The sequence below is a fragment of the Megasphaera sp. UBA4233 genome (assembly GCF_002395615.1).
GTDB classification, from domain to species: domain Bacteria; phylum Bacillota; class Negativicutes; order Veillonellales; family Megasphaeraceae; genus Megasphaera; species Megasphaera hexanoica.
Genome location: NZ_DGXL01000018.1, coordinates 1 through 57,671, shown reverse-complemented (window position 1 = coordinate 57,671; position 57,671 = coordinate 1). Strand labels below are relative to the sequence as shown.

Below are 57,671 nucleotides of genomic sequence, written 5' to 3'. Positions count from 1 at the left end.
GCCAGATTATCCTCTGGCAGCCATTTCACCATTTGCTACCTTTTCTTTATAGCGTTTTGTCCATTTCCAACGGTTGTGAAGCCAGAACCAGTCTTCCGGATATTTCCGGATCCGTTCTTCCAGCCGGTCATTTAATGCCTGCGTCGTCGCATAGACGATGCGTTCCTTTTCTTCTTTGGACAGGCGGTGATCCGCCGTATACGGCCGGATGGGCGGCAACACGTCTATGACGTGATGATAAGGTCTGTCTTCATGAATAAACGTAGAAATAATCGGATAATTTTTGATTCCTGCCATTTTAGCCGGTCCGTCAGCCGTCAGCGTATCACGGCCGAATAACCGGACCATAATGCCTGTATATCCCGGATCCTGATCCATCAAGAGACCGATATAATGGCCATTTTGGAGAAAACGCACCATATCGCGGATTCCCGTCTTGTACGTGACATGCTGTTTCATCATCGCCCGGTATTCGTTGATAAAAGCATCGGCGCTGTGACTGTTCTGCTGTTGGGCCACGGAAATAAGCGGATAACCGTTCATGGCAAGAACCGCTCCCAATAATTCCCAGTTTCCCGCGTGAGAAGCCATGAAAACGGCGCCTTCACCGCTTTCTTTCAGCTCGTCCAGATATTCCTTCCCATGCCAGGTAATCTTCTTATCCAATATTTCTTTCGTATAAATCGGATAGGATAACACCTCGATGATCATAGGTCCAAAGCGGCAGCTGCTCGCCTTGGCAATCTCCATGGCTCTTTCCGGATCATTGGTAATACCACAATCCAATATCTGCTGCTGAGCCAGCCGCTTTCTTTTTCGGGGGACAAAGGTCCAGAAGAACCAGCCCAGGAAATGTCCCAGCGCACGCCGCACGCCTTCGGGCAGATGGCATATGATCCAGCTTAGTATTTTCATAAAGGTATACATAGGCTGCCTCTTATTCAGCTGTCTTTTTTTCTAATTCAGCAATTTTCTTTTCCAGCTGTTTGATTTTTTTCGCCATGTCCGGCAAGTGTTTCAAATATACCTGGGACCGTTTCCATTCCATATGAGGCTGCATCGGATATCCGGCATAGACCTGGTTTCCTTCCGCATTGCCGGTTATCCCGGTCTTTCCCGCAAAAACAGCATTGTCTCCGATGGTAATATGGCCTGTACAGCCCACCTGGCCGGCAAAGATGCAGTGATTACCCGCCTTGGTACTGCCGGCAATCCCTACCTGGGCTATGATGAAGCAGTCTTCCCCGATTTCCACATTATGGCCGAGATGGACAAGATTGTCTATTTTAGTACCCCGTTTGACAACGGTGCTGTCAAGAGTTCCATTATCGATGCACGTACAGGCCCCGATTTCTACGTCATCGCCGATTTTGACATTGCCAATCTGGGGAATGCGCGTATGACGGCCTTCGTTTGTAGCAAAGCCAAAACCTTCACCGCCGATAACCGCATGGGCACGGACGACAAGACGATCTCCGAGCTGGCAGTTTTCGTGGATGACAGCACCGGGATAAATGACGGCATCGTCACCGATAGAGACATTGTCGCCAATGAAAACATAGGGATAAATGACGCAGTTCTTTCCTATGCTGACATTCCTGCCAATGACAGCATAGGCCATGACAGCGGCATTGTCCCCCAGGACAGCACTGTCATCTACGATGGCCGTAGGATGAATGCCCCGGGCCACGGTCTGCCGGGGATGGAAGAGCACCAGGAGCTGGGAAAAAGCCAGGCGCGGATTTTTTACCAGTACGAGTGTATTATCCCCGGCCGGGACTTCTTTTTCCACAATGACGGCACCGGCATGAACCTGAGGCAGATATTCCGTATATGGATCTACTGCAAAGGTGATATCCTCCAGACCTGCTTCCTGCAGCCCCTTGATATCTTCAATTTCCCGCGTGCCATCACCGATCACCGTACCGCCCAGTATGGCGGCCAACTCCTGTACTGTCTTCTTCAACATAGTCAACCCCTTTATTGTAATTTCGCAATCAAATCATCGGTTACATCGACACCGCCGTTGGGAACGACTTCCTTATAGACGATGATGCCGACGTTTTTATCCTTGGCGATATCCCCTAATTTGCTCTGGATATCGGTCATGAACTGACGCTGCATACTGGCTGCGTATATCTGCTTTTCCTGTAATGCCTGCTGCTGTTTCTTCTGGAAATCTTCCGCTGACATGGACTGCTGGGCCTGCTGCAGTTCGGCATCGAGAGATTTGCCCTTTTCTTCTATCTTCTGTTGGTACTGCTGTACGGCCGGTGCTTCTTTCTGTACGCGGCTCATATCTACATAGCCTACTTTATCTTCACTACCGCAGCCGCTGAGTACGGCAACTGCCGCTATCATGCATAAAACAGCAGCCAATCGTTTACCTATCCGTTTCATTCGTATAATGCCTCCTGTTATGCCAGCTTGACAATGATATCATCGGTCACATCCAGCGCCGTGCCGATGCCTTCGTATTCAGAGAATATGATATCGATTCCCTGTTCTTCCGCAACGGCCGCCGCTTTATCCCGGATATCTGCCAGGATGGCTTCTTTCTGATCTTTCATTTCTTTTTCTTTTGCTTCAAGTTTCTCTTTCCAGGCCGCATTCCAGACAGCCGGCTCCGGACGCTTCTCAAAAGAATCCATTTGTTTCGTGAATGATTCCCGGCTGGATTGCTGCCGGGCCGTCAGTTCATCTTTTACCTGAAGCGCATATGCCTGCAGTTCTTTCTGTGCTTTTTCCTTATCGGGAGCCATGGCAGCGGCAATATCCGCCGCTGCAGCCGCGTCCGTCTGATGGTCGCCACCGCTTTTGCGCAACAGTGCCTGCAGTTCCTGTTCTGTGGCCTTACGTTCCGACGGGGACAGGGCCAATGCAGCCAGTTTCAGCCGGAGATTAACGATTTTCAGATTTTCTTCATCGGAAAGGGCCGGCTGTGTCTGCCGGCGTTCCCGGATCAGAGTCTGATACCGCTGCTCCAGCGCCGCATTCAATTCATTCTGTTTAATGGCCACCCGGGCCTGTAATTCCTGATCCAGAGCCGCTGATGACAACGCATCGGTCATAGAAAAGTCTTTCGCCGCCTGCCCTTGGGATGCGGCCTGCTTCGAGTAATGCCACTGTTCAAACTGATACTGGGCTACCATCGCATTATATTCCAGTTCCAGGCGATGGTACTGGCTGTACGAGGGATGGCTCATCATGATGTGTTCTACATCGGCGCAGGCAATAACCGGCCCTTTTTCTGTAACAGGCACAGCCGGCGTCCGGCTGTGCATCATCCAGAAAGCCACAGCCAGGCAAAAGGCCAGCACTACGGCGCCAGCAGCTGCCGCATAATTACGCTTCATGGCAATATCCTTACTTGGACTGGGATTCACTCAGTTTCTTGGAAACCTGTTCTGTAATATCCTGACCACCATAGAGAACGGCCCGTTTATCGACGACAAGGCTCAGGCCTTTCGTGCTGGCAACGCTGCCGACGGCTTCATCGACTTTATCTTTGACGCCCTTATAGATGTCTTCTTGTTTTTTCGTCATTTCTTCCTGAATCTGCTGATAGAGCTGACTCTTCTGTTCATCGGTCATACCCTGGGACTGTTCTTCAAATTTTTTCTTGGCATCTTCCGAGGCCTGCTGCATTTCTTTCTGTGCATTGGCTACATCTTGATTATCGGGCGGAATGACCTTGCTCATATCGACGACGCCGATATTGCTGGACGGCGCCGCACTGACGGGATTGCCCATCTGCATGACGGCAATGCCGGCAACACTCAGTACAAAAATCGCTGCAATGACAGCGGAAAAAATCTTGACATTCTTTTTCTTACCCATTTCTGACATCATAGTAACATTACTCCTTTGCAATTCCTTATAAATAGCCAATAACCCGCAGCCACGTATCGTGGCCGGAAATGATATACTCCAAACCGACGTATTCATGGAGACGGTACAAGAGTCCCGCCTCTTCATCATGGTTTGTCAGATCTTTATCGAACCGGAAAGACCAGCGGCCCCCTAATTCCTGCCGCAGCCAAAGATGATGGCTGTCATCCTGGCTTTCAAAATTATATCCCATCCAAGTTCCCTTGCGGGGCTGATACCCGTAACCGGGAATGAAGTTCCAGGCTACAGAAGCAGGCATGAATTCCACGTCTGTATACAACTCATGGTGTTTGCCGATTTTTCTGCCCACATGGGCCCGCAGGACCGTATTATCTTCTTTATCATGATAGGCATCACTGTCCCTGCTGACGTCTATGTAGGCCTGTGCGCGGACATCGTAAAAATCCGTTTCCGATTTTAAATGGATATCCATATTTTCAGCAACGGAAAGACTGGGAAGGACGCGCAGCTTATATTTCTTTATGACCCACTGGTCATTCAGATGCTGCTGCAAATCACGCTCTACATCGCGCTGATGGCGGCGCACAAATGCAACAGGCAGGCCATTCAGGCCTGCATAACGGTCTTCCATATGCTTGCGCGTACTGAGAAAGATGATCTTGGGCAGGTTTTCCGCATCGACGCGGACGTTGACATTGCGCACAACGGGAAGTACCGGCAGAAAATACACTTCTACCGTCGTATCCGCGCCGGGCGTAATGACAATGTGCGGATAAAATTCTGGAAGTTCTGTCTCCAGTTCCGTCTCCATAACAGCCTTGACCGTGCCATTTGCCCAGTCCAGAGCATCGACGGGAAGACCGGTCAGGAGATTTTCAATAAAAGCCGAAACGCCGGTCAGGTCCCTGCCCGCCATTTCTTGTCCCAATGTCGGAAGAGATCCATAGTCAAAGCGGACATGTACCCGGCGTATGGTACTTCCCCAGGGGCGGATCTGCACAGACAGCGTCGTTTCCGGTCCCGGCACGAGTTCGATATGTTCGACCGTATACCCTATGAGCACGCGGTCCGTAATGTCGTAAACCATGCGGGTATACTCATCCTGCCGGTTCAGCACGGCCTGGTCATCGGCACCGAGGAACACGTGGTTCCCAATCGTCTCAATGCTGGCACATATCCTCTTCTCGACAAGAGGCGGTATGGCCTCTCCCAGAGAAGAGACGCGTACCGCCACATGAGTTACGGGTGCCGCTATGGCACTACCTAGACTAGCACAGACAAAGAGAATCGTCAATAAACAAGTGCGAAACACGACGTATCCCACCTATCGTCTGCATACATCAGAACTTACCACCAAAGCTGAAGTGGAACTTGCCGCCATCGTCGCCGACGCCGTAATCCAGGCGGATAGGCCCGATTGGCGTCGTGATGCGGAATCCGAGACCGGTGGAAACGTGGATACTGTCATCGTTCTGATACCAGGGGATATTTTCCGTTCCATCCCAGGCAGAACCGGCATCGACAAAGAAGACGCCTTGGATTTTCTTGGCAATCGGATAGCGGTATTCTACCGTCGCCGCATACATCTTATTGCCACGGAATTCATCGTCTTCATAGCCACGCAGGTTATCGGCGCCGCCCAAAGTGAAGAGGTCATAGTACGGCATATCGCCGTTGGCATAGCCGCCCATAAAGCGCAGGGCAATGACATGCTTGCGGCCTACTTTGTAGTACAGACGGTTTTCAAAAGTCAGTTTATAGTAATCGAAGTCACCGCCCAGGCCATGACCGGCAATAGCTGCCGTGTAGGAAATCCTCTTGCCACGGGTCGGATCGTAGACATTATCACGGTTATCGAAGACGTGGGACCAGGTCAGGCTGTTCGTCCGGCCAAAGTTCTTGCCGAGATAATCCATATCTTTAAAGTTATACACTTTGCCATGGCGAGTCTGGCCATTTTTTCTATAATCGAATCCGCTGTTCCATTCATCGTATTTCGTCCGCTTCGTTTCTATCGTAACATAATCGCTGACGTATTCGCTGCGGACGCGGCCATAGGTCAGGTTGAAGCCTTTTGTTTCCCGGTCGTAATCGGCAACGGAATTGCCTTTTTCATCGTAATCTTCGTAATCGTATTCCCGGTTGAACAGGCTGAAGCCGATAGAATCGCCATGGTCATTGAGCCACGGATGGGTGTAGGAGAACGTGTAATTGTGATTGGAATCAGTTTCACCGCCAAATTCCCAGTTAATGGCTACCTTGTCACCAGTACCGCGGAAATTGCTTTCCGAAAGCCCCAACAGGCCTACCATACCGTTCGACTGGGAATAACCGCCGCCAATGGAAATCTGGCCGGTCTTGGCTTCGACGACGTCGATTTCCATGATGACGTCGTTGGGATTCTTTTTGCCCGGCAGCATGCGGACGTTAATATCTTCAAAGTACCCCGTATTGTAAATCCGTTCCACACTGCGGCTGGCGGCGGCACGGTTAAACACATCGCCTTTCTTCATGCGTACTTCCCGGGTCACAACACGGGATTTCGTCTTGGTATTACCGCGGACGACGACATCTTCCAGATGGCATTCCGTAATGCCGATATGAAGGATACCCTTGCTGTCCAGCGTCGCATTGGATACATGGCTGTACATATAACCGTCTTTCGCATAGAGATTATTGATGTTGGCTACGTCTTTACTGATGATGGTGCTGTTCAGCGGTGAACCCGGTACGAACTGGATCATCTGCTGGAGCGCTTCCGTCTTATAGACTTTATTGCCGGTAATTTCTACACCGTTGATGACGGGATTGAGCTGTACGGCATAATTTAGGGCCACCCCTTCCGGCACGTTGGTAAAGGAAGGATGGACCGTCGAGAAAAGACCGGTAGAACCGATGACATTGACATCATGGCGGACATAATCGGCACTGACCGTATCACCGACGCGCATGGCTAATTTCGGCAGCAGGTAGGCTTCAATGGCCGGGTCCGGTACAGGGCCAACGTTTACTGCCGTCGTCACTTTATTGGCATAAGGAGCGATGGATTCATCGGTGACAACATTACCATAGGGCATGGTGCTTTCCTGCCCTGGCTCCAGTACCGCCATAGGATACTTGGGAATCGTCGTATCGATTTGTACGGCACCGAGGCCGGCCATGTACGGCACAGAGGCTCCGGGGAGGCCTTCTTCTTTAGCCGATTCTGCTGTACCGACCGTCCCCTGTTCGTATCCCGTATTGCCGCTGATGACGGACTTGGCCACCTGGCTCTTCCGTTCCTGTTCGGCCTGTTCAATTTTTTCTACCTGTTCTTTTTCAGCCGGCTTGCGTACGTCTTCCGGCTTTTCCCCCTTGGCAATGGCTGCCAGTTCTTCATCCGTTTCGTACCCCGTAAGGCCGGATTTTGCATTCTTCATGACGGCTTCTGTCTCCGGCGTTGAAGCACTGGTCACTACCGTATTGAGTGCCATAGGCTTTCCTTCGTCTTTTGCGGTCATGTCTGAAGCGGATACCTTTTTTTCTACGGTCTGTCCGGGATCTGCATCATAGCCTGTTGCCGTGTCTGCAGCCCATACGGGACTTGTCACCATAGCACTGGTAATCATCATCAATAAAAATTTCTTATTCCGTGTTATCATAAGACCCTCCGTTGTCATTTCTTGGTTTCCGCACCGCGCAAACTATGACGCGCATCTTGTACGGCAGCCTGTATCTGCCGGTCCGATAAAACCTTTTTTTGTACAGGCTGTGTATATGGTACAGTCGCAGGTGGCGGTTCCGTTCTTTCCGTCTCCTGTCCTGTTTCCCCCTGTTGTACTGCCGGCAATACACCGGTATCATCTGTACTTGCAGGAACCGGTTGCACCGCCGGTATTTCTTCTACTGCCCTGTCTTCTGCCGTTACGATTGATTCCGGCTCAGCTACAGGTTGTGAATCCGGCGCTGTCATCGTCGTCCGTGACGTATCCGCTGCCGTTTCGCCGCGGACAGGCCGGGTATAATCAGCTGGCGGCCCTTCCGGGCGTGTAAACTGCCAGATGCCCAGAGCCAGCGCCAAAGCAGTCAGGACTGCCGCCAGCCGGCGGATTTTACAGCCCATACCGTGGTTTTTTCGAAGATTTTTCATCTCCGCTTCTGCCAGCATGAGATTCAGTTCCCCACGGACATCAGCTTTATTGTCAAAAGACTTTTCAGCCCGTTCCAGCCAGGCTCTGGCAGAACGGACACGCTCGGCCCGTTCATTATCTGATTTTGCCATACTGCGCAAGCTCCTTTCCCAGCATGTTTATAAAATCCTGAAAAAGACAGCCTCAACAAACAAGTAAATATGGGAAGAAGCCGATATCTATCTTGGAAATACTCATCGTTTCTCCCGTATTCTCCCGTTTATACCATATTTTCTTTTTTACTTCTCTTTGTTGTCATGAATAAACCGGCTCAGCATGCCTCTCACACGGCGGATCCCCCGTTTCTGCAGCCGGTATACATAAGGCAGGCTGACAGACAGGTCCTCGGCCAGGGATTTTTGCTGCTGATCTTTGAGATAGACGCCTTCCACGACGATCTGTTCCTTCTGAGGCAGACGCTGTAATGTCTGGGCTACGTGTTCAAACAGAATCTGCCGGCCTGTCCGGTCTGCCAGATCCTCCGCCCCGTCTGGCAACTGATCCCGCAGGGTAACGCCGTTTTCATCGGGTTCGTCGAGAGACAGGGAAGACCGTTTATTTTCCTTTTGGAGAAAATCCAGGATTTCCCCGCGGATACGATGGACGGCAAAAATAGGAAAGGCCACATTGCGCCCGTAATCATACCGTTCCACCGCTTCAATCAGTCCCAGCGTTCCTTCCTGCAGGGCGTCCTGCAGAATATCCCCGGAAATGTGCCAACGCATCGCTTCCCGGAAAACCAGCGGCTGGTACTGTTCAATGAGCCGCCGCCGGCTCTCCTGGTCCCCCCGGTCTTTATATGCGCGCCAGAGTTCTCTTTCTTCTTCCGGAGCCAGAAGTTTTATCTGTTGTAATTCTTTTAAATATGTCTCCAGCAACTTCTGTCCCCCCTAATAGAAGCTGTATTTATACATGCCGCCAATAAAGGAATCATCTGCCGATTTCCAAGCGGCCACACCAAACTTACTTCCCAAATTATACTGCATACCTATGCGGTTGTCATCATGATTGAGGCCAAAAGCAGCTGTCAGCATGAAATCATTGAACAAATACTTGCCCATTTCTATATTATAATAATTATTTTCCACATCAGCTGTCTTGCTGTTGTAATCCAGTGACCCTGTCGTAATGTTGAGCATATCTAGATTCAGTGCCTTTTCCAGCGCCTGTGTAATCCCCAGACTGTTGAGCGTCATGCGGATGCCGCTCCCTATAAGTGTATTGACATCTTCACTATTAAGGGAACTGTCTTTTTTGCCACTGCTGTTCCTGAGCGTAATCAGGGAAAGAATCTGGGCCTTCGTAAGCGGCGGATTGGATCGCAGCATCAGGTCCATCGCATCGGCAGGACCGCGCAGATTGAGCAGGACATTGTACTGACCGACACGGGTATGGCCTTCCACGTCCAGATAGGGGAGGAATGTATCGGGCTGATTAAATTCAGCTTTTGCCCGGGATACACGGAAATTCGTATCCAAATAGTGAATAGTCCCTCGGGAAGCTTCAAAGCCGCCCGTTCCATGGGGATGAGCCAGCGTGCCGCCAAAATGAGCCTTGCCATGCACCATCAGGTCGTAAAGCGCCCCATTATACAGCCGCACATCATCTCCCAGTGCGACCGTAATGTCGAGAGCGGCATCAAAATTGCTTTCCGTATCACTCAGGCTCAGGGGCAGATCCAGTGTCGTATCATCTATCGTAATGGTTCCGGACAGCAATGGCATGCCATCACCGGGCGAGACAGTCAGGTTTCCCGTCAGCGGTCCGGTAAAATACGGACAGACGACTCCCAGATGATCGAGTGCAAGCAATCCTTTGTACGACGTGACTTCCCATCCCTGCCAGGATGCATCTGCCTGTACCTGCAATTTTCCCGGATTTTTCGCCTTTGCCTTATCCATAACGGCAGAACCGGAAAACGCCGCTTTGCGTCCCGTAAATTGAAGCTGCCCCGTAATCCGTGTCAGCGGATTACGCACGGTCCGGATGGACAAAGAACCGTCATCGACACTCAACGTACCGTATACCTGTGGATCCGCAGCCGTACCTTTTAACTGCAGCGAACCATTCAGTCCGCCCTGGGCTTCAGTAATAAGAGGCGTGACAAATGTCAGTATATCCAGGCCGGCATGATCCAGTTTTACCATAACGTCCATAGATTCGTCTGTTTTTTCACCGGTCAGAGCCGCTACGGGAATCGTCCCGGAGGCGCTCGCCTTATACGGATCCTTCAGGATATATGCCTGATGGATCTTAATCATGCGGTCCCGCAGATTGAGCAGGGCATACATGCCAGTAAAGGAAATGCCATTGACCATGCCACTTCCGAGCTGCAGAGACACATCAGCACTGGGATGATCTCCTGTCCCGCTCAGATTAGCTGCAAAATCGACAGGCGCATCAATCTGGACATTCGTCTGTCCCGTTACCGCCGCCAGCAGCCGGGCCGGGAAATGGTGGGCAGCAATCTGCATCTGTACCGGCCCATGAAGGGCATACGATCCCTGGGCAGCCAGCACGGCATCGCCGGACTTCAGGGTAAGTTCATGAATCTGTACGGCATTGTTTTCGTATTGGACATCAATACGGGCAGGTTCTACAGCTGCATCATCAATATATCCCTGGGTCAGAGTCCCGGTCAGACGTGCCCGGGGATCATCGGTTGTCCCATCGATAGCCAGCTGCCCTTCCAGACGCCCCTGTATGGACTGCAGGGGTGCTCCCGATAGTTTCAGGATACTGCCCAGATCCGCAGCCTGCACGCGGGCCCGCGCCATAATCCAGCCATTCGCCGGATTATACCCGCCACGCAGTTCATAAGTCCCTCCGTTCTGTTTAAAATGAAAATCGGTCAACCGGAAAATACCGCCGTAATAACCGAGGTTGCCTTGTATATCATCGAGGGCTATGCCATTAAAGGTCAGTGAGTCTGACTGGAGAGACCCTTCAAAGACAGGATTGTCCATCGTACCGCCAAGATGCCCTCTGACATTCATGATACCGGAACGCTGAGGCCCTTTTTGCGGTACCAGGCGGGCAATATCGAGATGGCTGCCGTCCAGGGTCAGATCCATATGCTGTCCCAGGTAACCGGCGACGCGGATAGATGCATCATAGGCTGTAATATCGCCGTTGGTGATATAGACAGAGCCATCCCGCAATGTATAATCGGCACTGACATTTTTGTACAAATAGCCATAAGCAGAGCCACTGGTCAGATGGAACGATCCCTGTGCCGAAGGCTGATCGAGACTGCCCGTCACAGTAATCGTATTATCGGCCCAGCCTGTAAGAGGAATATCTCCCCGTCCCAATGCTGGCAGCAGCCGTTCCAGACGCATATGCTGTGTCACAACCTGCAGATTCACCTGCCGGGTATCCAGATCAGCCATACCACTGGCTCTATGAGTCCCATCGTTGTAACGCCACACGACAGACGGTATCAGAATACGGCTTCCACTACCGGAAAGAGAACCGTCGATACTATCAAAGTCCATCCCCTGTATACTGCCGTCGCGGGCATGGAAAATCAAATTCCAGTCCGGTCCGGAACCATATAGGTGTCCGGCAGCAGAAAAGGTGCCGGTCATAGGTACTGCTGCATATGCAGATGCCATATCAAGTGGCAGATTGTCTGCTGTAAAGGAAAGATCCGTACGGGGCCCCTCCGTATCATACACGCCATGGACCCGGACTGTTCCTCCCTGCACGGAAGCAGTCAGCCCTGACAGAGACAGCAATCCATCAGCATAGATAAAGTCACCTTCCGCCTGATCTGCCTCGATGCCATTATAGGAAAAACCTGCCGCGCTGGCATGACCGGAAGCCTGGACTGTCCCCTGATTCTGATTGCCCGAAACGGTCAGGGAAGCCGACACCGTGCCCAGAACCGAAACAGGCAGCTGGCTTATTTCTTCGAGGTGGATGGAATCAGCATCGAGAGAGGCCTGAAAATCACCACTGGACAGGTTATATGTTCCCGAACCTTCCAGATGGCCTCCAGCTGCATCAGCAGACAGATGGGATATATCAGCCTGACTGCCATCGCAAGAAAAGACAACTTCGCCATGATACAGTGTCGTTCCATCATAGGTCAATTCTGGTACAGTCAGTGTTCCACTGCCGCGTATTTCACTGGCCGTTCCCCAGACGCTGCCCTTAAAGGCAGCCGTACCAGAAATGCCAGCTGGCAGCTTATCGGCAAAAGCAGCAAGATCGGCGCCGGGTACATCCACATCCAGATTGAATACGGGAACATCCCCATTGATGCGTACTTCACCTGAGGCGCTGATATCCTGTCCATTAATGCGGCCTTTCAGCCGGTCAATCCGGACGTTTTGTGAATTCAGCCGCACCGTTCCGCTGACCTGGTCATAGGAAAGGCCCGATGCCGTACCGGACAGATTATCTACAGAAGCAGTTCCCGACAGAGAATCCCCGTTATGCGAGCGGGCATAACGGACCCGTATATCACGGAGCGCACCTTCTTCTACAGTCACATCCGTTCCAGACGGAATGAACGATGATGTATAAGATGCTTTAACAGCATCGCCACGAAGCAGGACATCGAATTCCCGCGATGAAGTATAATGACCGGAAGCCGTCAGCTTTTCTCCATCGACATACAGCGTCATATCTCCATAGATAGCCGGGTAGGCCGTAAAATCGAGGGTCCCGTCACCCCCGCTGCCCGTAATCAGCGTGCCATCGGCCAGCCGTGCCCTGACAGCTCCATCGTGAAACCGCACAATTGCCCGGAATCCACTGTCCGCCTTTTCCTTCGATGTCTTAATAAGCGTCGCAACATTCCACGTATTATCAGACGGTTTCTGCCACACATGGACAACCGGCTGGGAAATATCCACCGTCTCTATAGCCGCAGCCGGATTACCATCAGGAAGGGATGCCACTATTTTCCAGGGATTGACAAAAATCTGTATATCCGAACCAGAAAGCACAGTACGTCCCTGCATATCCCGGATAACCGGGTCCTGCAGCCTGACTCGGCCGGACAACGAAACATCCATAGCACTAAAGGTTAGTGTTCCGTTTATTTTATCATTCACTGTACTCGTCACTGTCTCAGAGAGTTTTTGCATCAATGCCGGCTTTTCCATCCACAGGGAAAAGAGTGCGGCAAAGAGGAATACAAAGACTGCACCGGATACAAGCCATTTTTTTCGCACGGTCGTCCTCCATTCCTATAAAAAAAGAAGAGAGAATCATAGGATTACAATTCTCTCTTCATTGTACATAAGCTATTCATTAAAATCAAGAAACAGATAAAAAGATTCAGTTTCCTTTTTTTAAACTTACTTTAAATTGTAACAAAAGGAGGTTCCCATCATTTCCCTGTCAGGGACGGATGGATGACACCGGAGCGGACATCGACGCCCATTGCCTGTTCCAGTTTGGCAATACCGACATTATAATCATACAATGCCTGGATATGGTTGACCTGGGCTTCGTTGAGGCTCAGCTGGGCATCGAGGACATCCAGGTTGATGCCAACACCAGCCTGATAGCGGATGTTCTGGATACGGTAATTTTCCTTCGCCTGATCGACGACAGCCGTCGTTTCTTCTACGCGCTGTGCCGCACTGCGGATATTGAGGTATGCCTGCTTGACTTCCAGCTGGACCGATTCCCGTGCTTTCTGTTCTGTTTCCCGGGCGGAAAGGAGTGTTTCCCTTGCTTTCTTGATTTTGGCATTAGTCGCGCCGCCATCCCATAAGCTCCAGGAAACGCCGCCACTTACACTCCAGTTATGATCATCAATACCGGGGAAATCATCATCCGACCAGCCACGGCCGGCACCGACAGATACGGTCGGCCTGTTGCCAGCCTGGGCAATACCGATACTGTTTTCTGCTTCCTGTACGGCAACGGCTGCCTGGAGGACTTCCGGACGATATTTCATGGCATAGTCAATGGCTTCCTGAAGGGAAATATCATACGTATCAAAAGGCAGCTGATGATCGGCCAGATTCAGTTTGGTCTGCAACGGCAGGCCGAGGATGTTATTCAGGTTTGATTCAGCAATAGCGACATTATTATCTGCCGTTACGGCCGTCGTCTTGGAGTTGGCCAGTGATACATTAGAAGACAAGACATCTACTTTCGCCTTGGTACCTACATTGTACTGGGCTGTTACATTATCTAAATGTCCCTGCAGATTATCGACGGCTTCATGGTATACATCACGCAGTTCCTGATAAGCCAGAAGGGCATAATACCCTTCTACGGCAGAATACTTCGTCGCCTGCTGGACGCGGAGCATTTCTTCCTGGGCATTAGTCTTTCCCAACTTGGCATTGGCAATTTCGTTTTCTACCAGTCCGCCCGTATACAATGGGATGCTGACACTAAAACTGTTTTTAAAACTATTACCGATGACATCTCGTCCCATATTTTGTGACATAGCTCTGGCCCCACTCCAGGTATAGCCCACCTGGGGCATCTTGCCGGCCTTGGCTATGGCGATATCAAAGTCAGAACTGTTCAGGGCATAATGGGCCACCTTGATATCCCGGTTGTAATCGAGAGCCATCTGCACCGTTTTGGGCAGTGTCAGATCGACAGCCTGGTCGGAAGCGACCCGGCCGACGACAATGACTGGATCCGCTTCTCCTCTGGCAGCAGCTCTTTTAGCACTGGCTTCCATATCGGAACGGATTTTTTGTGCCAGCTCTTCCCGCAGCTGCGGTGTCACATCGGACGCACCGATAGCTCCTGCCGGTGTCACAGCAGCCTGGTTCTTTACCGTACGTGCTGCCTTTTTGCCGGTCCGGGAAACCTTCTGGCCAGCCATATTCCGGGCAGAATCAGCAACAGCTGCCTGTCCCAGATCGACGGGAACAACGGCTTCTTCTGCTGCCCATGCAGACACCGTCCCCAAGGTTGAAATCATCAGGGCAACAACAATTTTTTTATACAAGTTTTTGTCCATTACGGGTACCCCCATTGATCGAATTGCTATCTATTGCAGAATGTCTTTTAAAAGACATAGTCAATACCATAATAATTGCCACCGTCACTGCGGTTCATGGGCCGCGTGAACTGGCCAAAAAGAAACATGTTGTCTGTCAGGCGGTATTTCGCTTTCAAACGATACCGCCAGTCATCGGGATCATACCCCTCCAGGCTGAGTTGGAACGGTTTATCCTGAAAAAAATCCAGCCCCATTCCGAGCTCGCCGCGGATGAGGCCGGCCCGGACATCAAATCGGGGATGTCTGAACCCATACTGCAAATCCAGTTTCGTACCGTTACCTATATTCTCAGCCCCGAGAAGCCCGAATGTATGGTTCCGGTACACCTTAAAATTTACAGCGGCACCCGTTTCACTTTTACTCTCATTATATAAGACACTGGCATCGCCTTCTGTTTTGAATCCGCTCCCCCCACCGAGAACCTTATTTAGTTTCCCCGATATTTCCGCAGTATTATGAAGCGTTTTCTGCAAATCTTTCTGGCTCTGCTCATCAGTCGTAATTTTCTGTACGGCCAGCGCTGTCTGCTCAAAACTATCCGTAATGCGCTTCATATTAGCCGCCGTATCGCGGACGTTAGCCGAAATAGCTCCATCGCTGTTCATAGCAGCCAGCTGGGCCGCAGCGGCATCCAGAGAAGCTGTTACCGACGCCATATGTGCTGTCATTTCCTGAATATTGCCGGCATTGGCATCCATCAGGCCATTGACCCGTCCGGTTATGCCTTCTATATTCTGAAATGTCCCGCGCATCGCTTTTTGCGTGTCCGGGTGTCCGATGACGCTATTAATGTTATTAATCATATCATTGGCACTGGCCACCAGCTTACCTGTACTTTCCATCATATCATCCATGGTCTTGCCGTCATTGCCGTTCAGATATTCCCCGTCAGCGATGAGCTGTGTCGAATCCTTGCCCGGCGTAATGGAAATAATCTTTTCCCCCAGCAGGCCGTCCGTCGTTATTGCCAGTTTCGATCCTTTAGGAATTTCCGTACCCTTATCGATCTTCATGGCAACGTCTACGCCGTTTTTAGAAGGAGTCACATCGGTAACTTTACCGACATGAACACCGACATAGCGGACTGAATTTCCCTTCTGCAAGCCATTGGCATCGCGGAACATGGCATGAATGACATAGCCTGGTTTGCCAAATATTTCTGCATGAGCCAGATTGATGACCACATAGGTAAAGACCAGTACGCCAATAATGGTTACCAGGCCGACTTTTGCTTCTGCACTCCATTTCATGGCGCACACCTCCCCTCCTGACGCATCAGACCGCCGTGGATAAATCGTTGAATGTGTTCATCCGGCGAATCCCGGAAGGTATCCTTATCTGCAATAAGCCGGAAAACGCCGTTTTCCAGATAAGCCAGCCGGTCTGCAACGAAGAAAGCCGATTCCATATCATGGGTAACGATGACAGACGTCGTATGAAGCTGACTTTGTGTCGTCACAATCAGCCTGTTGATATCCATACTGCGCAGCGGATCCAGACCTGCCGTCGGTTCATCATACAATATGACCCGGGGCTCCAGTGCAATGGCCCGTGCCAGACTGACTCTTTTTTTCATGCCGCCCGACAAATCGTTCGGCATCATATCTTCTACATGATCCAGCCCGACGAGATGTAATTTTTCCCGGACAATTTTCCAGATTTCTTCTTCCGGGAGTTTACGATGCTGCCGGAGGCCAAATGCCACATTCTCACCGACACTCATAGAATCAAATAAGGCTGAATACTGAAAAACCATGCCCATATGGAGCCGTACCTGATCCATCTCATCTTCCGTAAAGCCTGTAATATCCTGACCGTCTATAAAAATATGACCGCCTGACGGTTTCTGAAGACCGATAATCAGACGAAGTATGGTACTCTTGCCTGAACCACTGGCACCCAGTATCCCCAGTGTTTCTCCATCGCGGATATCCAGATTGATGTGATTCAGAATGACCCGTGATCCATACGCCACGGTAATATCCTGTAAACGGATCATATGCCAGACTCCTAATACAAAATAATAGACAGCAGATAATTGCAGATAAAAATAAAAATAATCGATGTAACGACCGAACGCGTCGTCGCCTGTCCGACTCCTTCTGCCCCGCTTTTGGCCGTCATGCCTTCATGACAAGCCACAAGGGCGATGATGCCTCCAAAGAACATGGCTTTAATAAGACCATAGACAACATCGGATACTTCCGTAAACATTTCAATGGAGTTCATATACGTAAAATGTGTCAGGCCGGCGCTGAGAATCGCGACAGCATATCCACCGGCCGTGCCGATGATATACCCATAAAAGGCCAGCAGCGGTACCATAGTGATACAGGCGGCAAAGCGGGGTACGACCAGATAAGCAACGGGATTGACGGCCATGCACCGCAGGGCATCAATCTGCTCCGTAACTTTCATGGTTCCCAGTTCGGCTGTCATGGCTGCCCCTACACGGCCGGCTACGACAACGCCGGTCAGAATCGGCCCCAGTTCGCGGCCCATAGCGACAGACATAATGCCCCCCAATGTAGACTGGGCACCATAGCGCAACAGGATATCGACAATCTGCAAAGTCATGACCATGCCGGCAAACAGCAAAGTCAGGCTGACAATTGGCAGAGAATTGACACCGAGATGAGCCATCTGGGCAATCGTAAGCTTCCGTTGTATTTTAGGCAGCTGACGCAGCGTTTCCAGGAATAAGAGGGACAGCACGCCTACTTTTTCAAAAATATGCAGTGTAAACGATCCTATCCGTTCTAATATTCCCTGCACAGGCGCACCTCCTCTTTTTCAGTCAGCGTACGTATTGTTACTATACCATTAATGTGGGGAGCCTGCTACACGCGGGCTGCCAATTGTTAGAAAACTGTGAGAAAACTCAGATTTCCTTTTCAGTTTTCTACAAATATGATAATACCATGTTATGCATCAAATATCAAGGTTGAACGTGTTCAAATATCATTTTTATTACGCTGAATGAACAAGAAAAGCAGCTGCATGTCTTATACACAGTACAGCTGCTTTTCTGTTCATCGGGAAAGGAAAATGCTTTTCTTATCTTCTCCGGATGACTTATCTTTATCCTGATTATTCCCCTTATCCTGTTCTACCGTCTTATCACTGTGCTCCGCTGTCTGGGCAGCATCTTCCGTTTCGGCACTCATGACAGCCTTGCCGGAACGCAATGTGTGATGACCGGCCAGGAATTTATCCCGTTTTTCCGGACTGACGATTTTGATGGTAATCTGGCCGTCGCCTTTTACGATATACGGTGTTGGCAGCGACGATTTCTTGTCCTCGTCGTTGTCTTCATGTAGTCCTTTTTTCTTGGGCTGAAGCACATCTTTCGGATTTTCCCGGGGTTCTTTGGCCTGCAGTTTGACTTTGGCCGTCTTCTTGCTGTCATCATCGATCATGCTGACGTTCTGATCAAGGATTTCAATGACCAGATCATTATTGGCATCTTCCTTTTCTATAGCCTTTTTCAGATCAGCAAAATCTTTATAATGACGCAGCCGATCAATAATTTCATCGGTCAGATTATAGCGCTGTTTTTCAATCAGATAGGGCAGGGGGATAACGCCACCGCCACGTACTTCCAGCACCATATCGCCATACGGCTGGTCCTTGGGAACGGTAAAAGTCATGGTTTTGACTTCATCAGCCCCCCGGTAGGGATGAAGAGTAATTTTAAAATAAATCGTATCACCCGGGCTGTCCACTACCGGTGCTGCCGTGGCATCAATGATCCGTGCCTGCTTACGCGCCTGGGAGTAATCGGCATTGACCGTAATATCCAGAATGGGATAATCGATGAATTCGTTATGCTTTAAAATGTCGAGGACATTATATAATTCATCAATACTCTTTTCATTGATATTATCTTCCGAATAGTACATATTGTGCCGGGTAATATCCTTGTCCCGGCCATTGGATGACCGGATTGTATAATTCAGGGTCACCGTACCGCCGCCCATACGATCTATGGTCTTATTGGCCGTATTATACACGGTCGTCGCGGCCAGGACCGGTGTCAGTTCATTATCTTCTACGATTTTGACCCGTTTCAAGTTGGCTGCCGCCGTGTCAAGGTCACGTACGTGAATGACGACGGGGATTCCCGGTGCCAGTCGGTAATTCCCGGCGATGCCGGCACCGCGGTCTTGGTCAATCCGTCCGATTTCCGCTCCTACCGATCCAAGCTTGAACGAACTGGCCATATTATTGACAATCGTAAAAATATAGGCATTATGCATGAAATAATTAATACTGCCCTTTTTCAGGAAGGGATGACCAAAGGCGACGATATGATCTTTATCGACATAGGTAACCGTCCCGATAGCACCGAGTTTCATATCGCCATTGACGAACGCAGCCGCCACGGAACTTCCCGCTTCCAGGGGCATCGCCTGGCTGTCTTCTGCCGCCGTAGCCGTATCGACGGGCATAAACTGGTACTGGGGCAGTTTATTCTTCATCCAGTCCATCGATGCCGTATCGAATCCGCTGGCCATAAGTGGTGTATTGACGGGAATCAATGACGATTCCCGGGCGTTAAATGGCCGGATTTCTTCCCGCACGGGCACATTCCAGAGCTTGACCATATCTTCTATCGGGGTGATCATACCCACTTTGGAATTGGTAAAAGACCAGCCATATGCAACTGCCCCCAGCAGTCTGCCATCGACGTACACGGGGCTGCCGCTCATTCCCTGGGCGATACCGCCGGTCTGTTCGATGAGCGGACCGGAAAAGCGAGCCAGGATCAGGTCTCCGGAAGGACCGCTGTTTTTCATGACACCCAGGATTTCCACAGGAAATGTTTCGATTTGCGTACCTCTGGCTACGGTCTTGGCATATCCCGTCATCCCCGGCCGGACATCACTGACAGGCATAAATTGTTCTGCATATACAGAAAAGGAAACGGCACAACAGAGAACCGCCAAACAGGCTTTTCCCGCCAGGTGCCGTAATTTACGTAATCGTTTCATAATCTCCTTCTTATTTTTCTTCTACTACAACGACGACCGTACCCGGGGCTACTGTCCCGCCCGTTTTGACTTTTACTTCCTTGACGGTGCCGCTGCTATCTGCCCGGGCAGCCGCCATGGGACCAGCCAGGGAATCAACGGTCAGGAGGACATCGCCTTCACGGACATCAGTTCCCACAGAAACGACACTGGCCACGGTACCTCCGATAACGGCCGTATAAGGAATATCTGCAGCCAGTACAGGTGCTGCCATTAGTGTACTCATAATGCACAGGGGAAGCAGTACTTTTTTCTTCAGTAACATGACACTCACTCCTTTATAAATCATCAAAGCTATCTTTCAGGCGGCTCATTTCATTCAGCGATTTTCCAGCCCCGTTTGCTACGCACAATAACGGATCATCACAGAGAAACGCTGCCATGCCCGTAGTCTGGGAAATCAGCCGGTCCATGCCATCCAGCAGGAGACCGCCTCCGGTGAGGACGATGCCATGGTCGGCAATATCGGCGGCCAGTTCGGGAGGCGTTTTTTCCAGGATGGTGACAATAGCACGCAATATGGATTCAATCGGTTCTGACAGTGCTTTCCGTATTTCCTGGGAATCGATATCGACCATGGCCGGGAGCCCCGTTTCTGTACTGCGTCCCCGCACATCGGCAGTCAGCTGCCGCCCGTCCGGCAGAGCTGTACCGATGAGGATTTTCAGCTCTTCTGCCGTATGCTGGCCGATGGTAATATGCTTGATTTTTTCAAGATAGCGGATAATGGCTTCATCAAAAGTATTGCTGCCAATACGCAGAGATTCGCTGATAACGATTCCGCTCAGACTGAGTACAGCCACGTCGGTCGTGCCGCCGCCCATATCGACCACCATGGATCCATTGGAACTGGCTACATCCAGTCCGGCCCCGATAGCAGCGGCCAGCGGTTCTTCCATGACGACGGTTTTACGAGCACCGGCCTGCATAGCCGCTTCGATAACGGCTCTTTTTTCTACATTAGTCGCTCCTGAAGGAACACAGATAATGATCCGCGGTTTAAAAAACAAGGATTTGCCAATAGCTCTGCGGATAAAATACCGCAGCATGTATTCGGTCGCATCGTAATCAGCAATGACGCCCCGGCTGAGGGGGTGATACGCCTGAATATGCTTTGGTGTCCGCCCCAGCATGGCCTGCGCTTCTTTGCCAATAGCTACGACACGATGACTATTCGTATCAAGGGCAATGACAGCCGGTTCATTGACGACAATACCTTTTTTCCTGACGTATACAATGATATTGGTCGTACCCAGATCAATGGCAATATCACTGCCAAACCAGTTTGCCAGGAAAAAAGAATGGGATGAATGACCCGCTTTAGCCGGCGTTCCTTTTTTTCGCTTCTTTTTTTTAGTCAATATTGACCCGAACAATGTCTGCACCTAACCTTTGTAACTTCTGGACCAGGTTATCATACCCCCGGTCTATATGATATAAATATCCGACTTTTGTTTCCCCTTCTGCTACCAGGCCAGCCAATACCAGTGCTGCACCGGCGCGCAGATCCGTCGCATTGACATCAGCCCCTTTGAGATGCGGGACGCCTTCGACGATGGCACTGCGGCCTTCTATGCGGATTTTGGCTCCCATGCGCTTGAATTCATCGACATGCATAAAGCGGTTTTCAAATACCGTTTCCGTAATGACACTTGTTCCCTGGCAAATAGTCGTAAGTGCCATGAACTGGGCCTGCATATCCGTAGGAAATCCCGGATACGGCAGTGTCTTGATATCGGCCGGCCGCAACGGTTTATGGCCAATGACGCGGATGCCGTCTATATCTTCTTCGACCGTGGCCCCTACTTCTTTCAGCTTGGCTACGAGAGGCTTAAGATGTTCCGACAGCGCATTTTCCACATATACATTGCCGCCGGTCATAGCGGCCCCTACCATAAACGTGCCCGCTTCAATGCGGTCGGGAATAACCGAATGATTTGCCCCGTGCAATTCTTTTACCCCTTCGATACGGATGACATTGGTGCCGGCGCCGCGGATATTGGCTCCCATACTGTTCAGATAGGTAGCCAGATCGACGATTTCCGGTTCTTCAGCCGCATTTTCCAGTACCGTACGGCCTTCGGCCAGGGATGCCGCCATTAAGACGTTTTCTGTCGCACCGACACTGGGGAAATCCAGATAGATCTGGGCCCCCTTCAGGCCATTTTCCACACTGGCTTCGATATCCCCATTTTCCAGGTTAATGACTGCCCCCATGGCTTCAAAGGCCTTCAGATGCAGGTCAATCGGCCGGGCGCCGATGGAACAGCCCCCGGGCAGAGAAATTTTAGCATGTCCTTTGCGTGCCAGCAGTGGTCCCATGACGAGGAACGAAGCGCGCATGCGCCGCACGAGGTCGTACGGAGCCGATGTGGAAGTCAGATGACTGGCATCGATGACCAGCGTACCCGCCTGGGACTGGTCTATGTGTACGCCCAATGAAGTAATAACTTCACAAACCGTATGAACATCGTCGAGTTTCGGTATTTCTGTAAGTACACTTTGTGTCGTCCCCAGCATGGATGCGACAATAATAGGCAGCACAGCATTTTTAGCTCCGCTGACGCGAACAGTCCCTTCTAAGGGTTTTCCACCATGAATAACAAGTTTCTCCAATTCTGGTGCCTCCTAAACAGATTGCAAGTATATAGACGTGACAGCCGGGCAGGCCATCTATTTTTAGTTGATTCACTATCAAAATATTGTATCATAAAAGGAATAAATCTGAAAGGGGGGATATGCAGACTGTTTATAAAACCTGTCTTTATCGTATATACCTGTCTCCTGCAGCACATCAGCTCAGGCCGGCTGCCTTTGATTAAGACAGTCTGACACCTGAGCTGATCAGATATAACTGCTCTATCCTATAGCACGGGGATTGTCATTTTTCTATTTCTGTACTACTTTCTTACACTCCAGTGGGAAGAAGCGTTGAGCCGGTGTACCGTATCAATGAAGCGGATGGTACCTGTCTTGTAACGCATGACGACTGACATCGTGCGGGCGCCACCCCCAAAATACCGCACGCCCTGCATAAGCGGCGTAGGCGTTACTGCCGTAGCGGCAAAGAAACAGTCATCTCCCCGCACCAGATCCGATAGCGTCAGGATCCGCTTGAAATCATGGATTCCCAGCTCTTCTCCCTTCTGCCGCTCCCGTTCCGTATACGGTATGAGACGGGCCTGCATATCGCCGCCCAGGCAGCGCAGAGCCGCCGCAGCCAGCACGCCTTCACGGGCACCGCCAATACCCATCAGTACATGCGTACCCGAGCCTTCAATAGCCGCATCAGCCGCTGCTGTCACATCACCATCATGAATCAGGCGGATGCGGGCCCCGGCAATCCGGCATTCACGAATCAGGTCCTGATGGCGCTGCCGGTCGAGGATAGCTACGGTCACATCGTCAATGCTCCGTTCCAGACCTTCGGCAATATGGCGCAGATTTTCCTGTACGGACTGATTCAGATCGATACGACCCAGGGCACGCGGGCCGACACAGATTTTTTCCATATACATATCGGGAACGCGCAGAATATCTCCCCGGCCGGCCATGGCCAGTACGGATACGGCACCTGGCTGTCCCTGCGCGACCAGCCGCTGTCCGTCCAGTGACGCTACGGCGATGTCAACAGGAACCGTTCCCCTGCCGATTTCTTCTCCGTCAAACAACACCTGCCCGTCGGCCATATATCCTTCACCAATGACGACGTGGCCATTAACCGGCGCAGCAGTCAGTTCCTGATGCATCCCCGCCACTGCCAGGTGATGAGCTGCCCCGCCATCGCCAATTCCCATCATACGTCCGGCCCGCACGGCTGCTTCTTCCGTAGCCCGTACTAATTCCAGTGTCAATACTCTATCCATCCCTCATCCCTCCTATGCGAAGAAATCACTGTATCCAAATACACAGCACACGTTTTTATATTATAATAAATAATTCGACAAATATCGGGAAAATTCCTGCCGGCCCGTGACGTTGAAAGTAAGCGTCACGACGAAAAAAACTGCCTCATGAAGCACAGGCTGCTTCATGAGGCAGTTTCCGGTCACGGCATCAGAGCCCGGCCACCGGCCGTCTTTTGAAATTATTTCTGCTTAGTGATGACATCACAATGCATGTATGGGCGAAGCACTTCCGGAACGACAACAGAGCCATCGGCCTGCTGATAGTTTTCCAGAATAGCTGCAACTGTACGGCCTACGGCCAGGCCGGAACCATTCAGAGTATGGACGTATTCCGGTTTTGCTTTTGGCGAACGGCGGAAGCGGATGTTGGCGCGCCGTGCCTGGAAATCTTCCGTATTAGAGCAGGAAGAAATTTCGCGGTATTTGCCCTGGGCCGGGAACCACACTTCCACGTCGTAAGTCTTGGCAGCGGAGAAACCGATATCGCCGGTACACAATGTAACGACATGATAGGGCAGACCCAGTGCTTTCAGGATATCTTCTGCGTTATTGGTCAGTTTTTCCAATTCATCATAACTTGTTTCCGGTGTCGTATACTTAACCATTTCAACTTTATGGAACTGATGCTGGCGGATGAGGCCCCGCGTATCACGACCGGCAGAACCAGCTTCGGCACGGAAACACGGCGTCAGTGCCGTGAAATATACAGGCAGCTTGGCCCCATCGATGATTTCGCCGCGGTAATAGTTGGTCAGGGGAACTTCGGCCGTTGGGATCATGTACATTTCTTCCCCTTCTACATTCAGGCGGTACATATCTTCATAGAATTTCGGCAACTGGCCTGTACCCGTCATGGATTCACGATTTACGATATACGGCGGGATGACTTCTGTATAGCCGTCTTTCTGTGTATGCTGGTCCAGCATGAAATTATAGACGGCCCGTTCCAATCGTGCACCGGCACCGATATAATAGTAGAAACGCGCGCCTGTAACTTTGGCAGCTCGTTCCGAATCGAGGATGCCCAGGTTTTCCCCTACATCCCAGTGATTGAGCGGCTGGAAATCAAAGGTCGGCAGCTGTCCCCATTTGCGGACTTCCGGATTTTCACTGTCATCCTTGCCGACGGGAACAGAGGGATGGCACATGTTCGGTATCATGAGCTGAATGGAAAGCATATCAGCTTCCACTTTCTTTACCTCTTTATCGAGAGCATCGATATCATCACCGAGTTTTTTCATAGCGGCGATTTTATCGTCAGCATTTTCCTTATTCCGTTTCAGCTGGCTGATTTCCTTCGTGACCGTATTGCGTTCATTCTTCATGGCTTCGACGCGCTGCAGCAGATCACGGCGCTGTCCGTCCAGAACGACAAAGGCATCGACATCGGCCGCTTTCGTATGACGGTTCTTGATGTTTTCCTTAACTTCTTCCGCATGTTCACGGATAAATTTCGTATCTAACATGGTAATCTTCTTCCTTCCTGTATAGTCATCCTATTCATTATACACGTTAAAGTCCTTTTTGTTCAATACCGCTGTACAGATACCCCATATGATTCGTGGAATTGAGCAACACGAGACGCCATACGCCATTCTGGTATTCCAGGACATTGATGCATGTATTATCCTGTTTGATTTGCCAGAAATGACTCATATCGAGACCGAGAAGGTCACAGATGATGGCCTTATTGACGGCATCATGGGCTGCGACGAGAACCGTTTTGCCGTCGTATTTCCGGGCATAGTCGTCGAAGGCACTGCGGGCGCGGCGCCGTACATCGTCCAGATTTTCGCCGCCAGCACCCGGCATGGTCACTTTTTCCGGCTGTGTGTGCCAGAGATGGAATGCTTCGGGATACTGGGCTTCGATTTCATCAGCCAGCCGGCCTTCCCAGTCTCCGTGATTGATTTCCAGCAGCCGGTCATCTTTGGCAACGGGGAGATGATGAAGTTCAGCACAGAAAGAACAGGTCTGATAAGACCGTTCCAACGGACTGGAAATACACAGGTCGATGGGAATATGGCGCAGTCCTTCGGCCAGCATGTGTCCCTGCTCTAATCCCCGCGGACTGAGATGGGTATCTTCCTGCCCCTGATAGCGCCCTTCTATATTCCATTCCGTTTCTCCATGGCGTACAAGTATAATGCGTATCATGAGTGCCCTCCTTAGTGGGTATCGACATGAATGAGTTTCATGTCCAGAATTCCTTCAATGCCGCGCAATTTCAGCATAATATCATTAGGGATATCATCCTGCACGGCAATAGCCATAATATTCGTTCCTTCTTTGGTCATCTTGGCCAGCTGCATCCCCGTAATATTGATATGAGCCTGTCCCAGAATAGTAGAAATCTGCCCGATCATATTCGGCTGATCGATGTGAGGCGCCAGGAGCAGGTATCCTTCGGGCGTGAAATCCAGGCGATATTCATCAATCTGCACGATTTTCGCTTCCTGATGATTGAATAACGTCCCAACCAGCGAATGTTCCCCCTTATTCGTCTTGATAGTAACGGTGACGGAATCTGTAAAATATCCCTTGTCCTGTGTCTTAATTTCTTTGACCGAAATATGACGCGTCCGTGCTACATCAGGAGCATTGACAAAATTGACCGATTCCTGCAGAATCGGGTTCAATGCTCCTTTGAGAACCGCTGTCGTCAAAAGGCCTGTTTCCGTCTTGGCCAGTTCGCCCGAATATTCCACCCGGATTTCTTTCATAGGCCCTTCGGACAGATAGACGCCGATAATGCCCATGCGTTCCATAAGGTCGAAATACGGCTGGATGGTGAGATATACATTTTTAGGCAGTGGCGCCATATTGACTGCCGTCGGTACCGGTTCTCCATTGAGAGCGGCAATGACTCCTTCCGCCACGTCTACAGAAACACCGATCTGCGCTTCTACTGTCGAAGCACCAAGATGCGGCGTGATGACCACGTTGTCCAATCCCTTGAAGGGATTGATATCTTCTGTAAGCGGTTCCGTCGGAAATACATCGATAGCAGCGCCGGCTACATGACCGCTCTTGATGGCATCGGCCAGGGCATTGATATCCAGCACGGCCCCACGGGACACATTGATGACCCGCACGCCGTCTTTCATCTTGGCGATTTCTTCTGCGCCGATCATGCCCCGTGTTTCTTTCGTCAGCGGAGTATGCATCGTAATATAATCGGAACGTTTGAGCAGCGTATCAAGATCGACCGGTTCCACGCCGAGCTGTTCAAACCGTTCGTCCGGAATATACGGGTCATATCCGATGGTGTGCATTTCCATGGCCTGCATCCGCTTGGCAATACGCGAGCCGATACGGCCGACGCCGATGATGCCGATGGTCTTATTCTGAAGCTGGATACCCGTAAACCGTTCCCGGTCCCATTCGCCAGCCATAAGCGAATTATGTGCCTGCGGAATATGACGGGTAATCGCCATAATCATGGCACAGGTGTGTTCCGTTGCGGCAATCGTATTGGCCGTCGGCGCATTGACGACGATGATGCCCCGGGCAGTTGCCGCCTTGATATCAATACTGTCAACACCGACACCGGCCCGGCCGATGACTTTCAGTTTCTTGCCGGCGGCAATGACCTTTGCCGTAACGTGCGTCATAGACCGTGTCACCATGCCATCGTATTCACCGATGCAGTCGATCAGTCCCTGTTCATCGAGATTCGTTTTGACATCCACTTCATACCCATGCTGACGGAGCAGTTCTACCCCTTTTTCCGATACGTCATCGCTTACGAGAATTTTCATTGTATATACCCTCCTTGGTCTGATACCATAACCCCAATATAGTTAATGTTGTTTTCTGAATTCATCCATGAAATCAGCCAGTGCCTGGCAGGCTTCTTCCGTGACGGCATTGTAAATCGAAGCCCGGCAGCCCCCCAACGACCGGTGACCCTTGATACCTATGAGATTCTGCCTGGCCCCGGCAGCAACGAATTCTTTTTCCAGATCTGCATTGCCTAGATTGAACGTAACATTCATAAGACTGCGCGAATCTTTCGTTGCATGCCCTGTATAAAAGCCCTGGCTACGATCGATTGCATCATAGACAATGGCCGCTTTTTTTTCATTGCGTTTCTGTATGGCCTGCAGTCCACCCTGATTTTCAATCCAGTGCAACACACGGTTGACAAAATAAATACAAAATACAGGCGGCGTATTATACGTCGAGTCGTGTTCTACAAACGTGCGATACGAAAGCATGGCCGGCAGATTTTCCCGTGCTTTCTGCAGCATGTCATCTTTTATGATGCCGACGACCACGCCTGCCGGGCCGACATTTTTCTGTACGCCCGCATAGATATAATCGAATTGGCTTACATCTACGGGGCGTGAGAGAAAATCACTGGACATATCGCAGATCAGCGGCACATCCACGTGAGGAAAGGTCTTCCATTCCGTGCCGTGAATCGTGTTATTGCTGGTCATATAGACGTAGTCCGTCCCATCTTTTACCGTAAAGGTGCTTTCATCGGGAATATAGGAAAAATGGTCTTCCTTGCTGGAAGCGACTTCATAGACTTCTCCGTAATACGATGCCGCTTTCATCGCTTTATCTGACCAGACGCCCGTATTCAGATATCCTCCCCGCGTCTTCAGGAAGTTAGCACCATGCATGAGAAACTGCATGCTGCCGCCGCCCTGCATAAAAATGACATGATACCCTTCAGGAATATGCATCAGCCGTTTCAGGACAGCTATGGTATCATCCTGCATATCCTGATATGCCGCACTGCGGTGACTGATTTCTACAATACTCATACCCGTATGGTTAAAATCGAGAAATTCTGCCTGGACTTCTTTCAATACATCCAGCGGCATGGCCGAAGGCCCGGCATTAAAATTGTACACTCGTTCCAAAATAATCACTCCTTACGGCAATGGAAAAAGACATAAAAGGAGAAGCTCTCTCTTTGGGACGAGCTTCTCCTTTCTCGCGGTACCACCCAATTTGCCGCCGGCTGGAAAACAAAAACTCCCGTCCCACTCAAGGGACGGGAGTCTGAATCCCGCGTTGCCACCCAACTTGCCATACGGCCAACTCTGACCGCTGTACCGGGCGGACCCGTCAAATTCGTCATTTGCAGCTCCAGAGCGGAACGCCCTGCCAGTCTGCTGCCTCACACCATCCGGCAGCTCTCTGAAAGCCTGTACAGTTTGCTTCTCTATCATCGCCTCTGTGAAATTGAGTCCATTATAAACACAAACGCCCTGCCTGTCAAGACATTTTTCATCTAAACATGCACTTCCCCAACGTATGCATCACACCGGTCTCCTGGCTGGTGTTTTCTTCTTTAAACTCACAGCCCAGAGTCTGATGCCGGCTATTGGGAAGCATCATCAATAGCACTTACTCCAGCCACAGTTTTTGCACGTATTGCAGCCCCCTTCGAAGACCAGGGGTTCACCGCACTGGGGGCAGAAAATATTTTCGGCCCGTACCTTGTCCCGCGCCCGCGGTTTAACCGGTTTTACCTTCTTCGGCTTTTCATTGCCGGCATGAAGCTCATTCTGTACCTCATTGTACATATCAAGGAGGGCATTGCCTACTGCCATGGGGCAGCAGGATCCCTTGCTCGTATCGCCCCGGGTAGAACGGCGGACCGAATAGCTCGGGCAGTTCCCCGTCGAATTGAGCTGGTCAATGATAGTATAAATATCAATCCCTGCCCGGGCACTGATAGAAATCATGCGGGACAGGCCAATCATGAAATTATTGCAACCGCCTGTCGATCCTTTGCTGAGATACGTTTCTAGCAAAGCGCCTGTTTCCGTATCAAAAAACGCAATACAATGGAGACTGCCGCAGCCCGTAACCAGTTTGCGCTTCTTGCCGATGACATCATCATCGATAGCGACGATTTCACCACGTCCTAATCCGTCTCCGGCAACGGGCACTGTTTTTTCATCGACGTGAGTCGTAAGGATGCCGGCCCGTTTACAGCCATCACGGAAAATCGTCACGCCTTTACAGCCGCTTTCATAGGCCAGCAGGTACAGGCGTTCTGTATCTTCTACTGTAAAGCTGTTGGGCACATTGACGGTAGAACTGATAGACGCATCGATATGTTCCTGCCAGGCCGCCTGCATGGCAATCCGTTCCTGATAGGGAAGAGTCAGCGCCGTGACAAAATAATCCGGAAGCTGTCCATCATCGGTCAGATGATGTTCTTTCATATAAGCTTCTACAATAGGCGTATAGACTTTATAATACACATCTGAACCGTGGAGCGATTCCGTTTTCCGTTCATAATAATTAGCGTAAATCGGTTCGATGCCACCAGAAATCCCCAGCATCGTCGAAAGCGTTCCCGTAGGGGCAATAGTCAGGAGCTGGGAATTGCGCAGTCCGTACTGGCGGACCAGTGCCGCCGTTTCTTCTGTCGTGTTGGCCTGGAAATAAGGCGTATTCATGATTTCTTCCACATGACACATATCGTATGCGCCCCGCTCGCTGGCAAGCTGTGCCGAGGCAGCAATAGCCGTATCAGCCATGGCAAAGCCTATTTCATGGCAAAATGCCACGGCTTCGGGACTGCCATAAGTCAGACCCATCTTAATCAGCATGTCGCCCAAGCCCATGATTCCCAGACCAATCTGGCGCCACTGCTGTACACTGTCGCGCTGTTCCTGAAGGGGATGCAGGGGCAGTCCTTCTTCCAGCACGTCATTGAGGGCCCGGACGGCAATAGTGACACACCGTTTGAATTCCGTAAAGTCAAACGCCGCATCGGGCGTAAACGGGTGCTGGACAAACTGAGCCAGATTCATACTGCCCAAGAGACAGGATCCGCCCGCCGGCAGCGGTTCTTCCGCACAGGGATTGACACCGGAAAAAGAAAATTCCTTCGTATTGGCCAGCAGGTTCCAGTTCCGGATGCGGTCCCAGAAAAGAGCCCCCGGTTCTGCATAGTCCCAGTTCGTTTCTGCCAGCAAGTGAAAGACATCGGCGGCCTGGACCATCGTTTCGATAGTCTGCCCCGTTTCCTGACGCGTAAAATGAAGGCGGAACGTCTTATGTTCTTTTACGGCCTGCATAAATTCATCGCTCAGACGGACGGATATATTGGCTTTGGTCACTTTATTCAAATCGGTTTTCAATTTGATGAAATCAATGACATCGGGATGGCTGCAGTCAATCGAAATCATGAGGGCGCCACGGCGGCCATTCTGTCCAATCAGTTCCGTAACCAGCGAATACAGGGTCATAAAGGAGATGGAACCGCTCGTTTCCTTCGCTGCGTTATTGATGCGCGCGCCTTTCGGACTGAGACTGGAAATATCGATGCCACAGCCGCCGCCATAGCTGTAAGTCCGGGCCAGTTTGCCTGCCCGGTCAAAAATGCTTTCAATATTGTCCTCTGGCGGCATCATGACATAACAGTTGGACAGGGTGATTTTTTTCCCTTCGTATTCCAACCCCCTGTTGGCCAGGATGCGCCCGCCGAACAGGAATTTCTGCTGCTGCAGCAATTCTGCCACTTCCGCATCATGCCCACTGACGCGATCCAGCCAGTGATCAAAATTTTCCCCATTATTACAGTACTTATTTTTCCAGATGTCGAGGCCAAGCTGATTGTCCGCGCCAAGCCATTCTTTTTCATCCATAACGATTCCTCCATAGAACGCCGCAAAAATCCGATATATTGTCATTTATTGGTAATTTGCATACCATATGTAGTATGCAAAAATCTGACTCTATGATACCAGAGCCCCCGCCGACCGTCAAGACAAAAAGAAAATATATACCATACTGTTCATAGGACACTGGCCACGTCTTTTCTGCCAGTCAGTCACACATTTTCTTCCAAAAAATCTGTCACGGTCCGCACATATTCCCGGCGGTCTGTTTCAATAGCGGCCGCATGGGGCGAATCACGAAACACATGAAGATATTTATGTCCGCTGCCACACTGGTCGTACAGGCTCTGCGCCGTTTTGACCGGTACCAGCGTATCGGCACTGCCATGAAGGAACAGGACCGGTACTTTTATAAAGTGCACGGCATGGGCCGGTTCGATGGAAGAGACGAGCTTATGTGTATGAACGAGCATCGCTGCCTGGAAAAAAGGGTCGAGCAGATCATAACCGAGTACGAGGTTTTTATCTCCTGTCCAGTCCATCAGCTTTTCTCTGCCCATAGAAATGATATTTCCATAGGAACTGTCGGCAATGACAAAAGCCACCTGCTGCTGACGGTCACTGCCGGCATACAACAACGCCATAGCCGCCCCCAGGGAAATGCCGTGCAGGCCGATGACAGCCTGAGGATCTTTTCTGCGGAGCCACTGCATCCACATTTCCATATCCTCCGGTTCGGACAACCCCCAATCGGTATGGGCTCCTTCACTTTCTCCATGGCCCCGCTGGTCAATGAGCAGGACATTATATCCCAGGTTCTGATATATGGGAACATACCCAAGACACATGGAACGGTTCTGATACAGGCCATGGAGAAGGATAACCGTTTTATGAGAATGACTGGTGCTGGCAATGTAGGTTCCCCGTAAAATGGTCCCATCCGGGGCATTGACACGGACAGCTTCCCATTGCCGTTCTTTCTCCAGGACGCGTATGGGCGCTACATGCCGTGAATTATTCCGTATTCCCAGAATCTGGTCCCAGGGGGCTTCACGGAATTCATTATATGCCAGATTGCCCGCATAGGCACCGGCTGCAGTGGCGAGTACGATAAGGACAGCTGCCAGGCCGGCTATCCCTTTTAGTATACTGCGTATCATGAGTCATTCCTCCTTCTGACGACAGAGGCATCGCCCCTCCGCTATGGCCTTTATCATACGCCATGGAGTTCACTTCAGGTCAAGGACATGTCGTCAAAAAAGGCGCAGACTCAGCTGCGCACTTCTTCCCGCAATACCACCTGATTGCAGCCATCGACCTCTGATAACTGCACCGAAATATCTTCATGACGCGACGTAGGAACATTTTTCCCTACATAATCAGCCCGGATAGGAAGTTCCCTGTGTCCCCGGTCCACCAGGACCGCCAGTTCGATAAAACGGGGCCGCCCCAGTTCCATGATGGCGTTAAGGGCCGAACGCACGGTCCGACCTGTAAACAGGACATCATCGACGAGGACAATCGTCCTGCCATCGGCATCGAACCGGTTCTGTCCGCTGCTGACCGTATTGATACTGTTCTTGCGGTGATCATCCCGGTACGCGGAAATATCAAGATCATAGACGGGAACGGGAATTCCTTCAATAGCAGCCAGTTCCACCGCCAGCCGCTTGGCCAGCGGAACGCCCCGCGTATGGATTCCGACGAGGAGCATATTATCCAGGCCCTTATTGCGTTCAATGATTTCATGAGCTATGCGGCGGATGGCCCGGCTCATAGCCTTTTCGTCCATTAAAATCGTCTTTACCTTCCACATGGATATTCCCTCACTTTAACGACGTTCCGCCTGCTGCAGGCAGGCCATAAAATCAGCCGGTGCCGGTGCTTCAAAATGCATAGTCTCTCCCGTAACCGGATGAACCAGATCCAGACAATGAGAATGCAGTGCCTGCCCTTCAATGGGAAAATGGTCTTTTTTAAATCCATACAACGGGTCATTGACTACGGGATGATGGATATATGCCATGTGGACACGGATCTGATGAGTCCGCCCCGTTTCCAATTTGCATTCTACCCATGTATAATCTCCAAACCGTTTCAATACCCGGAAATGGGTCACCGCTTCCCGGCCGCCTTTAACGATTACGGCCATCTTAATCCGGTCTTTGGGATGACGCCCGATAGGCGCATCGATAGTCCCCCGTTCTTCTACGATATTGCCATGAACGAGTGCCCAGTATGTCCGGTGTGCCGTATGAGCTTTGATTTGCTCTGCCAGTCCACGATGTGCTTCATCCGTCTTGGCCGCTACCATGACACCAGACGTGTCCTTATCCAGCCGGTGTACGATACCCGGCCGGATGACGCCGTTAATACCGGATAATTCCCCTTTGCAATGGAACAGGAGCGCATTGACCAGCGTCCCATCCGGATTGCCCGCTGCCGGATGCACAACCATGCCCCGGGCTTTATTGACGACGATGATATGGGAATCTTCGTAAAGAATATCGAGGGGAATATCCTGCGGCTCTGCTTTCAGTTCTTCCTGAACGACCAGCCGCACTGCTATGGCGTCACCGGGACAGAGGCGGTAATTCGGTTTGACCGGCCGACCATTGACGGTCCCGTCTCCGTCTTCAATGAGCTGGCGGGAAAAGCTGCGGGAAAGAGAAAGTTCTTTCGACAAATAGGCATCAAACCGCTTACCCGCATCAGCAGCCGATGCTTCCAACAACCGTGTTTCCATGAGTTCCTCCGTCAATCTGAATGATGAGTCCAGCAATACCACAATAACAAAGCCACTCCGGCAACGATACCTATATCTGCCACATTAAAGACAGGCCAGATACGGAAATCAAAGAAATCAGTGACTGCCCCCCGTAAAAACCGGTCCAGGGCATTTCCCAGGGCACCGCCCAACAGCAGGCCGGCGCCTGTATACACCCAGCCGTTTTGAGGCAGTTTTTTCCGGAACAGGCCATACAGCACAAATAACAACAGGGCAATAGCGAGAAAAACCCAGCGCTGATTTTCTAAAATGCCAAAAGCTGCCCCTTTATTCAATATATACGTAATATGAAAAAATCCCGGCAGAACCGGAATCGATTCGTGAAGTTCCATGCACTGACGGATCCATACTTTGCTGCCCTGATCTAACAGGGTTACCAGCAGTGCAATAGCAAAAACGTACACAAACACCCTCCTGCCGCAAAACTGCAGGCAATATATAAAATCTGACCGACATTATCCTATCATAGAAATGTCCCGCTAGCAAGAAGCGGCTTTCCGGCTTCGCTCCTCCCCCGTACAGAAAAAGACCGCCGCACATGGGCGCGGCGGTCTTTTAAACGAGCTATCGGCTTATTCAGCGGAGATAGCACCGGTCGGACATACGGATTCGCAAGAACCGCAGTCGATGCAAGCGTCAGTAACAACGTACTTCGTTTCGCCTTCTTCGATAGCACCGGTCGGGCAAGCGCCTGCGCAGGAACCGCATTTTACGCATTCATCAGAAATTACATGCATGTTTTTCACCTCCAGAAAATTATGAGCAGGGAGTAACTCCCTTCATCTCGTCCATTATTACACGAATGATTTAAAATGTCAATCAAGACCGTAACAGTGCAGTTTCCTGCCATTTCGGACAGATTAAGCCTGGCAGGCATTTAAAAATTTTTTCTGCTTATTTCGCTCATATGTAGAAAAAGAACCGGCGAGGGGAGCCGGTTCTCTTCTGGTAAAGCATCATCGGGGGAAGACGATACTTTATGGTCAAAGATATAAGATAGGGGTGTTCGAGGGGTATATGAACAACTTATATCTTCAACAAGTCGTAGATTCTTTCTACATGTATATAATACCAAGTATTTTTTAAAAGTAAATGAAAATAAGATTAAAATTAGATTAAATTTTACTTTTTTTATTTCCTATTCTAATTGTAAACATTCTATATATGAGTTAATGTCAAATTATAGTACAAAAAGCGGCATATGTAATGTATAATATAGAAAGCAGAGATGTTCGCCTGAAAGGAGCTGATAGAATGAGCGGAAGATCTCATATATTAATCGTTGAAGATGAAAAACAAATCGCCCGCTTCATCCAGATGGAGCTGGAGCATGAAGGATATGAGTGTGATATCGAATATAATGGCACCAAGGCCATGGAACGCATCGGCCAGAACCATTTCGACCTCATCCTGCTAGATATCATGCTGCCCGATGTAGACGGTCTGACACTGTGTCAGCGTACGCGGGAAATCTCCAATGTCCCCATCATGTTCCTGTCAGCCAAAGACGATGTGGAAACCAAAGTCGCCGGCCTCGACATGGGTGGTAATGATTATCTGACCAAACCTTTCAACAGTAAAGAACTACTAGCCCGCATCCGCGTCCTGCTCCGCGACCGAAACACAGACAAATCGTCAGAAAACTTCCTCCATCTCCAGGATATGACTCTGTATCTGGATCGCCATGAGGTGGAAGTTGCCGGCCGCAAACTACTATTGACGAAAAAGGAATTTGAACTGCTCACGTATCTCCTGCGCAACAAAAACATCGTCCTGACGCGGGAAAAAATACTGGAAGAAGTCTGGGGGTATGACTATGCCGGTGACACCAACGTCGTCGATGTCTATATCCGGTATATCCGCGGTAAAATAGGGCAGACAGACAGCAAAAAATATATTCATACCGTACGTGGGGTAGGTTATGTGGCAAAAGATTAAAGAAAAAATACACCGGCTGCCGCTATTTACACTGCCGCTTTTTGCAAAAATGGTACTCCTCTATTCGTTTATCGTCTTCATCATCCTGCTCATCGTGTCGGTCATCACCGTCACGAGTGTGCATTTTATCATGGGGCGTTCCATTGAACGGGATTTATACTCCAGCGCCCAGTCGGCTATGGAATATCTCGATAAGAGCGGACAGATTGACTCTTCAGTCTTTACCCGGTCCAACCTTCAGCCGTTTGTCAATCTCCAGGTATATGATGCTGCCGGCCGGTTGATTCTGGATAACGGACCGGCTCATACCATCAAAAATCTGAGTGACCGGTACATTGATGATACAGTCCGGAGCAATAACGAAATACCCCTTCCCGAATCCATTCAGGGAAACGAAACGAGTTCCTATGCCTATTATAAAAAATGGTACAGTGCCGACAATAAACTGTACTATCTCCGCTTTTCCCGCGTGCCCGACAAGGAAAATGCTTTTATATCCTTATTATCCAAGCAGCTCGTCGCTTCCGTGCTTGTCAGTCTGATTCTGACCATCTTTTCCGGTATGTATCTCATGCGCAAGTCCCTGGCTCCCCTGAAGCTGATCAATGAAACGTTGAAAAGTATTGAAGTCCACAAACTGAGCCAGCGTATCGTCATTCCGAAAGAAGCGGAAAACGGCATCGAAATCCATAACCTGGCCCAATCTATCAACCAGGCGCTGGACCGCATTGAATACGGATACAAGCAGCAGCAGCAATTCATCAGCAATGCATCACATGAGCTTCGCACTCCCCTTACCGTCATCAGCGGCTATATCAATCTCCTGGACCGCTGGGGAAAAGAAGACCCGAAAGTCCTCGATGAAAGCATTCAGGCTATCCAGTCTGAAACGGAATATATGCGTCAGCTCATTGAACGGCTCCTGTTTTTTGCCCGTTCGACGACAGGTACCCTGGAAGCACATTTCATGGTCATCGACGCATCGGAATTACTGGAAGAAGTGTATAACGGCGTTCTGCTCATTGCCGAAGAGCGGGAAATTCTCCTCGGCCGCAACGATAAGGCTTCCATCTACGCCGAACCGGGCAGTGTCAAGCAGATGCTCCGTATCTTTATCGACAACGCCATAAAATATACACCGTCCGGCGGCTATATCTATTTATCCTGCGAAGCCGATGAAAAGCAGGTATGTTTTAAAGTCCAGGATACGGGTATCGGAATTCCCAAAAAAGATCTGGAACGGGTCTTTGAACGATTCTACCGGGTTGATTCCTCTCGTACCAAAGAAACGGGAGGTTCCGGTCTGGGCCTTTCTATCGCTAAATACATTGCCAAGGGAAACAATGCCCGTCTGGAACTGACCAGTGAGCTCCATAAAGGAACGACGGTAACGGCTATCTTTCCCCGTCATTATGAAACGAAAAAAGACACTGATAAATAATTTTCATCCTGACAATCAGCAGGGGCTGTCTTAAAAAGGCAGCCCCTGCTATTTATATATGACCTTATAAAATTTCTATTTCTTTATACTGCGGCCGGATCAGCCATTCTCCTTTACTGTTCAGGATGCCCCAGACATCACCTGACTTGACGGCACTGACACCATGGCGGAAGGACGAAACGACCTTTATTCCCCCTTCAGGAGCCGTATATACCGTCTTCCCTTCCGCATCAATAATTTCGTACTTCTTACCTATCTGACACCAGGCATAGGGCTCCGCCAGATACGGCACGATTTTCACCGTTTCCTGCCAGTAGTGAACTACCTGACCTGTTTCCTGGTTTACCAGGAAACACTGATTCCCCCGCTTCAGAAACATACGGTCAGCCCCTAAAAAATCAACCTTTTCGTATTGGAAAGGAAGGATTTGTCGTCCATCAGACAGGCTGAATACGCCTAGTCCACCTGATTCTTTATCTTTTAATGACACCATGCCATTCCAGTCATCCATCATTCCTGGCCCTACTTCGTACCGGCCCGGTTCAATAATATACTTTCCATCTCTGCCAATAAAAGCCAGCAGTCCCTTATCTTTGACAAATGTCCCCCAGGCTGTCATAGGATAAACTTCATCTAACCGGCTGTCGATAACTATCCGGCCGGTCCGGTCAATATATCCCCGTTTCACGCCGTCATAGGTCAGCGGTTCTATTTCGCCACCATAATAACCACGGTTTACGTCTGAGCCGACGAGCGCTCCTGCCAGGAGTCCCCAGTTAAAATGATTGATTTTACGCTGGTATTCTGCTAGTCCGTCATGATACGGGAATATCCTGTCATAGGGCACGGCAAATAGTTCCTTACCGGAGCGGTCAATGGCAATCTTACGGCCATTTTCATCCCGTACAAAGGCAATGCCTTCGCTAAAAGGTGTCAGAATTTCCTTATATACCGGCTCAGACACCACGATACCATTGGCGTCACGGATACCATACCGGCCTTTTTCCTGAAAAAATACGGGCCCACCGCTTTCATTTTCTGATACTGGCAAGGCCACGGCAGTCCCCGTCTTATCAATATAAGCTGTTTTATTCCCTTTTACCGATAAAAAAACGCCCTGCCCGGCATAAGATAACTTCTTATACGACGCTGGCAGTAAAACCGTACCATCCGTTCCTAACAGGCCCCATTTTCCATTTTCTTTATAGCGGGCCAGAACGCCCTGTTCATAATTGAGGCTGTATTCATTGCGTATGTTTTCCCGTAAAGACTGCACAGGAGCAGGCAGTTTATTTTTCGCTATATAGGGAAAAAGGACAGCCCCTGTGCCCGAAGCAGATGGCGTATGTATACTTACATCGGAATGGGTGATCGTGCGACTGCTTTTTTCATGGGTCTCTTCCACTGTTACCGTCGATGATGACGACTCCCGGTGCATCCAGGTATAGCTTTCTGCAGGGCGCTCCGCTGCTTGGGCGGGCGACAGCAGTCCGCTGCTGATACTGGCCATGATGGCAGCCGCTATGAGTGTTTTATTCAGTTGTATAGTCATAAACTCTCCTCTCTGTTCAAAACTAATAAAATATAGTGAAAATGCCTGTCATAATTACAACAACCAGTATATCAACAATTTTTCTTTTAATAAAGGCCGGACATAGTGTTAACCTATACCAAAACAGGCATACGGATATTGTCTACCCGTATGCCTGAAACACATTTAGTATCTATTAAGCCATCTTATCAGAAATTCCAGCGGATGCCGGCATCCCAAGACCAGTCTTTATGGAACTGGCCGCCACTGCTCCGTTCTACGTCCGCATAGAATTGGGTCGCCGTTCCGATCTGTGCCGATGCACCCAGACCGTATTCAAACCACGTGTCGCCGTAATCCCGGTTCAGGAACAAATCCCCTTCATCATCGCTGAGGTGTACCTGTCCAGAACCGCCGAATTCATGGTACCAGTTAGCCTTGAAGAAAACCTGGGCCCTGCTGCTTTCGTATCCGGCCCGGAGTCCGGCCCGGCCGACGGCGCTGCGGATATCCTGTTCATCGACGGTTACACCATTTCCCATAGACCATGATGCCTCGCTCAGCCAGCCAAGAGTGCCTTGTACCTGGGGTTCGACGAACCAGCCATGTCCCAGCTTTTTTTTGTATCCGTATTCTGCTCCAAAGGAAAGGCCCGTATTATCGCCGTGGCCGCTGATGCCATCATGGGCAATCAGTTTATTGGTCAGCCGGTGCAGACGCAAGGCCAGATCGAGATAGGTCCCGTCTTTGCGGATCCGCGTATCATACCATCCCAGAGCGTAGCTGTTCGTATCGCTGCGACTGCCAAAATAAGACCCCCTGCCTTCCGTATAGCCAAAGCCGATTCCCTGATAGTGATCCTGTGTATCGCTGTGGCCTGCCAGCTGGTCATAGCCTACTTCATAGGTCGTATACCGGTCTTCAAAGGGGAACTGTCCGTTGCGGCGGATGGATGTCCCTTTTACCCGGGCCCAGATGCCTTCCTGCCCAGGTTCTCCTTTACGCAGGTCACCCATGCGGCGGAAGAGTGTGTCCTGTTCTGTGCGCCAGATATGGTAATTAATCCCATCGGCTCCCATGATGCCCCGCACCGTATGGGTATACTTACCATGGTCATCAGTGGGCAGTTTCTTAAAGCCTTTAATGTACCAGTCGGTGTTATATCCGTCCGTCACATCGTCTCCCCGGCCCGTTTCATGCGTATCCAGGAGAGTACGGTGAAAGAACAGCCGGTCCTCTGTATCGGGTACATAAAAACTTCCCTGTTCATCGCCCACACTGGCCAGAACAGAGCCGATAGCGCCATCAGTCCAGATGCCGTTCACGGCATGGAGCTGCAGTTCTGTCTTCCCCGTGTGAGAGCCTTTGACATAGAGACGGTCATTCTGTGTCGTATTGCCTTCATGACCCATATAGACAGTGGCTCCATCCCCGGCGAAATTCCCTGTATACAGGCTCTGGTCAGTTGTATTCTGATTCAGATGGATAATCCCCTTATCGGCCTGAAGTCTGGTAACTTTGGAATCGCCATCCAGATTCCAGACGGCACCGTCGTTGAGATGAAGGGTAATCCCTGCATCAGAACTGATGCCATAATCGAGATTTTCATCCTCTATGGTTCCATCCAGCAGGGACCCATTTCCCTGAAGGTACGCTTCCAGAGAACTGCCAGCATCGGCTGTCAGAACTCCGTCGATACTCCCGGTACTGCCATCATGGCCGATAGTAACGGAGCCGCCTCCGGAAGACCGGGCCGCATAGGTGCTGCCGTTGGCGGAAAGATCGTAGCTGCTGGCATCGAGAGTAATGGGAGCCTTTTGGGAAACGGACCAGATTTCTCCATTCACCACGGCATTTTCCGTGGCATTGTCTCCTATGGTCACGGGCATGGCATTGGCCTGTACAGCCCGCATGCCGCTGGCCGGGTCGATGAGGAGGTTCTGGCCCTGGAGATTCACGGCATTGGTGCTATCCCCCAATGCCCAGATGCCGCCGTCAATCTGAAGCAGACTTGTCCCGTCATGGCCCAGGTTCACAGCACCACCAGTGGTCAGGATCAGGTTCTGATTTTTATTGGTTCCTTCATAGATATGGATGATATCGCCATCCACGGAATATCCTCCATCGAGGCCTACCAGCCGGCCGTCAATGCTGACATTGGAATCAGCTTCCCCGATGACCAGGGCATTATCCGCTGCACTCTGGATTACCAAAGCATCGTGAGTGTTGCTGTCCGGGTCCGTGGAAGTGCCGTCCTCATTGGTCTTCACCGTGGTACCCAGGGTCCCGCTGTCGGGAGCCGCCCCGTCTGTGATGGTGATGTTCTTCCCCATCACATCCATACAGGAAACGCCGTTTATCAGCAGCCGCCCTTTTATGGCAATGGAATCGGACGTGCTTCCTTCAGGAGTCGTCCGGCCAATTTCCACAGATTTACTGCTGGCATTGGCATAGAGAGCCGTATGACCGGCATTATCGAGGAGGACATTCTTACCGCCTACATACAGGACCGTATCCACGCCCGTGACAATTTCCCCGTTCACCGTGGTCTGGGCCGTATCTTCATCGCCTATCTGAATGGAGGAACTGCCCCGGTCAGTAAGGGAAAAGGCATTCTTATTATTTTCGAAATCTCCTTTCAGGCCATTTACCGTAACGGCCTTGCTGCCCTGTAGTACGAAGGCATTGGATCCGTTGGTGAGAATATGGCCGTTTACTGTAGTCGTTTCCGTAGTGTCATCATTGCCGGACCAGAACCGGGAATCCGTAAAATCCAGTGCCACGGCATTATACAAATCGCTGTAGGGATTATCACTGAAGGAAGGTGTCTTGGAAGCATTGAAGACCAGATTCTTTCCGTTGAACCAGGCCAGTTCATCCTGATCAGAGGTCCCTGTCACGGCCACGGAACCATTGACCTTTATATCGGTTCCATTGCCACCGGCATAAAGTTTCCCTGTGCCATTTTCTCCATTACCACCGTAAGCAAGACGGATGGCGCTGGTATCATAGGAATCTTCATTCAGGGCATTTCCTATGGTCAGTTTGCTGGCTGCTTTCAGATTGAGTTCCGCTGCCCCGTTGAACTGAATTCCAGAAGCCAGATTGATTTCATCGGCATCCATGTTCACGTCACAGTCCGTCACGTGAAGGGACCGGTGGAAGTAACTACCATCCGCATCCGGAGTCAGGGTAATGGTCTTCCCCGTAAGAGAGGCGGTTCCACTGTTGTCTACCTGAAGTTCCTGTGCTTTGATGTCGCCCTTATTTCCATTTGGATTTTCTGCAATAAGGGTCAGGCTGGCATCTTTCCCCGTGGCATGGAGCAGCCCATCCGAAGAGATATTTGCGGCCTTCACCTTGACGCTGCCATCGCTGGTCACGGAGAAATCCCCGGAAGCATCCACATTTCCGGCAGCAGTCACATCGATTCTGGCATGGCCCCCCACAGCGGCCAGAGCAGCATTGCGGTCCCAGGGACTGGAAGTCTGGCCATATTCCCCCAGTTTCACATTTCCTCCGGCATTCACCGTGACGGAGGCAAAGGGAGCAGAGCTGGGAAGGTAGGATCCGGTCATGACCAGTCCGTTTTTGGCAGTCACATTGCCCCGGGCGTTGAAGGTCACCTGGGCATTGGATTCAGAAGCCTTAGTATTTCCAATGGACAGATTGTTCCCGGAAACAGTGATGGTATTCAATTGTGTTTCTCCCGTGGAAGCAGCCTGGGTCCCACCTACTCCGAATTCATCGATGGTGATGTCCCCGGCATTGGCGTTACCGATATTCACTGTACTGGAGCCGGATACGCCGAGAGACTGGATATGAAGGTCCCCGGTCATATATTGTGTTCCCAGGTTAATGGTACTGCCGTTAGCAGCATTGATTCCCTGGCTGCCGGTAATAGAGATAGTCCTGCCATCCATATTCACCGTCCCCCCTGCACTCTGTCCCCATGGCTGCATGGCATTGACGGTTGCCGCCGAAAGACTGTCCGTAACGGCATTTCCGGCTGTAATGAGACCGCCCGTGTTGAACCCATCCGTAAAAGAAATGTTTTTCCCGAGGACCGTAGCATCCCCGCCATTGCCTCCCCCGTAGTCTTCAATGATCACCTGATTCGTGGCATCCGTTCCGACCGTCACCTTATCCTGATTCCAGCCCTGAAGATGCTTTACCGTAATGTGATTCCCTTCTGTGGCATCTCCGCTCCATTTATTCACATAATCATAAGTTCTGCCCGTATCCTGTGCGGAAGGATCTGCCGCCAGGGATACGCTCCCTGACAGGCTCAGACACACGAGCAGAGCTAATATGGCCTGTTTTTGACAGGTGCAGTTTCTTTTTCTGTCCTTTTAATAACGATTTGTTTTCATATTATATCTCCTTTCAGCCCGTTCTTGCCGGGCAAGGACAGTCTTATTATTATTAAATTTTTATGCACATATTATTGATTATTAATAATAAATATTTATTGTCATATTACTATTATATCACGCCTGTCGGGTCATGCAATAAATCAGTCTGTTCCAGTAATATTATATACTTTACGCCTTATTATCGTTTTATGGCAAAATACTCTGAATGCAAAACAGGTCTGCTGCACCCGTAGGTACAACAGACCTGCTCAGACTGGCTATTCTATTGTTTTGCCGCTAATTGCTGAACCATGGCTTTTAATTCAGCGATTTCTTTATCTTGTTTTTCTACCTGGGCACGAAGGGTATCATTTTCCTGTAGTTTTTCATTCTGCTGTTCGACGACGGCCTTCAATTTCTGAATTTCTTTTGCCATCGCTACCCGCGATGTCGTCATGGTCGTACCTTTACCGATTCTCCAGGCTACACCGGCATTGAGCATGTTTTCCCCGCCGCCGAAACTGCCTCCGATGCTGACCATCGTATCTGCATTGGGACGGTAGAAGGCACCCAGTGCCGCTGCATTGGCATTTTTATAATGACCAAATCCGGCTGCAAAATCCCATTTTTCATCAGGATCGAATTCTAACGGATGCAGGGCCGCCAATGCCGATGCCCCGGCACCGACACGATTCATGCGGTTGCCCAGAGTATTGATGGCATTGGTAACGCCATTGACTACGCCGCCGAGCTGGCTCACATTCACCGCATCGGTGGGTTTCGTCCCCGCCGCCACATCATGGATCTGCTGGCCGCCCAGGGAGACGTTGCTGTTGCTGATTTCCACTGCATGGGTATTCTCCCCGTTGGCCGCGATCTTGATGCCGCTTCCGGTTACGGTGGTCCCAGCGGATCCGGCACTGTTATTGACGGTAAGGCCCTCGTTGTTCAGGGTGCTGTTTCCTGCGGTGACGCTGGTAAGACCGGAAAGCTCCTTGGACAATTTAATGTTCAGGCCGTCGCCATCAGCGTTCTTCACCACTCCGATGTTCCCATCGGTCAGTTTCGCGGTATCCGTCTGGCCTCCGGTAAGCTTCAGGGCTGTCCCCATGCCCACAGTAACTGTATTGTCATCCCCATCGTCACCCTGGAAGACGCGGCCGCCAGATACGGCTGCATTGGCCGCATCACTGGCAATACTCTTCACATCACCAATATTGGCGGCGTTGGTATTGTCGCTGGCATCGTGATTGATGATGCCGCTCTTCACATTGGTGATGTTCTTGCTCCCTGCATCGATACCGGAGCTGTCTATGGTTACGCCTCCGGCCTTGATGGAACCGTCATTTCCTAAATCCACATCCTTGTTCAGGCCGACATTGATGGACTTGCCATCAGAGGAAACAGACGTAGTAATATTACGGTCCCCATGGATACCTACCGTGCCGCCCAGGTCTGCCCTGGCGGCCTTCCCTGCATCATCGGTGAGTCCGAAGCCGCCGCCTTTGGAGGCAGCGGTGACACCGGCCACCGCTGCCTGGAGCTGGTCTTCCGTAGCCGCCCGGCCGGATACTGCCGTTCCGTTCCAGGTGGTATTGGACAATCCGGTAATGGTATTGGCCCCGGCCGTGCTGCCGCTGATCTTCAGCCCGCCGTTCAGAGTGATGGAGTCAAGCCCGGTCAGATCTTTGGCCAGTTTGATGTCGAAACCGTCACCGGCTGCATTGGCCACCACGCCCAGATTGACCCCGTCAGATAGTTTGTCTTTATCTGTTACCCCTCCCGACAGTTTCAAAGTGCTGTTCAGGAGGCGGGTCACGGTGCCGCTGTCCCCGGTAAGGAGCAGACCATCATCCATGGTGGCCGCCTGATGGGTCTTGCCGCTCTGGTCCGTATAGGTGAGCCGGGTCATGATGGGTGTCCCGGCAGCGCCGCCGGAGCTGGGGCTGTCATTTTTCTCTGCATTCAGGCTGGCTGCCCCGTACTGGGCCACCACATCGGCAGAAGCCCCCAGACCGGCCGCATTCCCCTGGCCTTCTCCCGGATTCACCGTGTTCAGGTACAGATGGCCTTCCCCGCTTTCCCCGTAGATACTGGCCGCCGAATCAGTGGTTTTAGCAGTCTGGTTGAAGGTGGTGATGGACATGGCTCCGTTCAGGTCTTTCCCATCGCTTTCGCTGGGACCGATGATCCGGACACTGGAAGCGGCCGGGTTGCCGTCGGACCGGATATGGGTCAGGGTGATGCCATTGTCCCCGCTGATGTTCACTTCTGAACTGCCGGAACCCTTGAACTGCATGGTCCCGTCCACACCTTCCGTGGTCACATTGCCGCTGGCATCGGTGACCTGATGGACCCCCACTTCCAGATGATCTTGGAGTTCCACAGAAACATAACTGTTGTTGGCACTGTCATATTTCACCTTGGTGAGGATGTTGGCCTTGCTCCGGTCCCAACCATCCCCGTCACCGCCGCTGGTCACTACCGGGGCATCCCCGAAGATCCGGATGGTGCCGGTCCCCAATTTGGCCGTCACCGTATCCGCACCTGTATTTCCAGAACCTCCGGCGGTGATGCTGTAGGTGCTGTTGGCCAGATTGTCTTTCAGCTGGGTGCTCAGCACATTCAGCTGGTCTTCCGTAGCCGCCCGGCCGGAGACATAATCGGTCCCGTCCCAGGAGGTATTGGTGAGGCCAGTGACGTAATTGCCGGTTTCATTTTTCTGGCTGATTTTCGTGGTGGCCGTCTGATATCCCACTTTCGTGCTGTCTGCCGTAAGGCTTCCCTGGCTTCCCAGGTTGATGTCCCTGGCCAGCGCTAAGGTCAGGCTGCCGCTGGTACCATCGGCATTTTCTGCAGCCACCACGCCGATATTCCCGGTAACCAGCTTGTTGTTAGTGTCTTTGGCCAGTTTATCTTGGGCAGCACCGCCGGTGACAGCCAGCGTACTCCCCAGGGTAACCGCCGCTGTACTGCCGTTGTCATCGCTGAACTTCAGGCCATCACTCATGGTGGCTACCGTATGGATGGCATCATCCGTTCCATCTTTGTAAACAAGCCGTTTATCGCCCTTGGAAGTGGTATTAGTCAGATAGGGTTTTCCATCCATATACTGGCTTTCCACGATCAGGTTGGAATAGGTGTTGTCGCTGTTGGGTCCGTACAGGAGCAGCTGGCCCTGGATATCATTGCCGCTTTCGCCATAGCCCACCTGCATGGACCGGGCTTCCAGATCCTTGTCCAGTTCCACATAGAGGGCATTGTTCTTGTTGATGACCTTCACATTGCGGCCGGAATAATTGGCATCCTCATCGGTGCCCGTACCCAGGATGGATACGGTGCCGCCCAAATCAGCATGGAGAGCTGTCGTATTGCCGGAGCTGTCCGAAGGATTGCTGTTCCCCACAAAGTTCAGGCCTTTGGCATCGGAACTGTCCGTCGCCCCCTGGGCTGCTGCCTTTAAGTCTCCAATGGTGGCCGCATGGTTCAAGGTGTCTCCCGTGGCATCAGACAATGCTGTAGCGCCCAGTCCGCTCGCCACATTCACGATCTGGCTGCCCCCGTTGTCCAGGCCGGTGGTGGTCAGAGACACCCTTCCACCCTCGGTGGAACCGGCCTTGGCAATGGTGATCCCCGTGCCGGTTACGGACGTGGTATTTCCTTCCGTATCCGTATAGGTGGCAGATGTGAGCTTCAGGTTTTTGCTGAGAGCCAGCTTGATGGCTGTATCAGTCGTATCAGCCGTGGTGGTCAGGTTATCATCGTCGGCTGCCGTAATCTTGATGGTGCTTCCCAGGTCCTGTTTCACATCTTTGCTGCCGGTGCTGTCCGCCACATCCGCCGTAAGGCCAAAGCCCCCGGTGGTTTTGCTCTTCAGGCTGGTGCTGACGCTGGCCAGCTGGTCTTCCGTAGCAGCCCGTCCGGAGACAGGCGTCCCGCTCCAGGTGGTGTTGTCCAGTCCGGTGAGATAATCCCCGGTGGCAGAGCCGCTGGTCTGGTTCCCCAGCACCATGTCATTCCCCAGGGAAATAGATGTGAGTCCGGTGAGCTTCTTGGCCAGCTGGAGCTGGAGAGTGCTGCCGGAAGCCGTCACTCCGATATTGCTGCCAGAAGAAAGGTCAGAAGAAGCTGTGGCCCCGCCTGTGACTGTCAGGGTCTTGTCCAAAGCCACAGATCCGGTACCGCTGTCACCCGCCAGCTGGAGCCCATCATTGAGGGTCGCCAGGGTATAGAGGGTCTGGGAAGCGTCGCTTTCTGTCTGGCCGGCGCTGGCGGCCCAGTACTGGATTCGGGGAGAACCGGCCGCGGTGCTGTCTAGAAATTTGGGTCCCCCATAGTTCTGGACCATGGCGGCGAAATTCCCGCTGGCGTCCCCCATGCGCAGGGAACCATCCGCCCCGTTCATTTTCAGATAAGCCCCGCCCTGGCCGGTGGCCATGACGCTGCCATCCACTCCGGCGGCATCATCAGTGGTCTTGGAACCGGCGGTGAGACTGGTGGCAGTCAGGTTATCATCCAGGAGCACCCGGATATCCCCTTTATCACTGATGGTGGTGGTGATGTTGTTGGTATTGTAGGTATGGTCCTTCTGTTTCTCGCCCCCGTAAATGCCGATGGTATCCCCCAGCTGGGCCGTATGGGTCAGGGATGTGGCACCGTCCGCCAGAGCGCTGGCAGTAAAGGTCAGGCCCTGTTCCAATGCCGTCTTGCTGGCCAGGCCGGAAATGGTGATTTCCTTCCCTGTGGGATCGGTGGAGCTCGCTACCGTCAGGGTCACATCCCCGTTGGCGTCCACGGAATAAGCTCCATTGGAACCGGAAGCGGAATTTTCCACCAGATGGTAATCCATGTTGGACAGGCTGGATAGATCCACATCCACGCTGGTGCCATTGTTTTTGTTCAGGGTCAGGGTAGCGGCAGTAGATGTAGTTCCATCATCTGCCGTAGTTGCAGTCGTGGAAACACTGCCCCCGGTCACATAGTAATCGTGGAGGCCGGAAACATTGACAGAATTGCCGTTTTTCTCATTCAGGGTCACTTTCAGCTGTCCCGGGTTGTTGGTATCATCCGCGGCCGCCCCGTCCGTCACAAAGTTGTCGCTGGCCAGGGTACCGGTCTGTACTTCGGTAATGGCTTTCTGGAGCTGATCTTCCGTGGCCGCCCGGCCGCTGACGATGGAATTGGCGTCCCAGTTGGTATTCTGGAGCCCTGTAATGTAGAATCCCGTGCCGTTGTTGGCTCCGCCGCCGGCCTGGCTGCCCAGGTAAATGCCTCCGGTGTAGGTACCGTCGGTGCCACTGGTGCCGCCTACCCGGACCGTGGTAAAGTCCACATTGGGAGTGGTAGCAATCCGGATATCCCCGTTTTGCGTAAGAGCGATGTTATCTCCTGCCACAAAGTTCAGGGTATTATCGGTGGGTGTAACAGTCTTCACATCCGTAGTACCGTTGATTTGGGCTTTCCAGCCGGCATTCACGGTGGAGGAAACGGCGGCCAGCTCATCTTCCGTGGCCGCCCGGCCGCTCACATAGGTGGGGTCCGCGGTGGTCCAGGAAGTATTGGTGAGACCGGTCAGATAGGTGCCGGCTGCCACCTTTCCATTTTTATTGTCCGTCAAGGTCCAGGTGCTGTCCGTACCGGAATAATTCCCCAGATGGAGGCTGCCGATGGTCCCGTAGCCATTGATTCCATCCATGAACAGCAGGGTTCCCAGGGACAGGGTCCCGGCGGTGCCGTTCAGTACCGCATACCCATTGTCCCCCAGAGTCAGGGTATCATTCAGGGCCACTTCATAATCCACGGTGCCATCCGTCTTGGTGGTCTTGGTGACCTTCGTATTGTTTTTGGTGCTGTCCTTGCTTACGGTGACCATCTGGCTGGCGATGGTCTTCACATCGCCGATGTTGGCCGCATTATCTGCCGTTCCATAGACGGCTTTCCCGGCCGTATCCACACCGCTGGCACCGCTGGCTACACTGGTGATCTGCTTGCTGCCGCCACTGATGCCGCTGGTGGTGATACTGGGACCGCCGGTGAGGGAAAGTCCGCTGCCGTTCAATGTAGAAGATCCGGTGGTCAAAGTGCCGTTGGATCCATCCAGGGTCAGGGCCTTGCTCCCGGTTCCCACGGTCACTTTGTCCGCCGTCAGCTGGGTATCCATGGCAATGGTGATATTTCCGCTGTCATCGATGGAAGTGGTCAGATTGTCCGTGGTATAGGTGTGGCCGGATTGGGCATCATGGGCCTTGATGGACACCGTATCCCCCAGCGCCTTGTTCACCACTTTGTAGCCTGTGGTGCTGGAAGCATCGGTGGTGTTAGTGGTAAAGTTCAACCCTTGGGCAATGGTCGCCGTATTGGTGGCAATATTTGTCTGGTTGGTGCTCACCGCATCGGACACACTCTGGAGCTGGTCTTCCGTGGCCGCCCGGCCGCTGACGGCCTGGGTGGTGCCTACGGTCCAGGTCTTGTTGTCCAGGCCGGTTACGTAATTGCCTGTCTTCGTAGCATCACTGCCGTCACTTTGACTGCCCATGACCACCGTACCCGCTGTAATCGAGCTGAGTCCGGTCAGATTCTTGGCCAGCTGGATCTGAAGCTTTCCGTCACTGGCCGTGACGCCGATATTCTTTCCGGAAGACAGGTTGGAAGCGTTGGTCTCTCCACCGGAAACAGTCAGCGTATTATCCAGCTTCACTGTGCCTGAACCTGTGTCGCCAGCCAGCTTCAGCCCATCATCCAAGGTCGCTACCGCATGTCTGATGGTACCGCCCCCATCGATATACTGGAGCCGGTTGATATTGGTACCACTTACATCATTGGTGCCATACCCCACTCCCAGGGAAGTCGCCACATACTTCGTACTATCGGAATTGGGCCCTACGATTTTCACAGAACCGGCATAACCCTGCACGGAATCGGTGGTGGCCTGACCGGCCGTCACACTGTCCACCCGGATGTTCTTGTCCAGGCCGATATTCAGTTTGGTGGTAACCGTCTTCCCGTCATCGGCCGTTTCGCTGACCCCGGTGACCAGGATATTTTCTCCGGAATATTCCGTAGATGCCTTGGTACCACTGCCTTGGATCTGGAGGGTTCCGCCCTGGTTGGTGTGGACAGTGGTATCCGTATTGTTCCCCTGGAAATTCAAGCCTTCGCTTTCTACAGCTTTCAGCTGGGCCACGTTGACAGCGTCGGTATCATTGGTACCGGCGGCCAGATTGATAAGCTGACGGGAAACGGTGATGGCATTGCCGTTTTCATCCTTGGTATTGCCGCCCAGGGACATAGCCCCTGCCGTGGAGACCCAGGTAGTGGACGTATCACTGTCGCCCGCCAGATAGCCTTTGGCTCCTTTCGCCACATCCGCGATGGAGTGGGCGCCTACAGCCACGCCGCCTTCCACATTGGCAACGGAAGACACACCAAGAGCCGTACCTTCATCGGCCGTTGCCTGGGCATGGTACCCATAGGCAGAACTGCCCGTATTGGCAGCCGAAGCCTGGAAACCTACAGCTACAGCAGCTCCATTGGCAGTGGATGACGTATCTGTATTGGCCGTACCTGCATTAGAACCTACGCCCAAAGCGACGGAAAAATTGCCGCTGGCATTATTCTCCGTGCCTACAGCCACAGATTCTGTACCCGCAGCCGTAGAGCCATAGCCCACTGCCATGGCTCCCAAGCCGCTGGCGGTGGAATTGATGCCCATGGAAGTAGCATAATTGCCGCTGGACTTGGTATTCACGCCGAAAGCCAGGGAATAGGTGCCGGTGGCGCCATCATTATAATAGTTGGGAAGTATGTTTTCCGCAATGGTGGTGCCATTGGTATCGGTACCGGTTTTGATACTCAGGAAATGGCGCCCCGCCTGTTCCAGTTCATCTTCCGTAGCCGCCCGGCCGCTTACATAGTTCCCCGGGGTCCAGTTAGTGTTGGAAAGACCGGTGAGAAAAGTGCCGCTGGTTTGACCGGTCACGGTGGATACGGTCATAGTTCCTTTTTCATCGTAAACAGGCTGTTTGTAGTTGTATTCGAAAGCCTGCTGACCGATGGTGATGGCCCCTACTTTGGCCGTGCCAGCCGTGCCGTCCAGCTGGATGGCATTTTTGCTGGAAGTATCCCCGGTATTCCCGATGGAAACTGTGCCCTTGGTCCCGTCCAAAGTCACCTGGTTGGCGGCATTGCTGCCCAAGGTCACCGTATCATTCAGCTCCACCGTGGTGGTCCGCACATTGGTACTGGTATCCGTAGAAGAGGTCACAGTGATATTCTTGTCCCCAGTGGCAATGTTCTTGGCTTGGGACACCCGGATGATGTCGTTGATGTTGGCTCCATTGGTGCCAACATCGCCTCCGGAAGCCACGTTGGTGATCTGGTTGCCCCCCATGGAGACCTGGCTGCCCGTAAGGATCACTTTATTGCTGGCCCCGGAGCTGTCCGTATGGGTGATGGTCAGGCCGCTGGTGTCGATTTTCGTATTCCCCACGGTCAGGGAACCGGCGCTGGTGAGATCCACGTTCTGGGCCAGCTGGACCTTCAGGGTGCCGTCAGAAGCGTTGACCCCGATGTTGCCATCTGTGAGTTTGGTGCTGTCCGCTCCCCCCAGGATATCTAGTTCTTCGCTGAGATTCTTGGTAAGGGTGGTGGAAGCATGGTTATCCCCGCCGAATTTTAGATCCGTGGCATAGGTGGTGCCGTTGATGGTGAGGCTCTTCATTTCCGTGGCGGCGGAAGGAGCGGCGGTGGTATTGGCCGTCACTTTGGACCCGGTGGTGAAGATTTGGGACACAGTGGATCCATTGGTGGTGTTGGACAAGGTGACCGTGGTATCCTGACCGTTGGTGCCGCCCCCGCCGGTAACGGTGATGGCCCCGTCCACCGCCTGGGCCGTGCCGTTTCCGTTCCGCATGGCCGTAATGATCAGACTGGGATTGGCCGTAGTGCCCCCTTTGGCCAGATCCATCGATTTGATGTCATTGTGATACAGCGCTACATCATTGTCTTTGAGGGTATCCAGATCCTTGTTGTAGTCCGCTACCGTATAGGTGGCCAGGGTGGCATTGGGATCCGTCACAGGAGCCGCCCAATAGCTGTAGTAGCTCCCGTCCTTCATGGCCGTCATGAGGATTTCGTTGTTGGCACCGTACACGGTTCCCGTATAGACTTCAGACTTGTCATAATTGGTGAACACGCCCAGCTTGCCTCCAATCACATACAGATGGTTAGTATCCACTGCATGGCCATTGTAGGTGTACTTATTCAAGGCCCCGTCCCACACCAGCTTGGTATTAGCATCAGTAGTAGTCACAAAGCCCAGAGGAGAACTGGTGGAGCTGGTGGATCCGTTATACATGTCCGCATAGCCGTCCTTATAATAGGTACGGCTGGAAGTATTTGCCTTGGTATGCCCTTCCCAGGTGGGATCATAGATGATGTAATCCCAGTTTCCGGGCACCTGGGTACCCCCGCCCTGACTCAGTCCTTCAAAGGCACTGGCTGTGACCTGATTCAGTGTTTCTCCCACATTGGTGGAGACACCTGTAGAGGAAACAGCCGAAGTGATATTAGACAGTATATCCGCCGGCTGTTCTCCGCTGCCTGTATAGGCCACATCGAATCGGCTGTCCGTCCGGGACAGGGTAGTGTATTTCTCTGCTTCTCCTTCTGTCAGGGTATACCCATCCCGGACCCAGTACTTGGTCTTGCCGTCGGAAAGGGTCACCTTGTGATAAGCAGCGCCATTGAATGTGTTAGTGTTAGTGTCGTTGCCCTTAACGCTGCCAGAATCCACGGTGACTTTAAAAGCTACATACTGATTCTGGGTCGTCTCGGCTACAGCCGGTTCTGCTGCCTCCGCTAGTTGGAATGTCCCCATTCCAAAAGACAGCACACCTGCACAGATAACAGCTGTCGTCAGGCGGGCAGCCACTGTCAGATGCCTTGATTTTTCTTTTCCCGACCGGATGGCCAGTTCAGAAACAACCACATAGCAATGACGGGCTCTGTTCCATATTACCTTATATATACGATTCATCATAAATCTCCTTATCACACTGCAATGATTCTTATTTATTTGTGAAAATAGCATATATATGCACCGCTTATCTATAGAGTGCATGTACTTACATTTTATACTATTGTAACCAAAAATCAATATTGTTTTTTTCAACAATGACAAAAAAAGCTGTGTGTTTGTTTAGAATATCACGATACTTGGAATAGATATATGAGTTTTATCATACGAATACGAATAAAAAGGTTTTACTATTCTCATATTTCTTTTGACTTTAAATTGTATTGATTTCTCTCGTTCATTTTATTTTTATTCATTTATATAACATAATAACTTATTCAATATGTGTTCACAAATTTTCCATTGACGATATTTTCTGCTTTTGTTATAATATACAAACATAAAAGAACATTAATTACCATATTTATTGTTTGTTTTTGTTAATACAACAAGGAGGTGTGTAAAAATAGTACCGGTTCAACGCCGTCAGTGCATCATGGATGAATTGTATGCCCAGCAGGTCGTAACCGTGCAGGCACTGGCAGAAAAATTACAAGTCGCTCCCATGACCATACGCCGGGATTTACATCTATTAGAACAACAAGGGCTGATAAAAAAGAGTCATGGCGGAGCTGTCCTGGCGGAGTCTTCTGTACAGGAAGCGGCCTACCACAACCGCCAGCAAGTCCATCGGAAAGAAAAACAGCAGATAGCCGCTGCCGCGCTGGCAAAAGTAGACGATGCCATGTGCCTCTATCTGGATGCAGGAACAACCAATTACGAACTGGCTGTCCTCATAAGCGGGAAAAGGTGGAGTTCTCTTACCGTCGTTACGAATGATCTGGCTATCGCCCAGACACTGACACCGGCCCAGGGCATTACTGTCATACTGTTAGGAGGGAAAATAGATGCATCTTCCTGTGCCGTCTGCGGGCCTCTGGCTGCCCAGATGGCCGGGCAGTTTCATTTTGATATTTGTTTCCTGGGAACGCAGGCCATCACACCCGACTGGCATATCATGACAGCTAACGCCGAAAAAATTTCCATAAAAAAAATTTGTATGAATGTTTCGGACAAAGTCATCCTGCTGGCAGACCATTCAAAGTTCAGGAAGCATAAAATATATACCATTGCCAGTATTTTCGATATGGCTGCCATCATTAGTGATTATCTTCCCACCCGCCAGGAACAGGATATATTACAAAAACACGGTGTTACTTTTTATCATGTCTGAAGGAGGAAATACACATGCACGAATTTGTCATTCTGGCTGATGATTTTACCGGAGCCAACGACACAGGAGTACAGGTTGCCAAACGAGGACTCCCCGTTTCCGTCATACTCCGTGCCGAAGACATCCGACCGGGATCTGAAAGCATTGTCATTGATAGTGAAAGCCGCGTTATCAGTGGAACCGATGCCTATAAACGGGTTTATGCCATGGCCTCAGCAGTAGAACAGACTGGCAGCTGCCGCTTTTTGTATAAAAAAGTGGATTCTACACTGCGCGGTAATATCACAGCAGAAATTAAAGCCGTCATTGCCGCCTGCCAACCGGATATTATCGTCTTTGCTCCATCGCTGCCAGCACAGGGACGGACCGTACAGGACGGACGCCTCCACGTACACGGCGTTCCTCTGATGGAAACGGAAATTGCCTGTGATCCCCGCAATCCGCTGAAAACAGATACGTTATCCGAACTACTCAGTCCCTGTCTGGATACGCCTATACATAGAGAAATACCAAAATCCGATTGGGAACCGGGCGGTTATATCTTTGATGCCAGAACGGATGACGACCTGTATGCCATTGCCCGTCAGGGACTGGCCCAGAAACAGAAGATTCTCTGGATTGGTTCGGCCGGCCTTGCCAATGCCCTTCTCCAGATCTGCTATGCCCCCTGTCCGGCCCTGGCTATCGTCGGCAGTGTCAGCACCCGCACGATGGAACAGCTGGCCTTTTGTCAGAAACAGGGCGCTGTCATCCACAAGCTTCCCATGGAGCAGCTCTATGAAGGGGCTTCCCTTGCACCGTATATTCACGCAGCCATTGCTTCCCTTGACGAAGGAACGGATGTCCTGGTTACGGCAGCGGCAACACGGGAAGACTATGAAACCTTTCTGGACTATGGAAAGGAACGCAGTATTTCTTCAGACGAACTGGCCGCATTTACCAAACGCATTCTCAGCCAGACCGCCATGGCTATCACTGCCCACAGTTCCCTTTGTGGGCTCTTTCTCACAGGCGGTGACACGGCCATCGCCGTCGTTGAACAACTCCAGGCCTGCGGATTCCAGATTGAACGGGAAATCCTTCCCGGATTTGTACAAGGGCGCCTTCTCGAAGGGGTCTGCCCACAGTTGCCTGTAGTGACCAAAGCCGGAGCCTTTGGAGATGCACCGGATATATGGAAAGCACTTCAGTGTTTGAAAAAAATTCCCCGCAACGCATAGGCGGAGAAACAGGAGGAAATCATATGAATCAATTTGTCGGTATTACTATGGGGGATCCCGCCGGAATCGGCCCGGAAGTATCGTTGAAAGCCATTGACGCCAGGCCGGAATATCAGGAATCCGTCCTGATTTACGGAAGTTACGGCGTGCTTCAGTATTATCATCAGTTACTTCACCTCAAAACACCACTATCTGTCATTTCATCGCCATCCGAATTCCAGCCCGGCCATATCAATATTATTTCCGTCGTCGATCTGGAAATAGGAAAAGATATTGAAATCGGAAAAGTATCGCCCGTTGCTGGTGATGCTGCCTATCAGTACATTGCCCGCGCCATTCACGATGCAATGGAAGGTCAGATACAGGTCGTAACGACGGCACCACTTAATAAGGAAGCTCTGCATAAAGGAGGGCACAATTTTGACGGGCATACGGAAATTTTCGCTACCCTTACGGGGACAAAACACTATACGATGATGCTCTGGAGTCAGAATATGTCTGTCGTACACGTTTCTACTCACTGTTCTCTTCGTGAAGCCTGCGACCGTGCCAAAAAGGTACGTGTTCTGGAATGTATCCACCTCGCCCATAATGCCATGAAACGTCTGGGCCTAGACAATCCTCATATCGCTGTCGCCGGCCTCAATCCGCACAGTGGGGAACATGGGCTGTTTGGCCGGGAAGAAATAGAAGAAATCATCCCGGCTATCGGGGAAGCCCGGGCAGAAGGACTGTACGTTGACGGACCGGTACCGCCTGATACGGTCTTCCTGAAAGCGTATAAAGGAATATACGATATCGTCGTGGCCATGTACCATGACCAGGGTCACATCCCCATGAAAATGATGGCTTTCGATACGGGAGTCAACGTCACACTGGGACTGCCTATTATCCGTACTTCCGTAGACCACGGTACGGCCTTTGACATAGCCGGCAAGGGAATTGCCAAAGAAGACAGCATGTTCAGTGCCGTTGACCTGGGAATCCGCTTCGCTAAAGGAAGATTGCCGTCAGCGTCTATCCACTAGCAGGCAGCCATCTAATGAACAGGACACCAGTCGTATTGGGCTGGTGTCCTGTTTTCTTCACGTCCCACTAATCACTAACCAAAAAAAAGCACCAGCAAAGCTGGTGCTTTTTCCCACAATCAGCGGCTTCCTATCCTCCCAGGGGGCCTCCCCCCAAGTACTTTCGGCGTTTGCGGGCTTAACTGCTGTGTTCGGCATGGGAACAGGTGGATCCCCGCAGCTATCGCCACTGAATTCTCTTGTCAGGGCCGTGCCCTGACAACTGTATAGAAAACTTCCTTAACGCTCCTGCTTGCTTTATTTATTGCTCTCCTCCGAATCTTCGTTCTCTCTGTCCGACTGTTTCCAGCCTTCCTGTTCTCCTGAGATTCGGAGTAAGCGATTCACTCAGTTTTGCGCGTCGTCTCCGACTCCTTCAAAACTGCCTCTCTGCTTAAGTCAAGTCCTCGGTCTCTTAGTACCGGTCCGCTCCGTACAGCGCTGTACTTCCACTCCCGGCCTAGCAACCACAGCGGCTTTGTGGGACCTTACTTGTGAAAACAATGAGAAACCTCATCTCTAGGCTGGTTT

Annotated in this window: 37 protein-coding genes and 2 rRNA genes; 5 read left to right on the top strand and 34 right to left on the bottom strand. The window is 51.3% G+C overall.

Annotation, left to right across the window (positions count from 1 at the left end; all coding sequences use genetic code 11):
• Positions 1–6 precede the first annotated feature (6 nt).
• The 29 genes from B2U90_RS04855 to B2U90_RS04715 all read right to left on the bottom strand — a co-directional run bounded on the left by B2U90_RS04855 (position 7) and on the right by B2U90_RS04715 (position 35,076).
• Positions 7–927, bottom strand: coding sequence for a lysophospholipid acyltransferase family protein (locus tag B2U90_RS04855; protein WP_292017237.1), 921 nt, complete (start codon positions 925–927; stop codon positions 7–9).
• A gap of 10 nt (positions 928–937) precedes the next feature.
• Positions 938–1,966: a UDP-3-O-(3-hydroxymyristoyl)glucosamine N-acyltransferase gene (gene lpxD / locus B2U90_RS04850; RefSeq protein ID WP_292017242.1), complete on the bottom strand. Its 1,029-nt coding sequence runs from the start codon at positions 1,964–1,966 to the stop codon at positions 938–940.
• A gap of 14 nt (positions 1,967–1,980) precedes the next feature.
• On the bottom strand, positions 1,981–2,400 hold the full coding sequence (locus B2U90_RS04845; protein WP_113855105.1) for an OmpH family outer membrane protein: 420 nt from the start codon (positions 2,398–2,400) through the stop codon (positions 1,981–1,983).
• A gap of 17 nt (positions 2,401–2,417) precedes the next feature.
• Positions 2,418–3,356 (bottom strand): OmpH family outer membrane protein, encoded by a 939-nt coding sequence (locus B2U90_RS04840; RefSeq protein ID WP_292017236.1) that lies wholly within the window; start codon positions 3,354–3,356, stop codon positions 2,418–2,420.
• Between the two features lie 10 nt (positions 3,357–3,366).
• A complete protein-coding gene (locus B2U90_RS04835) occupies positions 3,367–3,852 on the bottom strand; it encodes an OmpH family outer membrane protein (RefSeq protein ID WP_059075544.1) in 486 nt (161 codons plus the stop codon).
• A 25-nt stretch (positions 3,853–3,877) separates the two neighbouring features.
• The gene (locus B2U90_RS04830) at positions 3,878–5,164 is read right to left on the bottom strand and encodes a hypothetical protein (RefSeq protein ID WP_236699618.1); all 1,287 of its coding nucleotides are present in this window, start codon (positions 5,162–5,164) and stop codon (positions 3,878–3,880) included.
• 28 nt (positions 5,165–5,192) lie between these two features.
• Positions 5,193–7,493, bottom strand: coding sequence for a BamA/OMP85 family outer membrane protein (locus tag B2U90_RS04825; protein WP_292017235.1), 2,301 nt, complete (start codon positions 7,491–7,493; stop codon positions 5,193–5,195).
• 14 nt (positions 7,494–7,507) lie between these two features.
• The gene (locus tag B2U90_RS04820) at positions 7,508–8,113 is read right to left on the bottom strand and encodes a hypothetical protein (RefSeq protein ID WP_292017234.1); all 606 of its coding nucleotides are present in this window, start codon (positions 8,111–8,113) and stop codon (positions 7,508–7,510) included.
• 147 nt (positions 8,114–8,260) lie between these two features.
• Positions 8,261–8,899, bottom strand: coding sequence for a sigma-70 family RNA polymerase sigma factor (locus tag B2U90_RS04815; RefSeq protein WP_059075540.1), 639 nt, complete (start codon positions 8,897–8,899; stop codon positions 8,261–8,263).
• A gap of 12 nt (positions 8,900–8,911) precedes the next feature.
• The gene (locus tag B2U90_RS04810) at positions 8,912–13,207 is read right to left on the bottom strand and encodes a translocation/assembly module TamB domain-containing protein (RefSeq protein WP_292017233.1); all 4,296 of its coding nucleotides are present in this window, start codon (positions 13,205–13,207) and stop codon (positions 8,912–8,914) included.
• Between the two features lie 158 nt (positions 13,208–13,365).
• Entirely contained in the window at positions 13,366–14,970 is a 1,605-nt protein-coding gene (locus tag B2U90_RS04805) for a TolC family protein (RefSeq protein WP_292017232.1), read from the bottom strand.
• 47 nt (positions 14,971–15,017) lie between these two features.
• Positions 15,018–16,262 carry an MlaD family protein gene (locus B2U90_RS04800; RefSeq protein ID WP_059075538.1) on the bottom strand — a complete coding sequence of 415 codons (1,245 nt, stop codon included), beginning with the start codon at positions 16,260–16,262 and terminating at the stop codon, positions 15,018–15,020.
• Positions 16,259–17,011, bottom strand: coding sequence for an ABC transporter ATP-binding protein (locus B2U90_RS04795; RefSeq protein WP_292017231.1), 753 nt, complete (start codon positions 17,009–17,011; stop codon positions 16,259–16,261). The genes B2U90_RS04800 and B2U90_RS04795 overlap by 4 nt, the downstream gene beginning before the upstream one ends.
• 11 nt (positions 17,012–17,022) lie before the next feature.
• The gene (locus B2U90_RS04790; RefSeq protein WP_075581467.1) at positions 17,023–17,787 is read right to left on the bottom strand and encodes an MlaE family ABC transporter permease; all 765 of its coding nucleotides are present in this window, start codon (positions 17,785–17,787) and stop codon (positions 17,023–17,025) included.
• A gap of 257 nt (positions 17,788–18,044) precedes the next feature.
• Positions 18,045–20,006 carry a SpoIVB peptidase S55 domain-containing protein gene (locus B2U90_RS04785; protein WP_292017230.1) on the bottom strand — a complete coding sequence of 654 codons (1,962 nt, stop codon included), beginning with the start codon at positions 20,004–20,006 and terminating at the stop codon, positions 18,045–18,047.
• A 10-nt stretch (positions 20,007–20,016) separates the two neighbouring features.
• A complete protein-coding gene (locus B2U90_RS04780; RefSeq protein WP_059075534.1) occupies positions 20,017–20,310 on the bottom strand; it encodes a biotin/lipoyl-containing protein in 294 nt (97 codons plus the stop codon).
• A 13-nt stretch (positions 20,311–20,323) separates the two neighbouring features.
• Positions 20,324–21,406 (bottom strand): rod shape-determining protein, encoded by a 1,083-nt coding sequence (locus B2U90_RS04775; RefSeq protein WP_369814255.1) that lies wholly within the window; start codon positions 21,404–21,406, stop codon positions 20,324–20,326.
• Positions 21,399–22,661, bottom strand: coding sequence for a UDP-N-acetylglucosamine 1-carboxyvinyltransferase (murA, locus tag B2U90_RS04770; RefSeq protein WP_059075533.1), 1,263 nt, complete (start codon positions 22,659–22,661; stop codon positions 21,399–21,401). Before murA ends, B2U90_RS04775 begins: the two co-directional genes overlap by 8 nt.
• A gap of 284 nt (positions 22,662–22,945) precedes the next feature.
• On the bottom strand, positions 22,946–23,911 hold the full coding sequence (glpX, locus tag B2U90_RS04765) for a class II fructose-bisphosphatase (RefSeq protein ID WP_075581469.1): 966 nt from the start codon (positions 23,909–23,911) through the stop codon (positions 22,946–22,948).
• A gap of 221 nt (positions 23,912–24,132) precedes the next feature.
• Positions 24,133–25,419 (bottom strand): serine--tRNA ligase, encoded by a 1,287-nt coding sequence (gene serS, locus B2U90_RS04760; RefSeq protein WP_059075531.1) that lies wholly within the window; start codon positions 25,417–25,419, stop codon positions 24,133–24,135.
• A gap of 46 nt (positions 25,420–25,465) precedes the next feature.
• Positions 25,466–26,110 carry a histidine phosphatase family protein gene (locus B2U90_RS04755; protein ID WP_059075530.1) on the bottom strand — a complete coding sequence of 215 codons (645 nt, stop codon included), beginning with the start codon at positions 26,108–26,110 and terminating at the stop codon, positions 25,466–25,468.
• 11 nt (positions 26,111–26,121) lie between these two features.
• On the bottom strand, positions 26,122–27,714 hold the full coding sequence (gene serA, locus B2U90_RS04750) for a phosphoglycerate dehydrogenase (RefSeq protein ID WP_059075529.1): 1,593 nt from the start codon (positions 27,712–27,714) through the stop codon (positions 26,122–26,124).
• A gap of 42 nt (positions 27,715–27,756) precedes the next feature.
• Positions 27,757–28,830 (bottom strand): 3-phosphoserine/phosphohydroxythreonine transaminase, encoded by a 1,074-nt coding sequence (gene serC, locus B2U90_RS04745; RefSeq protein ID WP_257536604.1) that lies wholly within the window; start codon positions 28,828–28,830, stop codon positions 27,757–27,759.
• A gap of 480 nt (positions 28,831–29,310) precedes the next feature.
• Positions 29,311–31,578, bottom strand: a complete 2,268-nt coding sequence (locus B2U90_RS04740; RefSeq protein ID WP_059075527.1) for an adenosylcobalamin-dependent ribonucleoside-diphosphate reductase — start codon at positions 31,576–31,578, stop codon at positions 29,311–29,313.
• Positions 31,579–31,763: 185 nt separating this feature from the next.
• Positions 31,764–32,711, bottom strand: coding sequence for an alpha/beta hydrolase (locus tag B2U90_RS04735; protein ID WP_075581473.1), 948 nt, complete (start codon positions 32,709–32,711; stop codon positions 31,764–31,766).
• A gap of 110 nt (positions 32,712–32,821) precedes the next feature.
• Positions 32,822–33,367: a bifunctional pyr operon transcriptional regulator/uracil phosphoribosyltransferase PyrR gene (gene pyrR / locus B2U90_RS04730; RefSeq protein ID WP_059075525.1), complete on the bottom strand. Its 546-nt coding sequence runs from the start codon at positions 33,365–33,367 to the stop codon at positions 32,822–32,824.
• Positions 33,368–33,382: 15 nt separating this feature from the next.
• Positions 33,383–34,297, bottom strand: coding sequence for an RluA family pseudouridine synthase (locus B2U90_RS04725; RefSeq protein ID WP_059075524.1), 915 nt, complete (start codon positions 34,295–34,297; stop codon positions 33,383–33,385).
• A gap of 11 nt (positions 34,298–34,308) precedes the next feature.
• Complete coding sequence (lspA, locus tag B2U90_RS04720; protein ID WP_075581475.1) at positions 34,309–34,743, bottom strand: signal peptidase II; 435 nt, start codon at positions 34,741–34,743, stop codon at positions 34,309–34,311.
• A 168-nt stretch (positions 34,744–34,911) separates the two neighbouring features.
• Positions 34,912–35,076 (bottom strand): DUF362 domain-containing protein, encoded by a 165-nt coding sequence (locus B2U90_RS04715; RefSeq protein ID WP_059075522.1) that lies wholly within the window; start codon positions 35,074–35,076, stop codon positions 34,912–34,914.
• A 517-nt stretch (positions 35,077–35,593) separates the two neighbouring features.
• Here B2U90_RS04715 and B2U90_RS04710 point away from each other — a divergent pair.
• Entirely contained in the window at positions 35,594–36,277 is a 684-nt protein-coding gene (locus B2U90_RS04710) for a response regulator transcription factor (RefSeq protein WP_059075521.1), read from the top strand.
• Complete coding sequence (locus B2U90_RS04705; RefSeq protein WP_059075520.1) at positions 36,261–37,718, top strand: sensor histidine kinase; 1,458 nt, start codon at positions 36,261–36,263, stop codon at positions 37,716–37,718. The genes B2U90_RS04710 and B2U90_RS04705 overlap by 17 nt, the downstream gene beginning before the upstream one ends.
• 64 nt (positions 37,719–37,782) lie before the next feature.
• On the opposite strand, the gene B2U90_RS04700 is transcribed toward B2U90_RS04705, so the two are convergent.
• From B2U90_RS04700 to B2U90_RS04690, 3 genes are all read right to left on the bottom strand, one after another.
• On the bottom strand, positions 37,783–39,270 hold the full coding sequence (locus B2U90_RS04700) for a WG repeat-containing protein (protein WP_292017229.1): 1,488 nt from the start codon (positions 39,268–39,270) through the stop codon (positions 37,783–37,785).
• A 188-nt stretch (positions 39,271–39,458) separates the two neighbouring features.
• Entirely contained in the window at positions 39,459–43,469 is a 4,011-nt protein-coding gene (locus tag B2U90_RS04695; RefSeq protein ID WP_292017228.1) for an autotransporter outer membrane beta-barrel domain-containing protein, read from the bottom strand.
• 418 nt (positions 43,470–43,887) lie between these two features.
• Positions 43,888–53,643, bottom strand: coding sequence for an ESPR-type extended signal peptide-containing protein (locus B2U90_RS04690; protein WP_292017227.1), 9,756 nt, complete (start codon positions 53,641–53,643; stop codon positions 43,888–43,890).
• A 403-nt stretch (positions 53,644–54,046) separates the two neighbouring features.
• Here B2U90_RS04690 and B2U90_RS04685 point away from each other — a divergent pair, with 403 nt between their 5' ends.
• The 3 genes from B2U90_RS04685 to pdxA are packed head-to-tail and all read left to right on the top strand — an operon-like array spanning position 54,047 to position 57,101.
• Entirely contained in the window at positions 54,047–54,853 is an 807-nt protein-coding gene (locus tag B2U90_RS04685) for a DeoR/GlpR family DNA-binding transcription regulator (protein WP_277345634.1), read from the top strand.
• A gap of 14 nt (positions 54,854–54,867) precedes the next feature.
• A complete protein-coding gene (locus B2U90_RS04680; protein ID WP_170088053.1) occupies positions 54,868–56,073 on the top strand; it encodes a four-carbon acid sugar kinase family protein in 1,206 nt (401 codons plus the stop codon).
• 23 nt (positions 56,074–56,096) lie between these two features.
• Entirely contained in the window at positions 56,097–57,101 is a 1,005-nt protein-coding gene (gene pdxA / locus B2U90_RS04675) for a 4-hydroxythreonine-4-phosphate dehydrogenase PdxA (RefSeq protein ID WP_292017226.1), read from the top strand.
• 117 nt (positions 57,102–57,218) lie between these two features.
• Here the strand turns inward: pdxA and rrf are convergent.
• A 5S ribosomal RNA gene (rrf, locus tag B2U90_RS04670) occupies positions 57,219–57,335 on the bottom strand.
• A 200-nt stretch (positions 57,336–57,535) separates the two neighbouring features.
• Positions 57,536–57,671, bottom strand: a 23S ribosomal RNA gene (locus B2U90_RS04665); the annotation flags it as partial.

Coding starts and splice junctions, on each gene's coding strand:
- B2U90_RS04710 (WP_059075521.1), top strand. CDS start 35,594: ATGAGCGGAAGATCTCATATATTAATCGTTGAAGATGAAAAACAAATC.
- pdxA (WP_292017226.1), top strand. CDS start 56,097: ATGAATCAATTTGTCGGTATTACTATGGGGGATCCCGCCGGAATCGGC.
- B2U90_RS04755 (WP_059075530.1), bottom strand. CDS start 26,110: ATGATACGCATTATACTTGTACGCCATGGAGAAACGGAATGGAATATA.
- B2U90_RS04690 (WP_292017227.1), bottom strand. CDS start 53,643: ATGATGAATCGTATATATAAGGTAATATGGAACAGAGCCCGTCATTGC.
- B2U90_RS04740 (WP_059075527.1), bottom strand. CDS start 31,578: ATGGATGAAAAAGAATGGCTTGGCGCGGACAATCAGCTTGGCCTCGAC.
- B2U90_RS04780 (WP_059075534.1), bottom strand. CDS start 20,310: ATGTTACTGAAGAAAAAAGTACTGCTTCCCCTGTGCATTATGAGTACA.
- pyrR (WP_059075525.1), bottom strand. CDS start 33,367: ATGTGGAAGGTAAAGACGATTTTAATGGACGAAAAGGCTATGAGCCGG.
- B2U90_RS04835 (WP_059075544.1), bottom strand. CDS start 3,852: ATGATGTCAGAAATGGGTAAGAAAAAGAATGTCAAGATTTTTTCCGCT.
- B2U90_RS04700 (WP_292017229.1), bottom strand. CDS start 39,270: ATGACTATACAACTGAATAAAACACTCATAGCGGCTGCCATCATGGCC.
- B2U90_RS04800 (WP_059075538.1), bottom strand. CDS start 16,262: ATGAAATGGAGTGCAGAAGCAAAAGTCGGCCTGGTAACCATTATTGGC.
- B2U90_RS04845 (WP_113855105.1), bottom strand. CDS start 2,400: ATGAAACGGATAGGTAAACGATTGGCTGCTGTTTTATGCATGATAGCG.
- B2U90_RS04805 (WP_292017232.1), bottom strand. CDS start 14,970: ATGGACAAAAACTTGTATAAAAAAATTGTTGTTGCCCTGATGATTTCA.
- serS (WP_059075531.1), bottom strand. CDS start 25,419: ATGTTAGATACGAAATTTATCCGTGAACATGCGGAAGAAGTTAAGGAA.
- B2U90_RS04795 (WP_292017231.1), bottom strand. CDS start 17,011: ATGATCCGTTTACAGGATATTACCGTGGCGTATGGATCACGGGTCATT.
- B2U90_RS04715 (WP_059075522.1), bottom strand. CDS start 35,076: ATGCATGTAATTTCTGATGAATGCGTAAAATGCGGTTCCTGCGCAGGC.
- glpX (WP_075581469.1), bottom strand. CDS start 23,911: ATGGATAGAGTATTGACACTGGAATTAGTACGGGCTACGGAAGAAGCA.
- B2U90_RS04785 (WP_292017230.1), bottom strand. CDS start 20,006: ATGAAACGATTACGTAAATTACGGCACCTGGCGGGAAAAGCCTGTTTG.
- B2U90_RS04735 (WP_075581473.1), bottom strand. CDS start 32,711: ATGATACGCAGTATACTAAAAGGGATAGCCGGCCTGGCAGCTGTCCTT.
- B2U90_RS04725 (WP_059075524.1), bottom strand. CDS start 34,297: ATGGAAACACGGTTGTTGGAAGCATCGGCTGCTGATGCGGGTAAGCGG.
- B2U90_RS04705 (WP_059075520.1), top strand. CDS start 36,261: ATGTGGCAAAAGATTAAAGAAAAAATACACCGGCTGCCGCTATTTACA.
- serA (WP_059075529.1), bottom strand. CDS start 27,714: ATGAAAATTCTCGTAAGCGATGACGTATCGGAAAAAGGGGTAGAACTG.
- B2U90_RS04840 (WP_292017236.1), bottom strand. CDS start 3,356: ATGAAGCGTAATTATGCGGCAGCTGCTGGCGCCGTAGTGCTGGCCTTT.
- B2U90_RS04825 (WP_292017235.1), bottom strand. CDS start 7,493: ATGATAACACGGAATAAGAAATTTTTATTGATGATGATTACCAGTGCT.
- B2U90_RS04855 (WP_292017237.1), bottom strand. CDS start 927: ATGTATACCTTTATGAAAATACTAAGCTGGATCATATGCCATCTGCCC.
- B2U90_RS04680 (WP_170088053.1), top strand. CDS start 54,868: ATGCACGAATTTGTCATTCTGGCTGATGATTTTACCGGAGCCAACGAC.
- B2U90_RS04820 (WP_292017234.1), bottom strand. CDS start 8,113: ATGGCAAAATCAGATAATGAACGGGCCGAGCGTGTCCGTTCTGCCAGA.